The 56,934-nt window shown below is 60.1% G+C and carries 53 protein-coding genes and 1 pseudogene (2 of these 54 only partly in view); 34 read left to right on the top strand and 20 right to left on the bottom strand.

What is annotated here, in order from left to right; all coding sequences use genetic code 11:
- The 4 genes and pseudogenes from ACFFFR_RS11610 to ACFFFR_RS11625 form a co-directional block, all read left to right on the top strand.
- A pseudogene (locus ACFFFR_RS11610) lies at positions 1-594 on the top strand (NAD-dependent protein deacetylase) (it extends 222 nt beyond the left edge of the window).
- A gap of 346 nt (positions 595-940) precedes the next feature.
- Complete coding sequence (locus tag ACFFFR_RS11615; protein ID WP_377460634.1) at positions 941-2,707, top strand: HNH endonuclease signature motif containing protein; 1,767 nt, start codon at positions 941-943, stop codon at positions 2,705-2,707.
- A 195-nt stretch (positions 2,708-2,902) separates the two neighbouring features.
- Positions 2,903-3,652, top strand: a complete 750-nt coding sequence (locus ACFFFR_RS11620) for an ABC transporter ATP-binding protein (protein ID WP_377460636.1) — start codon at positions 2,903-2,905, stop codon at positions 3,650-3,652.
- Positions 3,649-4,968, top strand: coding sequence for an ABC transporter permease family protein (locus ACFFFR_RS11625; protein WP_377460638.1), 1,320 nt, complete (start codon positions 3,649-3,651; stop codon positions 4,966-4,968). The genes ACFFFR_RS11620 and ACFFFR_RS11625 overlap by 4 nt, the downstream gene beginning before the upstream one ends.
- A gap of 23 nt (positions 4,969-4,991) precedes the next feature.
- Here ACFFFR_RS11625 and ACFFFR_RS11630 read toward each other — a convergent pair whose 3' ends face one another.
- The 6 genes from ACFFFR_RS11630 to ACFFFR_RS11655 form a co-directional block, all read right to left on the bottom strand.
- A complete protein-coding gene (locus ACFFFR_RS11630; protein ID WP_377460640.1) occupies positions 4,992-5,627 on the bottom strand; it encodes a pyroglutamyl-peptidase I in 636 nt (211 codons plus the stop codon).
- A gap of 28 nt (positions 5,628-5,655) precedes the next feature.
- Positions 5,656-6,795 (bottom strand): phosphoribosylformylglycinamidine cyclo-ligase, encoded by a 1,140-nt coding sequence (gene purM / locus ACFFFR_RS11635; protein ID WP_377460642.1) that lies wholly within the window; start codon positions 6,793-6,795, stop codon positions 5,656-5,658.
- 61 nt (positions 6,796-6,856) lie between these two features.
- On the bottom strand, positions 6,857-8,377 hold the full coding sequence (gene purF / locus ACFFFR_RS11640; RefSeq protein WP_377460643.1) for an amidophosphoribosyltransferase: 1,521 nt from the start codon (positions 8,375-8,377) through the stop codon (positions 6,857-6,859).
- A 5-nt stretch (positions 8,378-8,382) separates the two neighbouring features.
- Positions 8,383-8,712: a hypothetical protein gene (locus tag ACFFFR_RS11645; RefSeq protein ID WP_377460645.1), complete on the bottom strand. Its 330-nt coding sequence runs from the start codon at positions 8,710-8,712 to the stop codon at positions 8,383-8,385.
- Positions 8,713-8,732: 20 nt separating this feature from the next.
- Complete coding sequence (locus ACFFFR_RS11650; protein ID WP_377460647.1) at positions 8,733-9,182, bottom strand: sterol carrier family protein; 450 nt, start codon at positions 9,180-9,182, stop codon at positions 8,733-8,735.
- 3 nt (positions 9,183-9,185) lie between these two features.
- Positions 9,186-10,181, bottom strand: a complete 996-nt coding sequence (locus ACFFFR_RS11655; RefSeq protein WP_377460648.1) for an asparaginase — start codon at positions 10,179-10,181, stop codon at positions 9,186-9,188.
- Positions 10,182-10,274: 93 nt separating this feature from the next.
- Here ACFFFR_RS11655 and purD point away from each other — a divergent pair, with 93 nt between their 5' ends.
- Both purD and ACFFFR_RS11665 read left to right on the top strand, forming a co-directional pair.
- Entirely contained in the window at positions 10,275-11,564 is a 1,290-nt protein-coding gene (gene purD / locus ACFFFR_RS11660; RefSeq protein WP_377460650.1) for a phosphoribosylamine--glycine ligase, read from the top strand.
- A 17-nt stretch (positions 11,565-11,581) separates the two neighbouring features.
- Positions 11,582-12,508 carry a phosphoribosylaminoimidazolesuccinocarboxamide synthase gene (locus ACFFFR_RS11665; protein ID WP_377460652.1) on the top strand — a complete coding sequence of 309 codons (927 nt, stop codon included), beginning with the start codon at positions 11,582-11,584 and terminating at the stop codon, positions 12,506-12,508.
- Between the two features lie 10 nt (positions 12,509-12,518).
- Here the strand turns inward: ACFFFR_RS11665 and ACFFFR_RS11670 are convergent, their stop codons facing one another.
- From ACFFFR_RS11670 to ACFFFR_RS11685, 4 genes are read right to left on the bottom strand one after another with little or no spacing between them, the layout of a single operon-like run.
- A complete protein-coding gene (locus ACFFFR_RS11670) occupies positions 12,519-14,357 on the bottom strand; it encodes an ABC transporter ATP-binding protein (protein WP_377460654.1) in 1,839 nt (612 codons plus the stop codon).
- The gene (locus ACFFFR_RS11675; protein ID WP_377460656.1) at positions 14,354-16,177 is read right to left on the bottom strand and encodes an ABC transporter ATP-binding protein; all 1,824 of its coding nucleotides are present in this window, start codon (positions 16,175-16,177) and stop codon (positions 14,354-14,356) included. Before ACFFFR_RS11675 ends, ACFFFR_RS11670 begins: the two co-directional genes overlap by 4 nt.
- Positions 16,174-17,175, bottom strand: coding sequence for a metallophosphoesterase (locus tag ACFFFR_RS11680; protein WP_377460658.1), 1,002 nt, complete (start codon positions 17,173-17,175; stop codon positions 16,174-16,176). The genes ACFFFR_RS11675 and ACFFFR_RS11680 overlap by 4 nt, the downstream gene beginning before the upstream one ends.
- Before the next feature lie 54 nt (positions 17,176-17,229).
- The gene (locus ACFFFR_RS11685; RefSeq protein ID WP_377460660.1) at positions 17,230-19,593 is read right to left on the bottom strand and encodes a transglycosylase domain-containing protein; all 2,364 of its coding nucleotides are present in this window, start codon (positions 19,591-19,593) and stop codon (positions 17,230-17,232) included.
- A 37-nt stretch (positions 19,594-19,630) separates the two neighbouring features.
- On the opposite strand from ACFFFR_RS11685, the gene sp36 reads away from it, so the two are divergent.
- The 4 genes from sp36 to ACFFFR_RS11705 are packed head-to-tail and all read left to right on the top strand — an operon-like array spanning position 19,631 to position 23,341.
- Positions 19,631-19,786: a Sp36 family protein gene (gene sp36 / locus ACFFFR_RS11690; RefSeq protein WP_377460662.1), complete on the top strand. Its 156-nt coding sequence runs from the start codon at positions 19,631-19,633 to the stop codon at positions 19,784-19,786.
- A gap of 24 nt (positions 19,787-19,810) precedes the next feature.
- The gene (locus ACFFFR_RS11695; protein WP_377460664.1) at positions 19,811-20,275 is read left to right on the top strand and encodes a RidA family protein; all 465 of its coding nucleotides are present in this window, start codon (positions 19,811-19,813) and stop codon (positions 20,273-20,275) included.
- Positions 20,276-20,290: 15 nt separating this feature from the next.
- Positions 20,291-21,232, top strand: a complete 942-nt coding sequence (locus ACFFFR_RS11700) for an NUDIX hydrolase (protein WP_377460666.1) — start codon at positions 20,291-20,293, stop codon at positions 21,230-21,232.
- 33 nt (positions 21,233-21,265) lie between these two features.
- Positions 21,266-23,341 (top strand): 4-alpha-glucanotransferase, encoded by a 2,076-nt coding sequence (locus ACFFFR_RS11705; protein WP_377460667.1) that lies wholly within the window; start codon positions 21,266-21,268, stop codon positions 23,339-23,341.
- A 115-nt stretch (positions 23,342-23,456) separates the two neighbouring features.
- On the opposite strand, the gene ACFFFR_RS11710 is transcribed toward ACFFFR_RS11705, so the two are convergent.
- On the bottom strand, positions 23,457-24,134 hold the full coding sequence (locus tag ACFFFR_RS11710; protein WP_377460669.1) for a Crp/Fnr family transcriptional regulator: 678 nt from the start codon (positions 24,132-24,134) through the stop codon (positions 23,457-23,459).
- Between the two features lie 248 nt (positions 24,135-24,382).
- Here ACFFFR_RS11710 and ACFFFR_RS11715 point away from each other — a divergent pair, with 248 nt between their 5' ends.
- Complete coding sequence (locus ACFFFR_RS11715) at positions 24,383-25,576, top strand: MarP family serine protease (protein WP_377460671.1); 1,194 nt, start codon at positions 24,383-24,385, stop codon at positions 25,574-25,576.
- Positions 25,577-25,590: 14 nt separating this feature from the next.
- Here ACFFFR_RS11715 and aroQ read toward each other — a convergent pair whose 3' ends face one another.
- Both aroQ and acs read right to left on the bottom strand, forming a co-directional pair.
- Entirely contained in the window at positions 25,591-26,067 is a 477-nt protein-coding gene (aroQ, locus tag ACFFFR_RS11720; protein WP_377460673.1) for a type II 3-dehydroquinate dehydratase, read from the bottom strand.
- Positions 26,068-26,161: 94 nt separating this feature from the next.
- Positions 26,162-28,081: an acetate--CoA ligase gene (acs, locus tag ACFFFR_RS11725; RefSeq protein WP_377460675.1), complete on the bottom strand. Its 1,920-nt coding sequence runs from the start codon at positions 28,079-28,081 to the stop codon at positions 26,162-26,164.
- Positions 28,082-28,275: 194 nt separating this feature from the next.
- Between acs and ACFFFR_RS11730 the strand changes: the two genes are divergently transcribed.
- The 10 genes from ACFFFR_RS11730 to ACFFFR_RS11775 all read left to right on the top strand — a co-directional run bounded on the left by ACFFFR_RS11730 (position 28,276) and on the right by ACFFFR_RS11775 (position 35,944).
- Positions 28,276-29,460 carry a hypothetical protein gene (locus ACFFFR_RS11730; RefSeq protein ID WP_377460677.1) on the top strand — a complete coding sequence of 395 codons (1,185 nt, stop codon included), beginning with the start codon at positions 28,276-28,278 and terminating at the stop codon, positions 29,458-29,460.
- A 118-nt stretch (positions 29,461-29,578) separates the two neighbouring features.
- A complete protein-coding gene (gene nth, locus ACFFFR_RS11735) occupies positions 29,579-30,316 on the top strand; it encodes an endonuclease III (protein ID WP_377460744.1) in 738 nt (245 codons plus the stop codon).
- Entirely contained in the window at positions 30,316-31,095 is a 780-nt protein-coding gene (locus tag ACFFFR_RS11740; protein ID WP_377460679.1) for an NUDIX hydrolase, read from the top strand. Before nth ends, ACFFFR_RS11740 begins: the two co-directional genes overlap by 1 nt.
- 109 nt (positions 31,096-31,204) lie before the next feature.
- On the top strand, positions 31,205-32,431 hold the full coding sequence (locus ACFFFR_RS11745; RefSeq protein ID WP_377460681.1) for a CpaE-like family protein: 1,227 nt from the start codon (positions 31,205-31,207) through the stop codon (positions 32,429-32,431).
- Positions 32,428-33,606: a TadA family conjugal transfer-associated ATPase gene (locus ACFFFR_RS11750; RefSeq protein ID WP_377460683.1), complete on the top strand. Its 1,179-nt coding sequence runs from the start codon at positions 32,428-32,430 to the stop codon at positions 33,604-33,606. Before ACFFFR_RS11745 ends, ACFFFR_RS11750 begins: the two co-directional genes overlap by 4 nt.
- A 131-nt stretch (positions 33,607-33,737) precedes the next feature.
- Positions 33,738-34,328, top strand: a complete 591-nt coding sequence (locus ACFFFR_RS11755; protein ID WP_377460685.1) for a type II secretion system F family protein — start codon at positions 33,738-33,740, stop codon at positions 34,326-34,328.
- The gene (locus ACFFFR_RS11760; RefSeq protein WP_377460687.1) at positions 34,325-34,888 is read left to right on the top strand and encodes a type II secretion system F family protein; all 564 of its coding nucleotides are present in this window, start codon (positions 34,325-34,327) and stop codon (positions 34,886-34,888) included. Before ACFFFR_RS11755 ends, ACFFFR_RS11760 begins: the two co-directional genes overlap by 4 nt.
- A gap of 75 nt (positions 34,889-34,963) precedes the next feature.
- On the top strand, positions 34,964-35,137 hold the full coding sequence (locus tag ACFFFR_RS11765; RefSeq protein ID WP_377460689.1) for a DUF4244 domain-containing protein: 174 nt from the start codon (positions 34,964-34,966) through the stop codon (positions 35,135-35,137).
- 26 nt (positions 35,138-35,163) lie between these two features.
- Positions 35,164-35,571, top strand: coding sequence for a TadE family type IV pilus minor pilin (locus ACFFFR_RS11770; protein ID WP_377460691.1), 408 nt, complete (start codon positions 35,164-35,166; stop codon positions 35,569-35,571).
- Positions 35,572-35,584: 13 nt separating this feature from the next.
- The gene (locus ACFFFR_RS11775) at positions 35,585-35,944 is read left to right on the top strand and encodes an Rv3654c family TadE-like protein (protein WP_377460693.1); all 360 of its coding nucleotides are present in this window, start codon (positions 35,585-35,587) and stop codon (positions 35,942-35,944) included.
- Here the strand turns inward: ACFFFR_RS11775 and ACFFFR_RS11780 are convergent.
- Together ACFFFR_RS11780 and ACFFFR_RS11785 are read right to left on the bottom strand one after the other, a co-directional pair.
- Positions 35,849-38,257: a DNA 3'-5' helicase SftH gene (locus ACFFFR_RS11780; RefSeq protein ID WP_377460695.1), complete on the bottom strand. Its 2,409-nt coding sequence runs from the start codon at positions 38,255-38,257 to the stop codon at positions 35,849-35,851. The genes ACFFFR_RS11775 and ACFFFR_RS11780 overlap by 96 nt on opposite strands.
- A complete protein-coding gene (locus tag ACFFFR_RS11785; protein ID WP_377460697.1) occupies positions 38,244-38,945 on the bottom strand; it encodes a GNAT family N-acetyltransferase in 702 nt (233 codons plus the stop codon). The genes ACFFFR_RS11780 and ACFFFR_RS11785 overlap by 14 nt, the downstream gene beginning before the upstream one ends.
- A 167-nt stretch (positions 38,946-39,112) precedes the next feature.
- On the opposite strand from ACFFFR_RS11785, the gene trhO reads away from it, so the two are divergent.
- Positions 39,113-40,015 (top strand): oxygen-dependent tRNA uridine(34) hydroxylase TrhO, encoded by a 903-nt coding sequence (gene trhO / locus ACFFFR_RS11790; RefSeq protein WP_377460699.1) that lies wholly within the window; start codon positions 39,113-39,115, stop codon positions 40,013-40,015.
- 74 nt (positions 40,016-40,089) lie between these two features.
- Here trhO and ACFFFR_RS11795 read toward each other — a convergent pair whose 3' ends face one another.
- Complete coding sequence (locus ACFFFR_RS11795) at positions 40,090-41,361, bottom strand: MFS transporter (RefSeq protein WP_377460700.1); 1,272 nt, start codon at positions 41,359-41,361, stop codon at positions 40,090-40,092.
- Between the two features lie 171 nt (positions 41,362-41,532).
- Between ACFFFR_RS11795 and ACFFFR_RS11800 the strand changes: the two genes are divergently transcribed.
- From ACFFFR_RS11800 to ACFFFR_RS11830, 7 genes are all read left to right on the top strand, one after another.
- A complete protein-coding gene (locus ACFFFR_RS11800) occupies positions 41,533-43,143 on the top strand; it encodes a DUF7059 domain-containing protein (RefSeq protein ID WP_377460704.1) in 1,611 nt (536 codons plus the stop codon).
- Between the two features lie 39 nt (positions 43,144-43,182).
- A complete protein-coding gene (locus tag ACFFFR_RS11805; protein WP_377460706.1) occupies positions 43,183-43,797 on the top strand; it encodes an ArsR/SmtB family transcription factor in 615 nt (204 codons plus the stop codon).
- Between the two features lie 41 nt (positions 43,798-43,838).
- Complete coding sequence (topA, locus tag ACFFFR_RS11810) at positions 43,839-46,619, top strand: type I DNA topoisomerase (protein ID WP_377460708.1); 2,781 nt, start codon at positions 43,839-43,841, stop codon at positions 46,617-46,619.
- 3 nt (positions 46,620-46,622) lie between these two features.
- Positions 46,623-47,693 (top strand): Ppx/GppA family phosphatase, encoded by a 1,071-nt coding sequence (locus tag ACFFFR_RS11815; RefSeq protein ID WP_377460709.1) that lies wholly within the window; start codon positions 46,623-46,625, stop codon positions 47,691-47,693.
- 5 nt (positions 47,694-47,698) lie between these two features.
- Positions 47,699-48,490 carry a sugar phosphate isomerase/epimerase family protein gene (locus tag ACFFFR_RS11820; RefSeq protein ID WP_377460711.1) on the top strand — a complete coding sequence of 264 codons (792 nt, stop codon included), beginning with the start codon at positions 47,699-47,701 and terminating at the stop codon, positions 48,488-48,490.
- A gap of 27 nt (positions 48,491-48,517) precedes the next feature.
- On the top strand, positions 48,518-49,336 hold the full coding sequence (gene proC / locus ACFFFR_RS11825; RefSeq protein WP_377460713.1) for a pyrroline-5-carboxylate reductase: 819 nt from the start codon (positions 48,518-48,520) through the stop codon (positions 49,334-49,336).
- Between the two features lie 201 nt (positions 49,337-49,537).
- A complete protein-coding gene (locus ACFFFR_RS11830) occupies positions 49,538-50,725 on the top strand; it encodes a glycosyltransferase 87 family protein (protein ID WP_377460714.1) in 1,188 nt (395 codons plus the stop codon).
- A 10-nt stretch (positions 50,726-50,735) separates the two neighbouring features.
- Here ACFFFR_RS11830 and ACFFFR_RS11835 read toward each other — a convergent pair whose 3' ends face one another.
- The 3 genes from ACFFFR_RS11835 to ACFFFR_RS11845 are packed head-to-tail and all read right to left on the bottom strand — an operon-like array spanning position 50,736 to position 53,555.
- On the bottom strand, positions 50,736-51,491 hold the full coding sequence (locus tag ACFFFR_RS11835; protein ID WP_377460715.1) for a DUF4232 domain-containing protein: 756 nt from the start codon (positions 51,489-51,491) through the stop codon (positions 50,736-50,738).
- Positions 51,488-52,153 carry a potassium channel family protein gene (locus ACFFFR_RS11840; RefSeq protein ID WP_377460716.1) on the bottom strand — a complete coding sequence of 222 codons (666 nt, stop codon included), beginning with the start codon at positions 52,151-52,153 and terminating at the stop codon, positions 51,488-51,490. The genes ACFFFR_RS11835 and ACFFFR_RS11840 overlap by 4 nt, the downstream gene beginning before the upstream one ends.
- Positions 52,146-53,555 (bottom strand): TrkH family potassium uptake protein, encoded by a 1,410-nt coding sequence (locus tag ACFFFR_RS11845; protein WP_377460718.1) that lies wholly within the window; start codon positions 53,553-53,555, stop codon positions 52,146-52,148. Before ACFFFR_RS11845 ends, ACFFFR_RS11840 begins: the two co-directional genes overlap by 8 nt.
- A gap of 71 nt (positions 53,556-53,626) precedes the next feature.
- Between ACFFFR_RS11845 and ACFFFR_RS11850 the strand changes: the two genes are divergently transcribed.
- The 5 genes from ACFFFR_RS11850 (at position 53,627) to ACFFFR_RS11870 (ending at position 56,335) form a co-directional block, all read left to right on the top strand.
- Complete coding sequence (locus tag ACFFFR_RS11850; protein WP_377460719.1) at positions 53,627-54,829, top strand: acetoin utilization protein AcuC; 1,203 nt, start codon at positions 53,627-53,629, stop codon at positions 54,827-54,829.
- A 129-nt stretch (positions 54,830-54,958) separates the two neighbouring features.
- On the top strand, positions 54,959-55,168 hold the full coding sequence (locus ACFFFR_RS11855) for a helix-turn-helix domain-containing protein (protein WP_377460721.1): 210 nt from the start codon (positions 54,959-54,961) through the stop codon (positions 55,166-55,168).
- A 78-nt stretch (positions 55,169-55,246) separates the two neighbouring features.
- On the top strand, positions 55,247-55,345 hold the full coding sequence (locus tag ACFFFR_RS11860; RefSeq protein ID WP_019174583.1) for a 30S ribosomal protein bS22: 99 nt from the start codon (positions 55,247-55,249) through the stop codon (positions 55,343-55,345).
- A 74-nt stretch (positions 55,346-55,419) separates the two neighbouring features.
- Positions 55,420-55,686 (top strand): glutaredoxin family protein, encoded by a 267-nt coding sequence (locus tag ACFFFR_RS11865; protein ID WP_377460723.1) that lies wholly within the window; start codon positions 55,420-55,422, stop codon positions 55,684-55,686.
- Between the two features lie 19 nt (positions 55,687-55,705).
- Complete coding sequence (locus tag ACFFFR_RS11870; protein WP_377460725.1) at positions 55,706-56,335, top strand: redox-sensing transcriptional repressor Rex; 630 nt, start codon at positions 55,706-55,708, stop codon at positions 56,333-56,335.
- Here ACFFFR_RS11870 and ACFFFR_RS11875 read toward each other — a convergent pair.
- Positions 56,307-56,934, bottom strand: the 3' portion of a protein-coding gene (locus tag ACFFFR_RS11875; RefSeq protein WP_377460726.1) for a hypothetical protein. It continues 50 nt past the right edge of the window; only the last 628 of its 678 coding nucleotides appear in the window; the start codon falls outside the window, past its right edge; it ends in the stop codon at positions 56,307-56,309. The two genes, ACFFFR_RS11870 and ACFFFR_RS11875, sit on opposite strands and share 29 nt — an antisense overlap.

Below are 56,934 nucleotides of genomic sequence, written 5' to 3' on the forward strand. Positions count from 1 at the left end.
CACGTCTCCTGCATCATCACCCAAAACGTGGACGGCCTCCACGTCGCAGCCGGTTCCAAGAACGTCATCCCACTGCACGGCGACCTTGCCACCGTCATGTGCCTGAACTGCGGGCACCGAATGCCCCGACGTGAATACTCCTCCGCCCTAGCCCAGGCCAATCCCGGCTTCGCGGAAGCCGCAAGAATCACGCGCGAGCAAGTGAACCCCGACGGGGACGTGAGCCTGCCGCAAGAACTCGTCGACACCTTCAACTAGGTGCCCTGCCCCGTCTGCGGTTCGTTCTCCCTCAAACCGGACGTCGTGTACTTCGGCGAGAACGTCCCAGAAGATCGCAAACAACAATCCGTGACGGCCCTAGAAGAGGCGTCCTCGCTGCTCGTCATCGGGTCCTCGCTGGCTGTCATGAGCGGGTTCAAGTTCGTCCTCGACGCCCAGAAACAAGGCAAACCGGTCGCCCTCATCAACGGTGGCCCCACTCGCGCCGATGATCGGGTGCCCTTCCGCTGGCGCAGCAAAGTCATTCCCGCCCTCGAAAAGTTGCAAGGAGCCCTCGCCCACGCCACCGGCGATCGTGGGAGTACTGGGAAATAGAAGATCCCTGCGACTTCTTCCTTGAAGCATGTGCGGGGTCTGGTGGGTCTAGTCTCTCGGAAGACTAGATGAATAGATACTGAAATCTTGTGGGCATACCGCAGCGTCTTTGCGCAGCCTCCTCAACCATAGTCTGTCGTGATGTGCTCGGAAGCCCCGGATACAGTGTGTTCTCGCCTTCAGCAATGACCTGCAACATGACAGCTGTGGGTATTCCCAAAAGATGGGCGCCATGTGGAGGAAAACCTATTTGTCTAGCATTTAAATACCGCTCAGTATTACCGTTTTAGATTCCTATTATTCGATAAAATAGAAGCATCTTCGAATTCTTGGGGAGGTGTCAAGAGTGGTCGGTCCGCAGTCAGAAACTCATGTAGCTGACAAGGATGAGCTCGAGAAGAACCTCCGTCGCTGCGTTGATGAAGTAACCCTTCAACTCAGCGAACCAAACCCCGCACCCGATTGGGACACCTCCGCTGTGGAACAGGTCCAGCGCATTTCTATAGCCGCCAAATATCGAATTCTTTTTCAGAAGATTCTGTCGTTTGCCCGCCAAGACCACGCACACCTCGGCGCTGATGATCTGACTTCAAGCTTCCTAATGCATGAAAATAAGGGCAAGCTCATCAGAAGTGCGGCTGCTGCCTATTCTGCCGTATCCGGAATGAAGACCGCCCAAGCTAAACACGAAATCATGAGCGCGGTTATCCTGCATGAACACGGCGCTGAACTCCTTGCTCACCTGATCTCAGGAACGCTGAGCCTACGTCAACTCGATAGTGCTGTTGCAAAGCTGAAATCTCTACCCCCGCCCTCACCGGAAGGAAAGCCTGACGGGCAACCCTGGCAGCCCGGTGAGTTTCAACAGGCCGCCACTGCCACGGAGAAAGCCCGCAAAAACTTAGCGACGGACTTGGCGGCTATTGCAGGGAATACGCACAGTGAAAATGACTTTAATAGGCAAGCCGCGCGTGCGCGCGACGCTCGACACCCCGAGTCTTTTGCGCAGCGGGCAGCTCGGGCGGCGACCAAGCGCTACATAAAGTTCATTCCTGCCGACGACGGGATGACGCGGGTCGAAGGTTACATCCCTTCACACGCGGGTCTCTTCTTGCACCACATTCTTTCGGCACTTGCCGCCAGCTACCGCACGTTGGGTCAAGCACACGGCCGTAGTCGGAACAATTTGATGGCCGATCTCCTGATCGATTTGGTGCAGAACAATCCTTATCTCAAGCACGCGATGCAGATAGCGCAACAACGCCAGACCGAGAGCGGAGACGGGATCGAACAACCTGGTGGTGTCATAGTCGATGAGGACACCGGCGCGACCATCGCCCAAGGTCTACTGAACAGGGAAGGTGGCGCCACTGCTCACGCAGAAGATGCGGTGGGTGTCGGCTTTCACAACCTGCCACCCGGGGTGCTTACCCATGTCATCGTGACGATGGATTTTGAACAATTCGTCAAACATGGCGGCTGCCTCGATGAAGAAACCATGGGGTTCACCCGACAGCATTACCCCGAACTCTACGAGCTCGCTCGCCAGAACCAGGAATTCTACAAAGAAAACCCACTGAAACGTCGCCGTAGGTATCCGGTTGGGGTGGACGACGCTGAGAGTGGCGCCTGTTCAGTAGGAACCGACACCGTGCTCAGTCCCCAAGCCACAGCCGACATCATCGCCAGCGCTTCCATGATGAGCATGATCCTGACTGATCCAGTAGAAGGATACCCACTTGGAGTCGGTCGAAAGACCTCTCGACCAAGTGCCCGGATGCGAATGCTAACAGCCTTCCGAGATCGACATTGTCGCTATCCTGGCTGCCGGGAGCCGCTGAGTAATTGCGAACTGGATCATGTGGTCGAGTGGCGTGATGGCGGTGGCTCCGACTACTCATCACTGAGTTACCTCTGCAAGTCTCATCACATGCATAAAAGTGCCCGCTGGATGACAGCCACGCTCCACCCAGAACTCGGGGATGGTGTGATGAGTTTTGCCAACGAACAAAGCGGTGAAGAACACCTCAGTACACCGGAGTTTCCACTGGCAGCTGCTGCATGGGAACCACATCAGAAGTATCAAGCACAGCTGGCCGAACCTCCCTTCTAGCCGAAATCGTGGTGCAGCTAGGTGACGCAAAAGTTTCGTGTTTAGACACGGAAACTGTTGTTTGAAAACTCCATAGTGGACCGGCCTCTCATCCCCGGGTCTTAGGGGAGCTTCCGCCCCTCGGTGTAAAGACCCGGCGAAAGATCAGGTCTGGGACCGACGCGGTGCTGGGGCCGAGATTTCTACAGTGAAATCATGTTCACCAACGCACAACCAACACAGCCAGTCCTATCCGCAGCAGGGGTTTCTAAACACTACGGAAGCACGTGTGCCCTCAACAACATCCACTTGCGCATCACACCGGGAGAATCGGTTGCCATCATGGGCCCGTCCGGCTCCGGTAAGACCACGCTGATGCATGTGCTCTCCGGGATCTTGCTGCCCGACAGCGGGCATGTGAACTTTAGCGGGCCCACCGAAGCAGTCGAGATCACCATGCTGAGTGAAGAGCTCCGAGCAAAACTACGCCGGGAAAGTTTTGGCTTCGTCTTCCAAGAGGGCCTCCTGCTGCCGGAACTCTCAGCTCAAGAAAACGTCGCCCTGCCGCTGATGCTGACGTGTATGCCCCGGGCGGCCGCAGAAGAGTACGCGCGGGGCCAGCTCAATCAACTGGGTCTTGCCGGTATGCATGATCGGCGACTCGGGGAACTGTCGGGTGGACAAGCCCAACGTGTTGCCATTGCTCGAGCCCAGGTGTCGCAACCGTCAGTTGTCTTCGCTGACGAACCGACCGGAGCCCTAGATTCGGTCACTTCCGCGGCTGTCCTGGATGCTCTCCTCGGCTCCACTGTTCAACGCGGTGGCACCCTAGTGATGGTCACCCACGACTCAGCGACAGCGGCTCGTTGTGACCGGATCATCCGCGTCCAAGACGGTGCGATCGTGTCAGACTCCACCCAGCATGTGCCGAACGCCCGGATGTCAGAAGCCGGTGGTACTCGGTGAAACAACTACCTGTCATCCGACTCTTCCTGAGTAAACTCTTTTCCGATCGCGCCGTATGGCTGCTGCCCGTAACAGCGTTCGCCATCGTCAGCGCCTTGGCGCTGATCGTCATAGCGGGAGCCCGTTTCATTGCCCACATACCGGGCGACTTTGCGGTCATGTACATTTCGATGGCCGTCCTTGCGGTGTTGTTCTTGGCGGTGCCGATGAGCGCACTGACCGGTGCAGCAGCCAAGCTGCTAGCTCGACGTCGTGACGAACGCCTGTCCTCCCTCCGGCTCCTCGGGGCCAGCAGCTTCACCGTCTACCTGGTGGCACTCAGCGAAGCCGTCGTGTTGGCCACCACGGGTATTCTCTTGGGTGTGCTCGGCTATTTAGCACTCATGCCGCTGGTAGGGCTGCTCAGTTTCGGTGGCCAACCCATGGGTGTGGCTGGTTTGTGGCTGGGGTTCCCCTGGCTGGCTAGCACCGTGGGCGCTCTGATCCTCTTCGCCGCAGCCGCTTCCATGACTGGACTGCGCAAAATCCACGTCACCCCGTTGGGTGTGCGCACTCGTCAGCAAGCCAGCAAAGTGCATTGGGTGCGAATCCTGCTAGCGCTCGGCATCTTCCTAGCAGCCCAAATTCTTGCGAAGACGGCTGGTGCGTTCGACATTGCCGTAGCTGTCACGTTGACGCTGGCAGCGCTCGCGGTCCCGCTGGTCGCGCTCTACTTCCTTGGACCGTGGTTGCTGAAGATTGTGGCGGCCCGTATCCAGCGCAAAACCAAGGACGTTCGGATGCTGGTCGCAGCCCGCACCGTCTTAGAATCACCCCAGCAGGCTTGGCGACAAGTAGGTGGGCTTGCTGCCACGGTCTACATCGGTCTGGTTGGTGGGGCCGGGATGGCGATGATTCGAGCTGCCACCGCGGACGGTTTCGGCAACGGACAGGACGCGGTGTTCTTCACCGACGTGCAAAACGGTGTCCTGCTGACCTTGCTGATCTCCTTCTTACTTGTTGCGTGCTCGGTCGGGATCACCCAGACAGCACAAGTGTTGGACCGGGCCGGTCTGTACCAGGGCCTAGACAAGATCGGCATGGCCGTTCCCACGATGAACAGCATCCGTCGCCGGGCCGTCTTTACCCCGGTGTGGGTAGTGCTGGTTGTTGCCGTCATCGGAGCCGCAGTGACCGCGCTGCCCGTGGTGGGTGCTGCGATGGTCTTGGATCCGCTCACCATGTTGGTGGTGTTCGGTTGCATCGGCCTAGGCCTAGCGCTGCTGGCCGGTGGCGTGCAAGCCGCTGCGCCGACGTTGCGTCGCGTCATTGCCTAAACCATGGGCCGGACCCGGGCGGCTTAGTAGATCGAGCCGCCGGGTTCAGCCACGTCAGAGAGCGTGGTCAGTGCAGCTTCCAGCGCGCTCACCACGGCTGCGCTAACCGTCTTCACCGGAATGACGTCGGCTGTGGGTACGTGCAGGAATCCGGCACGAACCGCACTAACACTGGTGGCGTGGAGCGCGTGGAACATGAGCGCATTACACACGTAGCTGCCGGCACTATATGAGAGCGTCGTGGCGGCTACGGGCCGGGCCGCGGCGGCCATTGCTTTCACTGGCAAGGTGGTGAAGTAGGCGTTAGGCGCACCGGGCAGCACCGGTACATCTACCGGTTGGGCGCCGGCGTTGTCCGGGATGCGGGCATCAATCAGGTTGATCGCGACCCGTTCAAAACGCAGCGCTTGTGTGCCGGCCGCTAAGCCCAAAGACAGCACGAGCTCAGGCTGATGGGTCTGCAGCAGGTGCTCCAAGGCGAGGCCCACCGCAGCGAACTCGACCGGAAGCACGGCCGAGACGATGGTGGCAGACTGCGCGGGCGTCCCGGCAGCAGAAGACCCACCGATGGTGCATCCGACTAGTTCTTCGGCGATCTGCGCGGTGGGATTCTGCGCTTGATCGCCGAACGGTTCAAAACCGGTCAGCAGGATCCTCATCGGCGGGTCACCAAGAATTGGGCTGAGACTAGTTGGCGTAGTTACCCTGCATGAGTACGGCACCACCGTCGACGCCCTTGGCGCCTTGGACGAAGTCGGTACCGGCGGCTGCAGCAGCGTCGGTCACCGGGCCAACCTGACCCAGTACCCAAGACTTCATGCCGCGGTTGTTCAGGTGTGCGACCGCGTCATTGGCGATCGCGCCGTCCACCACGGCGATCATGCCCACGCCCAAGTTCAGGGTGCGTTCCAAATCTGCCAGCGGCACATTGCCGGCCTGGCCGACGAGGGAGAAGATGGCAGGCAGCGACCAAGTGTCACGCTCGACAACGCCCATCAGCCCGGTCGGCAGGACACGGGCTAGGTTGGCGGCCAGACCGCCACCGGTGACGTGGCTGAAGGCGTGCACATCGCCCGGGAAGGTGCGGATCAGGTCTAGGCAGTCTGCGGTGTAGACGGTGGTTGGTTCGAGGAGCTCTTCGCCAAGCGTGCGGCCGAGTTCGGAGACCTCCCGGTCCAGCGACCAGCCGACGTGGTTGATGACCCGGCGCACCAGTGAGTAGCCGTTGGAGTGGATCCCGGAGGAGGCCATGGCAATGAGCACGTCTCCGTCTTTGACCCGGTCTGGGCCGAGCAGCTCATCGGCTTCCACGATGCCGGTAGCAGCGCCGGCCACATCGTATTCGTGTTCGCCCAGTAGGCCAGGGTGTTCGGCGGTTTCCCCACCCACGAGCGCTGTGCCGGCGACCTGGCATGCGGCGGCGATGCCGGAGACAATGGCGGCGATACGTTCCGGGACGACCTTGCCGCAGGCGATGTAATCGGTCATGAAGACCGGTTCGGCACCGACCACGACGATGTCGTCGACGACCATACCGACCAAGTCGAAACCGATGGTGTCATGGATGTCCATGGCTTGGGCGATGGCGACCTTTGTGCCGACCCCGTCGGTGGAGGTGGCCAGATACGGTTTGCGGTACTTCAGCAGCGCGGAGGCGTCGTAGAGCCCGGCGAACCCGCCGACCCCGCCCACCACGTTAGCGGTGTGGGTGGCCTTGATGGCGCCCTTCATGAGTTCGACGGCCCGGTCGCCGGCCTCGACATCAACGCCGGCTTCGGCATAGGTGATTACGTGTTCTGCCTGCTCTGGCGTTTGCGGCTGAGACATCAACAGTCCTTTTCTTGAAGCTTCTCTAGCTGGTGCGGGACCCCGGAACAGGGGTGTGCTGTCAGGGGGTGGTTGCCGCCGGGTCGTCGGCGACGAGGTCTTCGTATTCGGCATCCGGGCCGGGTTCGCAGCCGCGGCTGGCGGTGATGCCTTGGTCCGGAAGGTCAATCGGGTATTCGCCGGTGAAGCATGCGGTGCAGAGCTTGGCGCGCGGCTGCTCGGTGGCTTCGATCATGCCGTCTTCGGAGATGAACGCCAGCGAATCAGCGCCGACGGACTTGGTGATCTCCTCGATGGTGGCGCCGTTGGCGATCAGCTCTGCGCGGGAGGCGAAGTCGATGCCGTAGAAGCAGGGCCATTTCACCGGTGGGGAAGAGATCTTCACGTGAACTTCGGCTGCGCCGGCTTCGCGGAGCATCCGGATGATGGCGCGCTGGGTGTTGCCGCGGACGATGGAGTCATCCACCACGGCGACCTTTTTGCCGCGCACCACGGACTCTTGGACGTTCAGCTTCAATCGGATACCCAGCTGGCGCAGCGTCTGCGACGGCTTAATGAAGGTGCGGCCCACATAGGAGTTCTTGACGAATCCGTGGGCGAAGGGGATCCCGGACTCTTCGGCGAACCCGACCGCCGCAGGGGTGCCGGACTCGGGGACGGGGATGACCACGTCCGCGTCGGCCTTGTTTTCTCGGGCCAGTTGGCGGCCCATTTCCACGCGGGATTCGTACACGTTCCGGCCGTTGATGGAGGCGTCCGGGCGGGCCAGGTACACGTATTCGAAGATGCAGCCGGCCGGGTTGGGTTCGGCGAACATCTCGGAGCGGATACCGTCTTCGTCGATGCTGATCAACTCACCCGGTTTGACCTCGCGGATGAATGAGGCGCCCACGGTCGCCAAGGCGGGCTGTTCGGAGGCAACGACCCAGCCGCGCTCAAGCCGGCCGAGCACGAGCGGGCGGACACCGTAGGGGTCACGTGCCGCGTAGAGGGTGTGTTCGTCCATGAAGACGAAGGAGAAGGCGCCCTTCAGTTGCGGCAACAGGTTCATGGCCGCGTCGAAGAGGGAAACATCTTCCTGCGCGCCCATCAGGGCGGTGGCCAGCGCGGTGTCGGTGTCATTACCTTGGGCGATCTCACCGGCAGGTTTGTCACCGAGCAAGTCCCGGACTTTGGCCGCCAAGTCTTTCTTATTGGTCAAGGCGCCGTTGTGGGCCATGGCGACAGCGCCGCCTTCTGGTGTGGCCCCGAGGGTCGGCTGGGCGTTTGACCACTTCTTGGAGCCCATGGAGGAATACCGGCAGTGGCCGACCGCGATGTGCCCGGTCAGGGTGTTCAGGGTGGTTTCGTCAAAGACTTGGGAGACCAAGCCCATATCTTTATAGACGTTGATGCGGGTGCCGTCGGAGGCGGCGATACCGGCGGATTCTTGGCCGCGGTGTTGCAGGGCAAACAGGCCGTAGTAGGCGAGTTTGGCTACTTCTTCACCTGGGGCCCAGACACCGAAGACACCACATTCGTCTTTCGGGCCTTTGTCTTCATCGAGGAGGTCATGATTGAGCATTCCATCGCCACGAGCCATGTGCGTTATTCTTCCACTTTCGCAGGTTCAGCTTCGACCGCTTGGGCGGTCGCGGTGGTGGCCTTCTTCAGGCTGCGGCGGTCCGCGATGATGAACGCGACCCCGGCCAGACCCACACCGATAATTCCAAAGATCACCGAGAAGTAGCCGATGCTACCGCCGGTGGTGTAGTTCTCTGCGGTGCCACCGATGGTGACAACCAGCACTGCGACGAGCACGCCGAGCAATGCTCCGGTGATCAGGAAGGGCCAGATCCGCGGTGCCCGTCGAACCGTCATTTCGGTTTCGATCGGTTCAGAAAGTGGATCTAAGGGGACCTGGTGCTGCTCACTCATGCAAACTAGTTTATCCGGTATTAATCTTCCCGCCGAACCGGGTCTGGGTGGGCGGGATTCACCAGGGGGAACAGTTGACGCAGATCGGCGCGGATACCGGAAGCGGTGATGGAATCCCAGATGTCCTCGGCAGGAACCAGACCCAGGGCGACGGCCAGAAACACCGCCGGGGTCATCTCCACCACATTCGGTGGGGTTCCCCGGGTATGCCGGGGCCCGGCCACCGCTTGGGTGACCCCAAACGGTGGGACACGAATCTCCACCGCGTTCCCCGGGGCGCGTGCGGCGAGCTCTTCCAACAGGTAGCGCACTGCGGTGGCTGTGACCTGGCGGGGCAGGCCCGTGAACATGTCAGCCGGGTCCGTGGCGGCAGTGTTGAGCTGGGCGCGCAGAGTTTGAACCGCTGCGATGCCATCGGCGATGGGGACTCGGCGGCGCGGGGTGGCGGAGGCTTTAGGTGCAGGGGACATGGTTTAGGAAAGAGCGGTCAGGACGTCACGGCCCAGTTCGACCTGGCCCACGATGATGGCTTCAACTCCGCCGGTGATCTTCGGCAAGATGTCCGCCAAGACGGCGTCTACGCTGGTGCGTTCCAACGCCCCGGCAGCGGCTAGCAGGCGCAGCCCGACCAAGGTGGTGGGCCGGTGGGCGCCATCGAGGGACTTGATGGCGGCGGCATGGCCATCCTTGGTGACGAGGATGAGGACGCCTTCGGCCCCGAGCTTGGCGAGGATGCCGAGGCGTTGGCTGACCACGGTGTTCTCCGCATCGGGGCCTTGAACCAGCTCCGGGTGGGCGAGCATGGCGGAGAAGACCTGCTGGGCGGCGGGCTCACTGCCGGTGGCCAGTTGGCTGACCGCTTTGGCCAGGGGCAGCAACGGTAGGGTCGGGGCCGGTGCACCGCAGCCGTCAGTGGAGACGTGTTCCGGCGCCACCCCGGCGTACTCGGTCAACACCTCAAGGACGGATTGTTGCAGCGGGTGCTCGTGCTCCAGGTAGGTGTTGGTGTCTAGGCCGGCATGGACGCAGGCGGCAAGGAAACCGGCGTGCTTTCCGGAACAGTTGAAGGCCAGCTGGTTGGGTTGGCGTTGGCTGAGGGTCCATTCGCGGCGGGTGGTCTTGTCCGCAGGCCACGCGGTGGGGCATTGAAGGTCAGCCTCGGATAGCCCGGCGGCCGAGAGCATGCTCAGGGCCACCTGCTGGTGGATGGTGGCCCCGGTGTGGGATGCGCAGGCGAGGGCGGTTTGCTGACTGTTAAGCAGCACCCCGGTGCGTAGGGAGGCGATGGCTTGGAACGGCTTCAGGCTGGAGCGCGGGTAGACCGGTGTGGTGGTGTCCCCGAGTTCGAAGATCGGGTTGCCGGCGGGGTCCACAACGACGGCGGCCCCGTAGTGACGGGACTCGACGAGTCCGCCGCGGGTGATCACGGCCAGCTCTGCTGCGGCGTCAGCGGTAAATACATCCTGCACTGGTTGTTAGCTCCCTCACGTGTGGTTCTCCACAGCTAGTTTAGACGGTTCTTAAGCTGCCGCCAGCTTCGGCCCTAGGCTAAGCTTGAGGGCGTGAAAGTACTTGTGCTTGGCCCCGGCGGCCGTGAACACGCCATTATTCGTGCCCTGAAACAAGACCCTGAGGTGACCGAGGTGTTTGCCGCCCCGGGTAACGCGGGGATCGCTACCGATGTGAAGGTTTTCCCGGTCGATGCGCAAAGCCCCAACGCTGTGGTGGAGCTGGCCGGGGAACTCAACGTCGATCTGGTCGTCGTCGGTCCGGAGGCCCCGCTGGCATCCGGTGTCTGCGATGGGCTGCGCGATGCCGGTTTTGACGTGTTTGGTCCGTCCAAGGCGGCCGCGCAACTGGAATCCTCCAAGGCCTTCGCCAAAGATGTGATGGCGGCAGCAGGAGTGCCAACCGGTGGCTCCGTGGTCGCCACCACCGAAGAAGAGGCCGCCGCCGCACTGGATAAGTTCGGTGCCCCCTACGTCGTCAAGGACGATGGGCTTGCTGCCGGCAAAGGTGTCGTGGTGACCAGCGACCGGGCCGAGGCGCTCGCCCACGCGAACGCCTGTTTCACCGCTTCGTCGCAGGTTGTGATCGAAGAATTCCTCGACGGCCCTGAAGTTTCCCTGTTCGTCCTCTCTGACGGGGATAACTGTCTGCCTTTGACGCCGGCGCAAGACTTCAAACGTATCTTCAATAACGATGAGGGCCCCAACACCGGCGGCATGGGTGCCTACACCCCGCTGGATTGGCTGCCGGAGAACTTTGTCGACGAGGTTGTGGCCAAGGTCGCCGAACCGACGATCGAGCAGATGCGCCAGCGCGGCATGCCTTTCATCGGGGTGCTGTACTGCGGGCTGGCTGTCACCGCCAAAGGCATTCAAGTGATCGAATTCAACGCCCGCTTCGGTGACCCCGAAACGCAGCCGGTCTTGGCCCGGCTGAAACCCCAGTCCGGTTTTGCCTCCGTGCTGGCAGCCTGCGCCCAAGGCAACCTGGCCGCCGGCACCAAGCTCCAGTGGGAAGAAAACTACGCGGTCGGCGTTGTCCTAGCGGCCGAAGGCTACCCCGAGTCCCCGCGCAAGGGCGGGGTGCTGACCGGATTGGACGAAGTTGAGTCCATGGCTGATGTTTCCGTGCTGCATGCCGGGACGGCGGCGAACGAGGATGGTGAGCTGATCGCCAACGGCGGCCGCATCCTCTCCGTGGTCGGTGAAGGCGCCAGCTTGGCTGAAGCACAGCAGAAAGCCTACGCGGGGATCGAGAAGATCGGCCTTGACGGCGGCCAGTACCGTACCGATATCGCGGCCAAGGCCATCGCCGGGCAGATCGTCATCCCCACTGCCAACTAACCGTGAAGGACATCTCAGTGAGCACCAACCCGATCGACAACCTCGGTGAGCAGGCTGTAGAGCTGCCGGGCTATCAGCACATCTACTCGGGTAAGGTCCGCGACCTGTATGCGCCCACCGACCCGAAGCTGGATGACCGCCTGTTAGTGGTTGCTAGTGACCGGATCAGCGCGTTCGACTTTGTGCTACAAACCCCCATCACCGACAAGGGCAAGGTCCTGACCCAGTTGAGCCTGTGGTGGTTCGAGGTGCTGGCGGAGCAGGATCCGACTTTGCGCCACCACGTGATCTCCACCGACGTGCCCGCCGAGGTCTCCGGCCGGGCGATGGTCGTGAAGAAGCTGGAGATGTACCCGATCGAGTGCATCGCCCGCGGCTACCTCACCGGTTCCGGGCTGCTGGAATACAACGACCGCGGCACCGTCTGCGACCTGCCGTTGCCGGCCGGACTGGTTGACGGATCAAAGCTGGAACCGGCGATCTTCACCCCGTCGGCGAAGGCCGAGGTGGGCGAGCACGACGAGAACATTTCCTACGAGCAGATGATTCAGCGGGTCGGCGAAGAGGTCTCGGCCGCACTGCAGGAAAAGACGTTGAAGCTATACACGGCAGCCGAGGAGATCGCGCGCGCTCGCGGTCTGATCCTAGCCGACACCAAGGTCGAGTACGGGGCGGACCCGGCCACCGGCGAGATCACGCTTGGTGATGAGGTGCTGACCCCGGACTCGTCACGGTTCTGGGACGCGGACGATTACGCACCGGGCAAGTCACAGAAGTCGTTCGACAAGCAGTTTGTCCGTGACTGGCTGACCAGTGACGCTTCCGGCTGGGACAAGAACTCCGGTGAACAACCACCGGCGTTGCCCGGAGAAGTTGTGGCGAAGACCCGCGATCGTTACGTTCAAGCCTACGAACAGCTGACCGGACGGAAGTTCACCGCCTAACCACAAGGGGTTAGTTCTCCTGCTGCTGGGACTCCTCCCACGCCTGATACAGCTGTGCGAAGCGGCCCCCGGCGGCGATCAGTTCAGCCGGGGAACCATCCTCGACGATGCGGCCCGCATCCACCACCAGCACCCGGTCCGCATTCGCGACCGTGGAAAGCCGGTGAGCGATGATCACGGCGGTCCGGTTGCCCAACAGCTGGTCGAGGGCCGCCTGCACCAAACGCTCGCTGGGCAAGTCCATGGAACTGGTGGCTTCATCCAGGATCAGCACCGTCGGATCGGCGAGGAAAGCCCGGGCGAAGGAAACCAGCTGGCGCTGGCCGGCTGAGAGCCGCCCGCCGCGCTTATTCACATCCGTGTCGTAACCATCCGGCAGGGCACAAATGAACTCGTGGGCGCCCACGGCGCGTGCGGCCAACACGATCTCTTCGTCACTGGCCTCCGGTTTTCCTAAGGCAATGTTGTCCCGGATACTGCCGGAGAACAGGAACGACTCCTGAGTCACCATGACCACTGCCCGGCGCAGATCTTCATCTGAGAGCCGGTTGATCGGGACGCCGTCTAAGGTCAGCGAACCGCTGGTCAGGTCATAGAACCGAGCGATGAGTTTCACCAGCGTTGATTTGCCGGCACCGGTGGAGCCGACGATCGCGACGGTCTGGCCGGCCGGAATGTGCAGATCGAATTTCGGCAAAATTTCCGGGCCGGTTCCGTACCCGAAGCTGGCCTGCGTGAAGTCGATGGCCCCGGCCGGGGCAGCCAGCGGTTGCGGGTCTTTCGGCGGTGTGACGGAGGGGGCTTCTTCCAACAGACCGGAGACCTTTTCCAGTGCCGCGGTGGCGGATTGGAACGCCGAGTAGAACTGGGTGAGCTGTTCAAAGGGCTGAAAGACACGCTTGGTGGCCATTGCCAAAGCGATGAGAACACCAAGTTCGAGGTTACCGTCTAGCACGCGCAGCCCGGAGACCAACAGGACGGCGGCGACCATGATGTTGCCGATGCCCAGCAGGGTGGGCTGGTAGATGCTGTTGAGCATCAGCGCGGCAATGTTGTTCTTGCGGTAGGCGTTGGTGAGCTCGTCGTAGCGAACATTGTTCGCCTGCTGACGGCGGAACGCTTTGACCGCCCGGATCCCGGTCATGGTCTCCACGAAGTGGACGATCATGCGGGCACTGGTGACCCGGGAGGAACGGTACTGGATGCTCGAGCGGTGCTGGTACCAGCGGGTGATGAAGTAGATCGGGACAATGGCAGTGAGGACCACGAACCCGGACGGGACATCGAGGATGAAGACGCTGGCCACGGTGAAGGCCATGGTCATGAAACCTGCTACCAGCCCGGCAACGCCTTGATCGAGGAGTTCACGCAAGGCCTCTAGGTCTGAGGTTTGCCGGGAGATCACCCGGCCGGAGGTGTAGGTTTCGTGGAACTCCAAGCTTAAGCGCTGGGTGTGCCGGAAGACCATCAAACGCAAATCCAGCAGCATGGCTTGGGACAGCTTCGCGGTCAGCACGGTGTACCAGGCGGTGAGAACGCCGGCGAGGATGCCGGCGAGCAAGTACGCGCCCGCCGCTAGGAAGGCGGGTCCGTTGTTGCCGGCGACCATCAGGGGCAACGCCCAGTCGATGCCGAGCGCAACGATGAGGGGGAACGAGGCACGCATGGCCGAGGAGGCCATGACGGTGACCATGGTCAGGATCAGTTGTTTGCGTACCGGTTTGGCGAGCCGGCCCAAGAGCCGCCAGGAGCGGCGGCGCACGTAGCGTTGCTCGTCCTTGCTCAGATCTAGACGGTCTTCTCCGGCGACCCCGTGCAGGGAGGAGGGGGTTGGATGTTGCTGGGTCATTCTCGCGGCCCCCTCTGGTTGGTGGCGGGGTCATCAAGATCGGCATCGTCGAACTCATCGTCGCTGTGTTGCGGCAGTGAGGAGATGACATCGCGGTAGCGCCGGTTGCGCGCCAAGAGCTGTTGGTGGGTGCCGAAGTCCTCGATGACCCCTTCGTGGAGGAACGCGACGTGGTCGGCCAAGGCCACGGTGGAGAGGCGGTGGGCGACGATGAGGGTTGTGGTGTTCGCTAGGACCTCACGCAGCTTGGCGCTGACCTTTTCCTCGGTGCGAACATCGAGGGCGGAGAGCGGATCATCAAGCACCAGGACGCCGGGGTTGGCTGCGATGGCCCGGGCCAAGGCTAGGCGCTGACGTTGCCCGCCGGAGAGGGAGAGACCTTCTTCCCCGATGCGGGTGTCCAGACCGTCGGGCAGCTCGTAGGCGAAACCCGCCTCGGCGGTATCGAGGGCTTGGACGAGTGCGGCGTGAGCTGCCGGGCTATGCAGGTCGTCGAACCCGGCGCCCAACAGGACGTTTTCTCGGATGGAGGAGGAGAACAGGGTGGGATCTTCGAAGGTGATGGACACCAGTGTGCGTAACTGGGTTAGCGAGAGGTCTTTGACGTTCACCCCGTCGATTAGCACGGCCCCGGAGACCGGGTCGATGAGGCGCGGCACCAGCTGCAGCAGCGTGGATTTGCCGGTGCCGGTCGCACCGACCAAGGCCACCGTGGAGCCGGGGGCCACGGTGAAGTCGATGTCTTTCAGCAGAGCCTCTGCTGGGTCCGTGCCGGGGAAGCTGAACGTCACGTGCTCGAATTGGAGCCGGGGTGCGCCACTGCGTTCGGGCAGCGCAACTGGTTTGTCCGGGTCGGTGATGGTGGTCTCGGAATCCATGACTTCAAAGTGCCGGTCGATGGCCGTCTTGGCGGTCATGGTCATACCTAGCATCATGCCGAGCATTTCCACCGGTCCGTCCAAGATGGCAGCGGTGAGGAAGTAGGCGGCCAGCGCGCCGACACTGAGCTGTTCGTGGGCGACCTGCCAGATGCCCACGAACAGGGCGATCGCTAGTAGCGCCCGGGGGACGATCATGACGATGAGCAGATAGTTCGCCATGACGGAGGCCTTGTGCACTTCGGTGTCTTTGAGCTGGTCCGCTTGGGCGCCGAAGTGTTTGAGGGCGTGCTTGCCGCGACCGAATGCTTTCAGCACCCGGATGCCGTGGACGGCTTCTTCCACGGTGGTGGCCAGATCCCCGGCTTGGTCTTGGGAGAGGCGGGACACGGTGCGGTATTCGTCGCGGAACTTCAGGGATTTGAACACCATAGGGATGGCGTACAGCAGGTAGAGGGATCCGAGCAGCCAGGATGCGGAGAACATGAGCACCAAGCCGATGACAATGGTGACAAACACGACCACGATCTGCAGGGATCCGAAGGCGATCCACCGGCGGAGGAAACCGAGGTCTGCGACGGCCCGGGACTGCAGCTGACCGGATTCCCACTTGTCGTGGAAACTGATGGGCAGGATTTGCAGGCGCTCGTAGAGGGACTGCCGGGCTCGTTGTTCGATCCGGCCGGAGACCGGGATGACGGCAAAGCGTCGAGCCGCGACCAGCAGCGCTTCAAGGATGCCCAAGCCCAGAACCAGCAGGACGATCTTGATGAGACCGGAGACGTCGGCCCCGGTCTGGAGGGTCTCATCCAGGGTGCGTTGGATGATCTGCGGGATGAGCAGGGCGACAATGCTGCCGCCGAGGGCTGCGATGAGACCGGCGATCCAGTACTTAGCGAAGCCCTCCATGTACCGGCCAAGCCGGCGAATCGATTCGATCATGGAGCACTCGGTTCAGCCCCGGCTGTGAGGGTGACAAGCACGGCTTCGGGTGGGCAGAAGAACCGCAGGGGCACGGTGGGTGCCGACCCGATGCCGGCGGTGATGTTCAACCAGGCGGAGCGCTGCTGCCCGGTCGCATCGGTTGCGTTCCAGTGGGTAGCGCCGGAGGCGAGGGAGGGCGGTAGATCGCAATTGCTGACCAGGGCCCGGGAACCGGGTAGGCAGATCTGACCGCCGTGGGTGTGTCCGGCAAAGAGAACATCAGCCCGCTGGGCCGTCATCTGGTTCAGGACCCGCTGGTAGGGGGCATGAAGCACGCCGATACGCACCGGGGCCCGGCCGGTTTTGGCTGACTCCCGCCCGGTGATCGGAAAGCCTGGGAACGCTTCCCGGCGTAGGTGCGGGTCATCGACACCGGAGAAGAGTAATTCTGTGCCGTTGATCTGCAGGCGGCCGGTCCGGTTGGTCAGATCCAACCAGTTTCGGCTGAACCCGGCGAAGAGTTCCTGCCACGGAAGCACCGGGTGATCATCTTTGGCACCGACCTTGGCGGCGGGGGTGAGGAAGTACCGCAGCGGGTTCTTTTTGATGGGTGCGTAGTAGTCGTTGGAGCCGGGCACGAAGACTCCCGGAACGGCGAGTAGTGGCTCCAATACGTCTAACAGTTCGGCGTTGACTTCCGGGTGGCCGAGGTTGTCGCCGGTGTTGATCACCACGTCTGGTTCCAGCGCGGCCAGTGCTTTCAGCCAAGCGAGTTTGTGGTGCTGGCCGGGGGTGAGGTGAATGTCGCCCAAATGCAGGACCTTGATGGGCTCCGCGCCGGGGGAGAGCACGGGGAAGGTTTCGTGTCGAACGGTGAAACCGCGTTCGGCGAGGGCGCGCCCGTGCTCGTAGGTGGCCCGGACCAGCAGGGACGCACCCGCGGCAGCAACACCAGCCAAGAGGCCTGCCCCAGCCGTTTTGACGGTGGTCGTCAGTGAGCTGGGTGCGGACTTCATAGGGGTGTGCTGCTTTCGTCGGGGGACGCTAGGGTCTGAGTGACCTAGCGCTGGTTAGTCGTTGTTGCGGGAGCGGCCGGGGTTGTTGTCCCGATTGTTGTTGGAACGGTTATCGCTCTGGGACTGGTTCCCATTGTTTGAGGAGTTCTGCTGCGAGCTGCCCCGATTCTCATTCGCTGGACGGCTCGACTCGCTGCTGGCCTCGGAGGCTTGCTCACTGCGCGTGGAGTTATCGGCGTCAGCGTTGCTGCTCTGCGAGTTCGTCGAATCTGAGTCGTCGTTGCTGTCGCTGCTGGAATCAGAATCCTGACGGGTGGACGGCTCACTGATCCGGACCTTCTTCTGCGGGGCAGTGAAGGCACCGGTGTCATAGAGTGGGCCGGCTTCGGTCATGTAGCGGGTCCACATTGGACCGGCGATGATCGAACCCCACACGTCGCGGAAGACCACACCGTTGATGTTCAGCCCGACCATGGACTTGATGTCGGTGGTACGGCCAACCCAGGCGGCGGTGGACAGGCCCTTGGAGTAGCCGACGAACCAGGTGGAGGACTCGTTGTCGTTGGTACCGGTCTTACCGGCGATCGGGAAGTTGATGGCGCCCTGGGCAATACGGTCTGAGGCGATGCGCTTCATGGTGGTGTTCAGCTGTGCCACAACGTCAGAATCGATGACGTTCTCGCACTTCTTGGCAGGCACCTTGTAGCTGTTTCCGGCGGCGTCGGTCACCTTGGTGATCGCGCGTGGATTACAACGCTTACCGTCGTTAGCGAAGGTCGCGAACCCGGTGGCCTGGCTCAAAGGGGCGATTGGCTGCGCGCCGAGCAGGAAGGACGGGGTGGTCGGGTCGATGCCTTCTTGGTTATCGGCCCGGTGGAGCCCAACACGGTCCATCACGCCGGTGATCTTGCACAGATCCAGTTCCTTGGCAGCATTGACGGTGGCGGTGTTAATCGACCAGTACAGGCCGTAGTCCATGGTCATCGGCTTCTTCATGTTGCCGATCGCGTTGTTGACCTTCCAACCGTTGTTATCCAGAATCTGGATGGAACCGCCGTCAGCACAGGAGGCTTTCCAGGTGTCGTACTGCGGGAAGTGGTCACGCTGGGCGTTCACGCGGGTGCCCATGGTGCGGCCTGACTCAAGCCAGGCGACGGCAACATATGGCTTCAGGGTAGAACCACCCTGGAAACCACCGGAGTCGCCCCACTTCTTGTCCACGTTGAAGTTCACGGCAGTTGAACCGCGCTTCTTATCAATGGCGAACTTGGTGTTCTGAGCCATGGCCTTGATGTCACCGGATTTCGGATCAACCGAGATTAGGGTGGCGCCCACACCGGACTTATCGCCGATCGGGACGGACTTCTCCACCTGCTTCTGGGCCATCTTCTGCAAACGGGAATCCAGTGTGGTGGTGATCTTCAAACCGCCGCGGTACAGCAGACGTTCACGGGCAGCTTCGTCCTTTCCGAAGGTCTTATCGGCCAGGATCTGGCGGCGAACATAGTCACAGAAATACGGGCCAAAGTTCGCGCTGAAGCAACCCTGCTTCGGCTCGGAGTACTTCAGCTTCAGGGGAGCGGCGACGTACTCGTCGTACTCTTCCTTGGTGATCTTGTCATTGCGGTACATGGCTCGCAGTACCTGGTTCTGACGGTTCTTGGCGCTTTCCGGGTTGGAAATCGGATCGTGTGCGCCCGGGGACTGCACGATACCGGCCAGCAGGGCGGCCTCTGGGACAGTCAGGTCCTTAGCGGACTTGCTGAAGAACAGTTTGGACGCAGCCTCAACGCCGTAGGTGGTCCGGGAGAACAGCACCAGGTTCAGGTAGCCCTCCAAGATTTGCTCTTTGGACATCTGCTTCTCAGCGGCCACCGCAAGTTTCATTTCGCGCAGCTTGTCTCCCACGGTCTTGGTACCGGAGTAGGTCAGCCGCTTTTCCCCACGCAAGAAACCGGCGTTAATCAGCTGGTTGTTCACGTACTGCTGCGTGAGCGTGGAGGCACCCTGGGTGGTGTCCGAGGTCAGGTTGTGCACGACGATGCGGGCAAGGCCCTGGCCATCAACGCCGTGGTGCTCGTAGAAACGCTCATCCTCGATCGAGACGATCGCGTCGATCATGTTCTCCGAAATGTCATCGATTTTCACCGGGATGCGGTTCTCTTCGAAGAACTTTGCCATAAGTTTGCCATCGGCTGAATAAACTTCCGATGGCAGGGACATGGGTTCCTCTTCAAGCTCCGCAGGCAGCTCATCGAAAACACTGCTCGCGGTGGTCGCACCGGCACCGACGACGGCCGCCAATGGGGTGAACAACCCGGCGACCAACACGCCTGCCAGCGCGCTGATTCCGAAGAATGCGACGACTTTTCCAAGGGTCGTCGCGGTGTCAAAAAAGGGGGACTTGCGTTGAGCCATGGCTACTAGTTTACCCGTCTCTACTATGCTGATTCACATGAGCAAATGGGAATACACCATCACACCGTTGATGCTGCACCAAGAAGGTCCGATTCTAAACAACTGGGGCGACGAGGGCTGGGAACTGGTCACCGTCATTTCCGGTGGCGAGGGCAAACTGCCCATGGCGTACTTCAAACGCCCCAAGAACTAGCGCGAACACGCTGAAGGAGCCCCTGTGAGCAAGATTGAACAACGCCTGAACGAACTCGGCGTCACGCTGCCGCCGGTGGTCCCACCGGTAGCGGCCTACACGCCGGCCCTGCGTGACGGGGATCTCGTATACACCTCCGGACAATTGCCGATGATTAATGGCGAACTCACAGTCACCGGTAAGGTTGGCGGAACCATTTCCGCCGACCAGGCTCAAGAGCTGGCCAAAGTCTGCGCGATCAACGCGCTGGCTGCGATCAAGGAAGCCATCGGGGACTTGGACAAGATCGAACGGATCGTCAAAGTCGTCGGTTTCGTTTCCTCAGCGCCAGACTTCACCGGCCAGCCGGCCGTGGTGAACGGGGCTAGCGAATTCCTCGGGGAAGTCTTCGGTGAGCAGGGGGTCCACGCCCGCTCCGCCGTGGGCGTCGCCGTTCTTCCGCTGGATGCTCCCGTGGAAGTAGAAGTCACCGTGCGGGTGGCGGACTAACCTTTCCCCACCACCGTGACGTGGAATCTCACTCGCCGCTTTCCGCTGCCACCGGCTGCTGCCCCGGCAGCGGAAAGCTGGCGCAACTACGGCACCCGCAGACCATTACATCCCCGGGACGCGGCCACGATTGTGCTGGTCCGCGACGGTGCCACCGGCCCGGAAGTCCTCCTCACCTGCCGGAGCCCGGACTCACCCTTGGGTGCGGTCTCGTTCCCCGGCGGGGTCTGCATTCCCGCCGATGAGGACCCGGTGGGCTGGTTCGGTCGGCCACTGTCGCAATGGTCCCAGCAATTGGGCGAAACCGACTACGGCCGCGTGCGCCGGTTCGTCGTAGCTGGCGTGCGTGAGCTTTTTGAAGAGACCGGATACCTCTTAGCCGGTGCCGACCAGTTCACACTGGCCGAAGACCTACGGGGCGAAGAAGCCATCGCTGCCCGTCAAGCGCTGGCGAACGAAGACTTGTCCCTGGCCCAGATCTTGGATCGGCGGGGCTGGGGCATCCGCAGCGACTTGATCAGGCCCATTGGCCGGTGGGCCTCCCCGGACTTCGCCCACCGGCGTTTCAACACCCACTACTTTGTGGCCGCCGCGCCACCGGCACAGTCATGTTCAGTTGCAGAAGGACTCCAAAGTTGGTTGCAGTGGGTGAATGTGGCTGAATTGATACAACACCAGCACACATCCTGGTTAGGAGACATGGTCAACGCCGAACACACCCGCGGACTGAACATGGCTCAGATCACCACACCGGCAGTCCAACTGTTCTGTGAGGCGCTGAACCGCTACTCCGGTTCGGTGGCCTTCCTGCTCAGTGTCTTCCCACGTACCGCTGTGCCTTTCCTGCAGGCCCAACTCAGTGAGGGTTCTGAACCCGAACTGGTGGTGGAATTTCCGGAAAGCGCACGCGACAGTATGTGGGCGACTCCCGTGCTGTCCGGATTCAACGAACCTTAGCCTTACCCGTCAACACAACCCGGTTGGACTTACATGACTTTGCTTCGTCAACTTGCTCAAGCCCACGCGATCGGCACCGACTACGTTGCTTTCGACGGGCAGCCCAGAGACATCAGCGACGAGTCTTTGATGGCCATACTGGCGGCCATGGGCGTGGATGCCTCAGATGAGCAGGCTCAACAGCACGCGCTGCAGCAGGCCGAAGCGGCGCCCTGGCGTCGGACAGTGCCTGGCTGCACGGTTGCCCACCAAGGCGAAGAGAAACAGGTCTTGGTGCACGTGCCTCATGGCAGCCACGTCAGCGTGGACGTCGTTCACCGGCAAACCGGTCAACGAACACCACTGGAGCAGTTGGATCACTGGGTGGATCCCAAGCAGCTCGATGATGAGCTGATTGGACGAGCCACCTTCGCGATCCCAGCAGGGCTGGCACTGGGCTGGTATGACTTGCGCGCCCACACGGTCAACGGCACCGTCACCGGGACGGTGGCCATCACCCCGCAGTACGCCCGTCGCCGCGAAAACGCTGAGGGCGGGGCGCAACAGTTCTGGGGCGGTCAGGTCCAGTTGTATGCCACCACCTCGGAATCCTCCTGGGGGACCGGGGATTTCGCGGACCTTACGCTGCTGGCCCAAGAATTAGCCAAAGACGGCGCTGACTTCGTTCTCATTAACCCGGTCCACGCTGCTAATCATTATCCTCAAGTCACCGCCTCCCCGTACTCGCCCACGAGCCGCCGCTTCGTGGACCCCATGTATTTGCGTCCGCAGGCCTGCCCCGAATACACGCAGCTGACACCAGCCGCGCGTGCTCGCGTGGACGCACTCGCCGCCCAAGCGCAGCAACTCAACGAGCTGGAACTGCTCGACCGGGACCGGGCCTGGGCACTGAAATCTGCGGCCCTGCAATTGCTGTACACCGAGGGCATGACCCGCAGCCGCAAACATGAGCTAGAAACTTTCCAAACCGTAGGCGGCACAGAGCTGGCCGACTTCACCGCGTGGTTCGCCGAGCAGGCAGCCAACCATGGTGCCGGCACCGATGAGCCAACACTCTTGGAGACGGATTATCACGCTTGGCTGCAGCTAAACTGCCGTGAACAACTAGCCCAAGCCCAGCAGCAAGCGCAGGCCGCCGGAATGGATCTCGGCGTTGTGCATGACTTGGCGGTGGGTGTGGATTCTCGCAGCGCCGACGCGGACCTGCTGGCGGCGGCGCTGGTCAAAGGCATCCACGTGGGAGCCCCGCCGGACATGTTCAACCAGCTCGGCCAAGACTGGGGTCAACCACCTTGGCACCCGGAAGAGCTAGCCGCACAGGGCTACAAACCGTTCTGGGACGTGATCCGCAGCTCGATCCGGGATGCCGGCGGATTGCGGATCGACCACATCTTAGGGCTGTTTCGACTGTGGTGGATCCCGGAGGGACAGCTACCCGGAGCCGGGGCGTATGTCTACTACGACCACGAGGCGCTGATTGGTTTGGCCTTGCTGGCCGCCCACGAATCAGATGCCATGCTCATTGGCGAAGATCTGGGAACCTTCGAGCCTTGGGTTGCGGACTACCTTGCTTCCCGGGGCTTGCTGGGGACCACCATCTACTTCTTTGAGCAAGACCAGGGCTGGCCGCGAGACGCGGCCGGCTACCGTACCGGTGCGCTCGCCTCGGTCACCACACATGATTTGCCGCCGGCCGCAGGTTACCTCAGCGGCGAACACATCCGGTTGCGGGAACGGTTGGAACTGTTGACCACGGACGCGAGCGTGGAATACGACGGTTTGGCTGCCCAACGAGACGGGCTGATCAAGAACGCCCAAGAGCGTGGTTTCCTGCTGGAAGACTATGTGTTTGATGCTGATGATGAGCAATCGGTGCAGGAACTGATGGTGGCATGTCACCGGGACATGTTGCGGGCACCGAGCCAATTGCTGGGCGTTTCCGTGGTAGATATGGTCGGTCAGCGGATCGTGCAGAACCAGCCAGGCACGAGCTGGCAGTACCCGAACTGGTGCGTGCCCGTAGCCGATGCAGCAGGGCGGCGGGTTCCGGTGGAACGCTTGCGAAGCCAACCCCAGTATCAAGAACTCATGAAGGTCTTCGCCCGCTGACCGGGGTGTTCCACGGACGCCACAATCAGCAACTTAAAGCGAAAGCGGCCCCGGTTCCCTCCGCTGTCTGGTGACGCGGAATGGGCCGGAGCCGCTTGCAGAGAAGCTTGCTGTCTTAGCGGGAGCGCTGGCGCATCCGCTGCAGATCCAAAATGACCACCGCGCGGTTTTCTAGGCGAAGCCAGCCGCGCTGGACGAATTCGGCCAGCGCCTTGTTCACGGTTTCCCGGGAGGCGCCAACCAGCTGAGCCAATTCTTCCTGAGTCAGCTCGTGGGCGACCAAGATGCCATCCGGGGCCGGGCGACCGAAGCGGTCAGCCAGATCCAATAGGGCCTTGGCCACGCGGCCCGGCACGTCGGAGAAGACCAGATCGGCCAGCGATTCGTTGGTGCGGGACAGGCGCTGTGCCAGCGCTTGCAGCAGCTGAACCGAAACCTCAGGGGTGGTATGAATAATTTCTTTCAGCCGGGCGTGCTTCAGCCCGGTCAAACGCGTTTCGGAAACGGCGGTGGCCGACGCGTTACGCGGACCCGGGTTGAACAGGGCCATTTCGCCGAAGATTTCACCTGGGCCCAGAATGGCGAGCAGGTTTTCACGACCGTCGGTGGCGGTGCGACCGAGCTTGATCTTGCCCGAAACAATAAAGTACAGCTCATCTCCTGGGTCCCCTTCCCGGAAGAGAGAAGCACCGCGAGGCAGATCGATCTCAGTAAGTTCGGCGGTCAGACGAGCAAAAACGTCGTCGTCAAGATTGGCGAATAGGGGCGCGTTGCGCAGCACCTCAGTATCCATCGACAGTTCTTCCTTGGGGTTGAGCCTTATTTCATGCCGAAACTGCATACGAACATGAATGTTCTAACTATGTGACACTTTACACATCGGCGCGCGGAACCGGAAACGTAACTACTGCGTGGTAGAGGAAAATATGCTGGTAATTCCCTGAACATTAGCGTCATCTATCGCTTTTAGGCCAGTCGTGTCGGTGCCGGCGGCTAGGCTTAAGTGGTTGTTTGCGCCACCCCAACGGAATGCCGAGGTCTGTGAACTTTCTTGTCCTAGTCGTCGATCTGCTGTTGATCGTCGTGATGATCAGCTTCTTCGTCTCCGGTGCCCGTCGTGGCTTCTGGGTGACGTTGGGGACCCTTGTCGGCTTTGTTGCTGGCGCGACGCTATCTTTCTTGTCCATCCCTTTGGTGTCGCAATGGGTGGGTAATCCGTATTGGCGCCTAGCCGTAGTGCTGATCGTTGCGATCTTGCTGATCTTCATGGGGCAGGCCGTTGGTGCGGCGCTGGGTAAAGTCATTCGGCTCCGCCTCAATGTTCCCGGGCTGCGTAAGCTCGACCGCTTTATGGGCGGACTCATCAACTCCGTGGTCGCCGTGGTGGCCTACGCGGTCATTGCCTACTCGTTGTCCTCGCTGGGTGTGCCCTGGCTGACCACGGCCATCAGCCAATCTAAGGTGGTCAGCGCCATCACGGCGGTGGCGCCAACACCAACCAAGGAATGGCTGGCCAACCTTCGCTCCACCGTTCAGGGCAGTGACATCCCGGAACTGGTGGAACCGCTCTTCCCGACCACCGAACCTACTGCGGACCCAACAGATGTGCCGATCGAAGATGCGCTGGCTACCGCGCGCCGCTCGGTGGTGCGGATTACCGGTACCGCGTTCGAGTGCGGGCAGAACCAGTTCGGTTCCGGTGTGGCGATCAGCCCGACCCATGTGTTGACGAACGCCCATGTGGTTTCCGGGGTTAACGAACCGGTTATTGAGACCAACACCGGCGTGGTGGAGACGGCAACCGTGGTCTTCTTTGATGCTTCCAAGGACATGGCCGTGTTGTATGTTCCGGGCGCCGAGTTTGCCCCGATCGAACCCGGTGGTGCGCTGCCACGCGACGCTGAGGCTGTGTTGATGGGATATCCGGCCGGTGGACCGTTCCGGGCTAACTCCGCCACCATTCAGGGTTCGGGTAAGACGAATGTTCCGAACATCTATGGCGGTGAAGCCAAGAGCCTTGAGATCTACCAGTTCACCGGTCAGATCAAACACGGCAACTCCGGTGGTCCGCTGATTAGCCAGCAGGGCAAGATGGCCGCACTGGTCTTCGCCAAGGCGCAAGGCACCGATCGGACCGGGTACGCGTTGACAATGAAAGAGGTCACCCCGGTCATTGACGAGGCCAAGGAACTGACCGAGCCGGTCTCGGCAGGTCAGTGCATGGTGGGCAACTAGCCGGCGGCGAGAGCTTAGTTAGCTAGGACGGCGGCAGCCTGTTCCACGGCGTAGCGGTATCCGTTGATGCCGGCCCCAGCAATGACCGCGGTGGCAATGGCGGAGACGAATGAGTGGTGGCGGAACTCTTCCCGGGCGTGGATGTTGGAGATATGAACCTCGAAAACCGGCAACTCGACCGCTTCGAGGGCATCCCGGATGGCTACCGAGGTGTGCGAGTACGCCCCGGGGTTGATCACGATGGCTGCTGCCGGTGCGTCACCGGTGTGGTGGGCCGCGTGGATCCGATCGATAATCGCGCCTTCTGAGTTAGCTTGGAAACAGTCCACCGAGTAGCCAACCTCGCTGCCGGTTTCGCGGCACAGTTGTTCAACATCAGTCAGCGTTTGGCGTCCGTAGACCTCGGGATTACGGGTGCCGAGCATATTCAGGTTCGGGCCGTTGATCACCAACAATGGCAGTTGTGCCTTGTCTGAGGTGTGCTCCGTCATTGTTGCTCCATCCAAAACGGCGGGTGGGGGTAGATGCTTTTGAGCTTACCCTCACCCGCCGTTGCAGTTGTGGTCTGTGACCGATTGGCCTTGGTTACTGCTGTTGCATGGCGGCGGCAATCTCATCCATGACGGAGGCGTCGGCCAGTGTGGTCGTTTCGCCCACGTCCCGGCCTTCGGCCACGTCCTTGAGCAACCGGCGCATGATCTTGCCGGAGCGAGTCTTGGGCAGCTCCGGGACGATCAGCACGTTACGGGGACGGGCGATCGCCCCGATTTCTTTGGCCACGTGCTGGCGTAGCTCCTCTGATGCCGCAGCCGTGTCAAGGCCGCCGGTGTCTTCACCGACGATGACAAACGCCACGACGGCCTCACCTGTGGTCGCGTCGGCCGCGCCGACCACGGCGGCTTCAGCTACCAGCGGGTGGGCTACCAGCGCGGACTCGATTTCGGTGGTGGACAGACGGTGCCCTGACACGTTCATGACGTCATCGACGCGGCCGAGCAGCCAGATGTCACCGTCTTCATCACGCTTGGCGCCGTCACCGGCGAAGTACATGCCGTCAAAGCGAGACCAGTAGGTCTGTTTGAAGCGTTCGTGATCACCCCAAATGGTGCGGGCCATGGCGGGCCACGGTTCACGAACGACCAACAGGCCAGGGTTCTCCGGCTCTAACGGTTCACCGAACTCGTCCACCACGTCCACATTGATGCCTGGAACAGCGCGCTGCGCAGAACCGGGTTTGGTGGCGACGATGCCCGGCAGCGGCACGATCATGTGTGCGCCGGTCTCGGTCTGCCACCAAGTGTCGACGATCGGGCAGGTGCCGGCGCCGATGACATCTCGGTACCAGCGCCAGGCCTCCGGGTTGATAGCTTCACCGACGGTACCCAAAACCCGCAGGGTGGACAGGTCATATTCGGCGGGGATCTGTTCGCCCCACTTCATGAAGGTGCGGATAGCGGTGGGCGCGGTATACAGCACCGTGACACCGTATTTTTGGACGATCTCCCACCAGCGTCCGCGGTGCGGGGTGTCGGGGGTGCCTTCGTAAATGACTTGGGTGGCACCTGCCACCAGTGGGGCGTAGGCCACGTAGGAGTGGCCGGTGATCCAACCGACATCAGCGGTGCACCAGTAGACGTCTTTCTCCGGGTGGATGTCGAAGGAGTGCACAAATGTGGTCACACCTTGGGTGAGGTATCCGCCGGTGGTGTGCAGGATGCCCTTGGGTTTGCCGGTGGTTCCGGAGGTGTAGAGCACGAACAGCGGGTTCTCGGCATTGAACGGCTGGTAGGTGTGCTGGTCACTGGCTGGGTCCACTACGTCGTGCCACCAGCGGTCCCGGCCTTCGACCCAGTTGATATCTTCCCCGTTGCGGCGGACCACTAGGACGGTCTCCACGGTGTGGCCTTCGGCGCTGAGGGCCTCATCCACGGCCGGTTTGAGCATGCTTGGTTTGCCCCGGCGCCAGGAACCGTCGGCGGTGATCAGCAGTTTGGCTTCACCATCATCAACACGGGAGCGTAGGGCGTCTGCGGAGAAGCCACCGAAGACAACGGAGTGGATGGCACCTAACCGTGCGCAGGCCAGCATGGTGATGATGGCTTCGGGAATCAACGGTAGGTAGACCGCCACCCGGTCGCCCTGGACAACGCCAAGCTCGGTGAAGGCGTTGGCGGCTTTGCTGACTTCTGCGAGCAGGTCCTTGTACGTGTAGGCCCTAGAGTCGCCTGGCTCGCCTTCAAAGTAGATCGCAACCCGGTCACCATGGCCGGCTTCTACGTGACGGTCCAGCGCGTTGTAGGCGGCGTTGAGTTCACCGTCACCGAACCAGCGGGCCGTGGGCGCATCGGAGAAGTCGAGGACTTCGGTGAATTCCTTGTCCCAGTGCAGACGGGTACGAGCCTGTTCGGCCCAGTACGCCTGCGGGTCCTGATTGGCTTGCTCGTAGATGCCCGGTTGGGCGATGGCGTCAGCAGCAAACTCTGGTGTTGGGGGATACGTAGTCATCAGCGGGCACCTTCCTTGAATTTGGTTCGTGATGGCGGTCACACGTTTCAGTAGTACTTTACGGGCAAGAGAGCTGAGGTGCACAACCGGGGCGCATTCGCGTCATATTGGTCTATCTAGGAGCTGTTCAGAAGCAGGTGGTAGCGTGTTGGGGCAGAGCAAGACCGAGCATCACGTACAAGGAAGGCGCTCCGGTGGATAAGAAGTCGACGCAAACAAACAGCGGTTCGCGTGCGAAACTGCAGTTCAGCGCTGCTGAGTGGGCCATCATGGGCTGCACCGCAACCATCTTGTTGGGTTCCATTTTGCCGTGGACGCTGGTGCCTTACCCCATGAATCTGTGGAACTCTACGAGCCTGTTCATGTTGGGCGTGGGTGTGCTGTTGCCGATCGTGTACACCGTCATGATGGTCACACCGACCCTGAGCGCGTGGGCCGGGTCTAAGAAGCACTCCGGTGGGGCCACGGCTCGGTCCTGGCGAGAAGCCGTTCAGGCGCGGGCGAAGAAGATGAAGATTGGTTCACTCTCCGCCCGCCAGTTTGGTCAGGTTGCTGCTTGGCTGTCTGCCTCATACTTCGCCATCCACCTATTGACCACTTTGAGCCCGATTCTGTTGATCGGCCTGGTCGGCGCTGTGGGGCTGGTCTTGATCACGGTGTTGGACCGGCAGATTTTTGGTCGGGAAATTCATCCGGCCAACGTGGGTCAGATCCGCGAATCGGATGTGACCTTGCTGCCGCAGCCGGATAAGTCCAAGACGGAGTCTGTGCCGGAGCCTGACATGCAGACCCAAGCCGAGACGATTGACGACATCCAGCAGCGCGAAGCCCAAGAGCCTCCACGACCGACGAAACCGACAACCAGCGGGGGCGTGCCGATTATCGCAGCGGAGGACGCGTTGGCCGCAGCAGCCAAGAAAGCCAACGGCGCAACAGAAACCCGCCGAGCAGATGAGCCTGCCGATCAGAAGACCCAAGCGGTAGAGACTGAAGAGAATTCGACAGAAAACCCGCAGCCTGCCGCAGATCGGACCCAGGCGATCTCTGTGCCAGAAGCAAACCAAGCAGAGCCTGGCCGGGTGGATGCAACCCAAGCCATCGAACCGGTGCGCGAGCGGCGGCGAGAGGAAACACCGGTCATTTCCGCGCAACGGTCGGCATCATTCGACGAGCCACGCTACCGTCCTGAGGAAGCGTTTTGGTTTGCGGTTCAATACGCCCGCCCGGTGGTCACCGAGAGTACCGGAGCGCATGTTTTCACGGTGCAACCGGGCAATTGGGTGCTCGCGTTGGCGGAGCGTGAGGATGGATTCATTGTGCGCTCAGATTCAGGTGCAGTTGGACTGATGCGGGATGTTCAAAACATTGAACGTGCCTAACGAAGAGCCTCTCCCAACCGGGGAGAAACCCCAAGCGGTCAAACCGGTCGCACCGGTGGGCTTCCGTAAGTTCAAAGGGGACAAGACTGAGATCGGGAAGGTGCGGCGAGCCCGCAAAATGTACCGGATGCTCGGGGAGCTCTACCCGTACGCGGTTGCCGAACTAGATTTCGAGAACCCTTTCGAGCTGTTGGTGGCCACCGTCTTGTCTGCACAGACCACAGACGTGCGCGTCAACTCGATAACCCCGGCCCTGTTCGCGCGGTTCCCCGATGCGCACGCCATGGCTTTGGCAGATGAACGCGAACTCCAAGAGCTGGTGCGCTCTACCGGGTTCTACAAGAACAAGGCCGCGGCATTGCTGGGATTGAGCCAAGCACTCGTGGAACGCTTTAACGGTGAAGTCCCCGGTAGGCTCAAGGACCTGGTCACGTTGCCCGGGGTGGGGCGGAAGACCGCATTCGTGGTGCTGGGCAACGCGTTTGATAAGCCCGGGATTACGGTTGATACGCACTTTATGCGGTTGGCCCAGCGGTTTGGCTGGACCGAAGAAAAAGACCCGGTGAAGATTGAACGCGACGTCAACGAGCTGTTCCCGGTAAAAGACCGGGCGATCCTCTCCAACCGCGTGATTTTCCACGGGCGCAGGATTTGTCACGCCCAGAAACCGGCGTGCGGGATTTGCCCGCTGGCACGGTACTGTCCAAGCTACGGTGCCGGTGAAACTGATCCAGAAAAAGCAGCCCTGCTAGCTCGCTATGAACTGGCGCCTGGTCGTGAGGAACTGCACCAGCTGATGTACGACGGTTTGACCCGGCGCCAATTGCGGGCCATGGGCTACGGTTTGGAGGCCTGATGTCCCCGTTGGAAGCGAACGCCTTTGATCAGCTGACAGCTTTAGCGGAACGGTACAAAAGTGGGGAAGACCGCCACCGGCTCGCGGAAATGATTGCCGGGGCCGACCGTGTTGATGGCAAGTCTGTGTACGTGCGGCAGCAATGGCAACTCGATCAACTGGATCTGGACACCGCACGACAGGCCGCGGTGCTGATCTTGTTTCGGGCGCTAGATGATGTCCCGGCCGATTACCGTGATAGCGCAGTGCCCTCTGACCTAGACCTCTTGTTCGTCCAGCGGGCCCCGACCCTCTCAAAGCACCCGGGGCAGGTAGCTTTCCCCGGTGGCAAGGTTGACCCCACTGATGCTTCACCGGTGGCAGCAGCCTTGCGTGAAGCGGAAGAAGAGACCGGCCTGGATCCTGACGGGGTCGAAGTGCTCTGTTCGTTACCCTTGACGCCGCTACCGGTCACTAACTTCTTGGTGACCCCGGTGCTGGGATGGTGGACCAAACCCTCTGACATCTTTGTCGTCAGCGAGACCGAGTCGCAGCGGGTGTTCCGGGCGCCCGTTGCTGATCTTGTTGACCCCGCCAAACGGTACACGGCAACATTGCAACGCGGGGAAATGACCCACAAATCCCCGGGGTTCGACGTCTGCGGAACCTTGATCTGGGGGTTCACCGGTTTCCTCGTTGACCGCTTGCTGACGGATCTAGGGTGGGCGCAACCGTGGGATCGGGACCGGACCATCACCCCACCGCTGTCACAGTCCAGCCCAACGCTGCCACCGCGGTAGGAAACGGGGAGGACCTGTCCACTCCACAGTCTGGCGGCCGCTGAGCCGTTGTCCCCAGTGCGGGAAGTGAGGCCCGCGGAACGTCCGCCAGCCCACAGATGCTGGCGGCATGGAGAAAGAACACCTCACCACCGGCAAAGGGTTTTGCTTGCACGCACTCCAGCCGGAACTATTGGCAGAGATTGCCCCGGTGTGCGCGACGGCCCAGCTAGATGTGCTGCCCCTTGCCGAACGGAACAAGCGAGCAGGTCAACCCAAGGCGATCTTCTACTCCTTGATCACTGCTCCCAGCGAGCCTAGCCGGGAACCGGTTTTCTTAGTTGGGTACCACACCGAAATCGCTGAGCTGTATCGCCAAGCAGCCCTAGTGGAGGCACAGGTAGTGGTCATCCCGGACGCCACCGAGTGGTTGTTGTCAGCGTTGAGTGAGGAACAGACCACCTCAGCTGCGCTGGTTACGGTTGTCGCCGGAAGCACTGGCGGTTCAGGTGCCAGCACTGTGGCAACCCTGTGCGCGGTGCGCGCCGCAGCGCAAGGTAATCGCATGCTCTTAGTAGATGGCACTGCTCACCCGACACCTCAGGTAGGGGTCGCATCTTTGCTCAATGCGCATGCTACGCACGACGCCGGTTGGGATGAGATCTTACAGCTTCACGAATTACCCACCGCGGAGAACCTGCGGCAGCACGTCGCACATCAAGAGGTCAGGGCCGGAAAACTCTGGTGGATCAGTGCCCATCAGGACAGACTGACACTGCCTGTCTGCCAACTGGCGGCGTTGGTACGTAGGTATCGGCACCATTTTGATCAAATCATCATTGATGCAGGCGCAGCTGACCGAGCAAAAACTCTAGAAGCCGACCGGTATCTGCTTGTCACGGGCATGACCGACCAAGCTGATGCAGCCTGCTTTTTCCTGGAGAAAACAACGACCAGGTGGAATCTGGTTCTTAACGGAACTCCGGCTCGGAACTGGACGCCAAGTCGCTTCGCCGAAGCGTCGGGACATCCTGTGCTGGGACGAATCAAACCGTTGACGTTGGACGGTCGGACCTTACTCAAAGTGGCGCTGCGAAGATCGCTAGCGTTTCTCGACCCAACACACAGGCCACCCACAACACAGTCGACGACCGAAAAGTCGGACAGTGTCCGCGAGCCGGTGGTGAAACGGCAGCCTGTGACACCACAGTCTGCCCGACGCACCACTGAGGAAGAGCCCATACGCGCCACGAACACTGGGGTCACAGTAAGTCATCGTGAACGTCCGTGGATACCGCAAAATCCTTCACCATCACTGTGGAAGATGTTGCAAGCTCGGCTGCAGGTGCTGCCATGAGTGCCCGACACGAACAGCCAGACGCTGTCCTGCATGAAGAGCTCAAGATTTCTCTTGGACAAGACGGACATCCTGATCCAGAGACGATCGCCAACAAGATCGGTCAGCTCGATCAATTGATGTCACTGACCGGAACCCGCCAGCTGTACCGAGAACTTGATGCGGACTTCAATGGGCTGGGACCGCTGGAAAAGTTTCTCACAGACCCCTGCGTCACGGATGTGTTGGTCGACCCGGACGGGAAAGTGTGGGTTGATTCAGATCGAGGTCTCAGCTTGGCCCAGGAGAGTCCGCTTTCTGAAGTCGTGCGTCGAAGACTGGCGGTGAAGATCATCGCGAACGCCGGAAAGCGTTTGGATGAATCCGTCCCGTTCGCCGATGTGAATTGCGGTAGGTACCGGTTCCACGCCGTCATCCCACCGATCAGCCCAACCGGCACCACGATCTCCGTGCGGGTCCACCGCAAGGACAGCCCCACGCTGGCCGAGTTGCAGGCCAGCTGGCCCGATCGTGAGGTGTGGCTCGCCGTGCTGCAGACCCTCGTGCTTGGCCGTCACAACTTCCTGATTTCTGGAGCCACGGGAAGTGGGAAAACAACGCTCTTGGCGGCCGCACTGTCGCTGGTTGCTCCGGCGGAGCGGATCCTTATTGTTGAGGACGCCTTAGAGCTGCGACCGGCTCACCCCCAGACTTTGTCGCTGCAGACTCGCCCGCCCAACATTGAAGGCAGCGGCACGATCGAACTGTCAGAACTGATTCGTCAGGCATTACGGATGCGCCCTGACCGACTCATTGTTGGCGAGTGCCGTGGAGCTGAAATTAAAGACTTCCTCACCGCCATGAACACCGGCCACGCCGGCGCCGGAGGCACCCTGCATGCCAATAGCGTCGCAGCGGTGCCGGCACGGCTCATCGCCATGGGCTCATTAGCGGGAATGAGCCCAGAAACGACGGCCCTGCAGGCGGGATCAGCGCTCGAATTTGTGCTCCATGTGGACAGGACAGCCCAAGGTCGACGTCCGGTCGAGTTCGCCAAGTTAGCGGTCGATCAGCACCGCCTCGTGGTACATCCACTCCTGCGTTACCAACCAGCAGAGCCAGGCGAAAAACAGAGACTCAGTAGCGGCAAGGACTGGCAAGATTTTGCCCGCAGCATGGACAGGTATGCGACATGATGAGCATCTACGCAGCCGCTTTGGCAACAATGGCCACCTTCATGCTGATTGGTCAGCACCGACATCAGCACTCAGTCTTTTGCCGGGACAGGCACGCACTAAGGCGAGAGGGAAGGGTTTCAACACTTCCGGTGCAAAATCGTTTGGAAGCGATCAAGAACAAACTCAACCGCAAGCACATCCACCGGTTGGTGCACCGACAGCAATTTTTGCGCCAGTTGGCTGCGTTACTGAAAGCCGGCAGGCATAGCCAGCAGTTGTGGGAAGAACTGTCCGAACTCTACAACCGTGCTGACAAGGACGGTGTCACAGAGATTCATCAGTTTGTGGAACAAGCTGGATCACTCAGCAATCGTGGCGAAAATCCGGCTGAGGCTTTCCAAGAGCAGTGGCCTTGGTTGGCAAGTTGCTTCCGGATGGCAGCCGGACAAGGAATGCAGCTGGCGGACTTGTTGGAGCGTTACAGCAACCACGTGCAAGAAGACCAGAGCCTTGACGAGCTGATCGTGGTCGAAGCAGCTGGGGCCAAGATGACGCAACGGTTACTACTCCTTTTACCGTTCGGCGGCATTGGCATGAGTTTGTTGCTGGGCGTCGACGTGGTGGGCATCTATTTCGGTCACCCGCTGGGGCTCCTGTGTCTGGTTCTAGGGGCGGTACTGAGTTTGTTGGCGGCACGGACGAGCAAACGCATCATCGCAGAAGCGGGGCGGCGACAATGATCATCCCGGCCGCAGTGCTCTGCGCGAGCATCAGCGTGTACCTACTCGTGTTGCGCAAGGAACCGAACAAGAGTCGACGCAAGCGCCCGCACGAGAACTCAACACGAGACGCGCACATTCCACAGCTGACACTTTCTGATGCCGCTCTGACACTGGAGATGATGTCGGCTCTTATCGGATCCGGCGCGAGTCTGACGCAGGCTCTGCGGATTATCGGCGATCAGCAGCGGCAGCTGAGGCCGCTGCAACACGTTGGCAGAAGTCTTGACCACGGTTTGAACTGGCACCAAGCGTGGGAACGCTACACGCCGCACCGCGGTTGGGCTGTGCTGAGTAGGGAACTGAGATTCGTGTACGTATCCTCCGCACCCACCGCGACCATGCTGGTTGCAGCCGCCGCCCAATTGCGTCAGTACGAAAGTCACCACCTCAAAGAACGCGCCCAAGAGCTTTCTAGCAAATTGGTCTTGCCTACCGGCTTGCTGAGCCTGCCAGCGTTCATTTGTTGGGGCATCATGCCGGCGGTGCTGGCACTGTTTGGACGCATCGGAACGGGGTAGGAGGTGAGAGCAGCACTCACGCTTGTGATTACGCAGAACAACAACTTAAATCCGTGCAACTAAGGGAGAACACTCATGCACACATTGTTGAAAGAACTACACGAAGAAGAACTCGGCGCATCTACCGCAGAATATGGGGTCGTGGTGCTCGCCGCGGTCGGTTTTGCCGGGGTCCTGACCCTCGTGCTCTCATCAGACGGGGTCCGCGGCATGCTCACCGAACTCATCCAGCGCGCACTCAACGTCTGAGGGCTACAGAGTTTGAGGATGAAACGATGAACACGACAATGGCCGGAAGTCTCCACCAACCTGCGCGGTCAAACCAGACCCTGGCAGCAGATCATGCAGAGCGGGGCTCTGTCACGGCCGAGTACGCGGTGCTGCTTCCGGTCATTGTCCTCTGTCTTGCCTTGATTCTGGGTGCCAGCAGTGTCGGAATCGAGCGAATAAGAGCCGAAGAAGCCGCCCGGGTAGCAGCCAGAATGATTGCCCGCGGAGATGATCAGAACCAAGCCGCTGCGGCGGCACAAAAGGTCTTCGGCGGCAGCATCTCAATCAGTACGGACACAGCAGCCGAGTTCGTACAGGTGAGTGTGCTCGCCGACTCCACGGTCCCGCTTCTAGGCTGGGTTCTCCCGGCGCACCAAGTCCAAGCCTACACGGTTGCGGAACACCATGACTAGCTTCGAAAGCGCAATGATACTTCCAAGGAGCAGCACCAGAGGTGAACGGGGTTCAGCTACGGTATCGATTGCGCTCGCGGTCACCCTTGCCTTGTTCTTGGTGGCCATAGTCGGTTTATGGATTCAGGCCATTGTGTTGCAAGTTCAAGCTCAAAGGGCGGCGGATCTAGGTGCCCTAGCGGCCGCAGACGCTCATCGTGGGTTGACCGGGCATGCCCCGTGCGCGATTGCCGGGCAGCTTGTCAGCCACAATGGCGCGGAGCTGACCAGCTGCCAGCTAGGGGATCGGAGTGCTACGGTGACCGTTCAACTCTGGTGGTTGCGAGCCGTCTCTCGAGCCGGTGACGTCGCGCTGCTCCGCCAAAGCCAGTAGCCAAGCCACGATCAGCAGGGCACCGTTTTTGTCCAGAGGATGATTTCGGTTCCCACACTTTGGTGATTGCACGCAGGAGGGACAACCGGACTCGCACACGCAACTGTTGATCCGGTCGCGGGTTGCCCGTAACCAACGTTCCAGCCGATGGAAGCCACGTTCGACAAATCCGGCGCCTCCGGTGTGACCGTCATAGACGAACACGGTGGGCTGGTTGGTGTCGGGGTGCAGCGCGATGGAGACGCCTCCAATGTCCCATCGATCACACGAAGCGATGAGGGGCAGCAGACCAATCATGGCGTGTTCGGCGGCGTGCAAAGACCCCGGCACTGATGCCGGATCGATTCGTAACGCGGCCAGGTCCTTGTCCGGGATCGTAAACCAGAAACCGACTGTCTCCAGATGGTGCGGGGGCAGAAGGAGGTCTTCTTCGCCGAGGTTCTCACCGGTGAGTAATGCTTTGCGCTGGAAGGACACCACCTGCTGGGTTACGCGGACCGGCCCTAAGAACACCTCAGCTGAACCGAGCCGGAGCTTCTCGCTGGTCCCGAGAATGCTGATGGAGGTCGTGGAACGAGCTTGGGTGTAATAGTCGGTTGCCTTGCGCTGGACGAACACCATCCGGGATTCCAAATCCAGATCGTGCACCAAGAAGTTCTGTCCTTGGTGCACGTACACGGCACCTGGGTGTGCCTGCGCGTGGGTTTGCCCAGATTCCATGGTTCCGAGCACGGTCCCGTCATCAACGTCGATGATCTGATATTGCCCATCACCGGCCGAACGGAGGGAGATGAAGCTGGCAGGTGGGCGCGGATCCACCCAGAACCATCCGGCTGGCCGTCGCCGCAACAGGCCCTGCTGTTCCAGTTGTTCGACAAGCCCGAGAACTTCTGGCATCCGGTTAGGTGCCAAGGACACGAATTCGCTCAGATTCTCGGTGGTCAAGGGTACCTCGGCGGCAGCTGCGCACAGGTGCGGAGCTAGGAGATGCTTGTTGAACGGATCGAACACCGAGTCTTCCACGGGGGCATCAAAGATCGCTTCTGGGGTGTTCACGAGATAGGCGTCCAGTGGGTCGTCTCCGGCAATGAAGAGCGCGACAGCGCCTTGGCCGGCGCGACCGGCGCGGCCGAGTTGCTGCATGAAGGATGCCCGGGTCCCGGGCCAACCGCTGATCAGTACAGCGTCCATACTGGAAATATCCACTCCCAGCTCTAAGGCGGAGGTACTGGCTACAGCTAGGAGGTCACCCGATTTGAGTTGCTGCTCGAGGTCACGTCGCTCGTCTTTCAGGTAACCGCCGCGGTACGCACGGACTCGCTGCGCCAGATCGGGTCTGAATTCTTCCAGATTGCGTTGGGTGTTCGCTGCGATGGCCTCCACGCCCCGGCGGGAGCGCGCAAAATCTAGTGAACGTATCTGGTTGGCTACAAGATTCGTGAGTAGGTCTGCGGATTCAACGAGGATGGACCGGCGTAGGGGCACCCCACCGTCACCGCGACGATCCGTGACCGGAGGCTCCCACAGCCCGACGGTAACTGGGCCCTTGGCTGAGTGGTCCTTTACGACGGCAGAAGCATCCACGCCGGTCAGCTCGGAGAACATGCTGGCCGGATCCGCGCTGGTGGCTGAGGCGCCAATGAAGGTTGGTTGGGCGTTGTAGTGGGCACAGATCCGTCGCAACCGCCGCAAGACGAGTGCGGTATGGGTGCCAAAAACACCGCGGTAGGAGTGGGCTTCATCGATGACGACGTAGCGCAGACGCTTGAAGAACCGACTCCAACCGGGATGATTCGGTAACATCCCGTGATGCAGCATGTCCGGGTTGGTCAGCACCACATTGGCGTGCTGGCGGATATGGGCGCGCACTTGTTGGTCGGTGTCTCCGTCGTAGCTGGCCGGACGCAGCTCAGGAAATTCTGCTGCTAGCTGGTTGAAGACCGTCAGCTGGTCTGCGGCCAGCGCCTTGGTCGGTGCAAGGTACAGGGCGGTTCCCGCCTCGTGGGCCGCAGCCAAAATTGGTCCCTGATAGCACAGTGACTTACCGGAGGCGGTGCCGGTCGCTACGATCGTGTCGGTTCCGGCCAGGATCAGCTCTAGGGCGTTGCTCTGGTGCAACCACGGCTGCTCGATACGCAGAACCTTTTGCAGTGCACGACGCACGGGTTGCGGCAGGGCTTGTGGCCAAGGCCCGTGTTCACCGGTGCGGGCAGCAAAATGCCGCACCCCTTTGAGCTCGGCAGGGATCCGTTCAAGATTGAACGCTGCTAGCAGGGGCGCGGCATCGGTAAAGCTGGGGCTAGCGTTGGTCATCCGAGTGGGTCAGGTGCTGATCCACAGTCTTGTCCGTACCGAGCACGGACACGTTGCCTAGGGTGGTCCAACCCAAGTAGTGGTACAACAAGAGCCCTTCGGGGGTGGAGATCAACAGGCCCGTGTCAGTGTCATAGTTCAGGGCAGTGGCCGCTAAGGAGCGCATGACGAAAGACCCAAGCCCTTTGCGGCGGTAATTGTCCGAGGTGAAGATCCGGTCGAAGACCGCAACCCCGTCTTCAATGACGACGCGGCCACGGGCGGCCAGTTCACCGGTTTCGGCATCCGTGACTGTGACGATGGCTTGCTGTTCTTCCATCACCTTGGTGTCGACTTCGAAGCCTTCCGGTACCAGCGGATCTTCGACATCATGCTGCGCCATGTCCGTGACCATCAGCTTTTCCCCGGATGCTTGGATACGCAGTGGCTCAGGCAAGGAGAAGCCGTCGAGCTCTTGACCGGACGGGGAGATCACCATGACGGTGCGGGAGGGGTTCTCCGCAACCGTGGCGGCAACGGAGGACAGCTGTTCTTGATCCGGGGAGAGCAGGATGTACTCCCAGTCCCCGGTGGTGTCGGAGCGCAAAGCGGCATGAATGTTGCCTTCGCGGTGGACATCGTAGCCGTGGGAGCGTGCCCATCCGCGGACCCAAGTGCGGACAAGTTCTTCTGTGAGAGTGGTGACCATAACCTTGACCCTATCCAGTTCTGCGCTACGCGGGGTAGTCCGCGCGCTCAATTGTCATCGAATTGTCACTTATGCGGTTCCCCTCCTTTGATATGTGCACAAGCTGGGAACCTGCTGGAAGTTTGGGTCGGATCAGCCGAAGAGCAGAACCAGATAAACTTGATGCCGTGGCTTTGAACCGAATTCTTTTGTACTACCAATTCACCCCGCTTGCCGACCCGGAGGCGGTGCGGCTGTGGCAGCACACTTTGTGCGAGTCGCTGGGGCTGCGTGGCCGGATCATCATCTCCAAGGATGGGATCAACGGCACCGTGGGTGGGGAGCTTAACGCGATCAAACAGTACCGCAAGAAGACGCGGGAGTATGCGCCGTTCAAGTCCATGGAGTTCAAATGGTCTGAGGGCGGTGCCGAGGATTTTCCGCGGTTGTCTGTGAAGGTGCGCGATGAGATCGTTTCCTTCGGTGCACCCGGGGAATTAAAAGTCGACGAGAACGGTGTCATCGGCGGAGGAGTTCACCTCAAACCGGAGCAAGTCCACGAGGTTGTGGACGCGGCGAAGGCTGAAGGTAAAGAGGTCGCGTTCTTCGATGGTCGCAACGCATTTGAAGCCCAGATCGGCAAGTTCAAGAATGCGATCGTGCCGGATGTGGACACCACCCGAGATTTCATCAAGGAGATTGACTCCGGCAAATACGATCACCTGAAAGACCAACCGGTGATCACCTACTGTACCGGTGGGATCAGGTGCGAGGTGCTCTCCGCGTTGATGAAAAACCGCGGTTTTGAAGAGGTCTACCAAATTGACGGCGGCATTGTCCGCTACGGCGAGAAGTACGGTGACTCCGGGCTCTGGGAGGGGTCCCTGTACGTCTTCGACCAGCGCATGCACATGGAGTTCACCGAGGACGCGGTGACCATTGGCAAATGTGTGAACTGTTCGGCGCCGACCAACAAGTTTGAAAACTGTTCCAACCCCTCATGCCGTAACCTACGCCTGTTCTGTGCGGAGTGCGCCCAAGACGAAGAAGCGCTGCGCTGCCCGGACTGCGTTGAGTCGGCACACATCTAAGAGAAGAGTGCCGGGGTAACCGAGCTGTCTTCCTGTGGAAGCACTTCACCGTGTCCAAGAACTACAGGCACGACTCACGCTGTTTCGGGTCTCTGTGTCAGGCCAAGGTAGATCATAAGCCCCACTAGGATCGTTACCGGCCAGATCACGATTGCCGGGATGAGACCCCAAACGGTCCCAATGAGACCACCGACAAGCCCACCGAGTGGCACCACGCCAAAGGTGAAGAGCCTACGTGCACTCGTCGTGCGGCCCAGCAGTTCTGGAGGCGTTAGGTTGGTGGCCCACGAGGTGGTTGCGACGTAGAACGCAACGACGAATACTCCCCAGAGAAGGGACTGTGTTGCGAGTAGGAAGATGGCCCAAAACTGGGATGTAAAGGCCGCAAGCACAACCAAGCAAGCCAGACTCAGCATGATGACTGTTGTCAGCACTGTGATGAAGCGGTGAGAGAATCTTCTACTCATAGCGGGGGCCATCACTGCACCTATGACACCGCCAACCCCACCAAGTGCAGTCAAGTAGCCATACCAGGCCGGACCGAGCTCAAGAAAGCGAATAATCAATATGGGCTCAACGGCAGAGAAGACTGCCAGACCGAAATTCGTGCATGTCGCTAGAACTGTCAGAGCCAGCAACTTGCGATTCGCTCTGATGAAGCCGATTCCTGCCAACGCCCCAGAAAACTTCACGGTGGTCGGGGCTGCCGAGTTCGAGGCGGTAGCCAGGGTTTTGATTGCCCCTGCTGTAACCAGGGCTAGGCCGCCCAGCGTCACTGCAGCTGCTAGTAAGGGTGGAGCGCCCATCACCGCGAAGAGAACCCCAGCTGCGGCAGGAGCGATGATGCCGATTGTTTGGTCGGCAGCCGTCAGCTGAGAAATGAGATTAGTCAGTTTTGCCTGTCCAACTTCTCTATGGGAAATGTCAGCGGCAACACTGACTTGTGAGTTCTCTGTAAACACGTTGCAGATCCCCATGGCCGTGGCCAATGCGATGCCGACCGGGACGCTGAACGAATCTGAGACGACCAAGATGAACAGGGAAACGACGATGGCCACTTTCCCTGCTAAGCCGAACCGGAGCACTCGCAAACCAGTGAAACGATCGACTAAATATCCGGCTGGCACGGAAACGAGGACGAACCCAAGAGTGCCTAAAGCATTCATCAATCCCAGCTCGAAAGCATTAGCGCCAAGCGTGCTGACAAAAATAACGTTGATCAGAAAGTCTGAAAGCGATCGACTCGCAGCATCGGTGCCATTTGACGTAAGCAACAGTCGTTGCTGACGTGAAAGAGGCAGCCCAGAGGGACTGCCGTTCGTGATTTTGTCGATGTCGGGCTCCAATGGTGAACGGGTCTATCGCTACTGTGCCGCAGTAGGACCGGGCGCTGCAAATGCGCAGTCTCTTGGGCATCGACAATGAGGTTCGAAAATTACCCAACCCCCACCTTAGACGGTCGGTACTTCTGCCCCGTTAAACCCCAAACCCTCATACCCCTAAGTAAGATGGAGCCCATGGACGCGCAGTTGTTTTCCCTAGATGCACCTCACAGCGATGACTTAGTGGCGGTTGACGCGCTCGCGGACGCACTGCGCGGCATCGATTATTCCAACGCCGCAATCGAGCAGGTCTTAGGGGCCAGCGCGGCGGACGCACTGGCTGATGACGACCCAGAACCTGCCAGAGTCGCGCTGCTAAACCGCGGGGATGGGCCTATCGAAGTGCTGATCCGGCTGTGGCTGTTGGGCGAAGAAGTCGCCAACGAGGACATTGAACGTGCGCTCCCCGGTTGCGGAGTGACGGGGCTGAAAGCCCTGAACCTGGTTGCGGAATCGTCGCCCGCAACGGTCCGTGCCCTCTGGGATCTGCGGCCCTATGATGTCGATGGTGAACTGCTGTGGATCAGCTCTGACCAGGGCGCAATGCAGCAGCAGGGTCGGCTGCGCGCGGACCACGTGCTGGGGGTCGGACAAGCTTCACTGACGCTCGCGCACGCAACGGTTCGGACACCCGTTGAATCTGCGCTCGATATTGGGACCGGCTGCGGGATTCAGGCGATCCACTTACTGTCGCACGCCGCCACGGTCACCGTCACCGATATATCTGCGCGTGCCTTGAGTTTTGCGCGGTTCAATCTCGCGTTGAACCGGAAAAGCCTGGATTTGGACGAACAGCTCAGCCGGGTCACCTTCCGTCGCGGCAGCCTGCTCGAACCCATCGCCAACGAACGGTTTGATCTGATTGTTTCCAACCCACCCTTTGTCATCACCCCACGCACGGAACGGACCGAAGCTTCCGGCCGGTACGAATACCGGGATGGTGGAGCCGAAGGGGACACGATCGTTGCTGAGCTGATCCGCAATCTGCCGAACCATTTGAACCCCGGTGGGATCGCGCAGATGCTCTCCAACTGGGAAATCAAACAGGGACAACAACTGTGGTACGGGCGCCTGCAGGCATGGGTGCCAGAAGGCGTTTCCAGTTGGGTGGTGCAACGTGATGAGCAGAGTGGCCCGGACTATGCCCGCTTGTGGTTGCGTGATGCCGCCGAAAGCCGGGAAGCCGGCTACTACCGGCAGGGACTGAAGGAATACTTAGAAGACTTTGCTGCCAGAGATGTTCAATCCATCGGATTCGGGCTGGTCCTACTGCAACGGCCAACGACCACTGATCCGGTTTGGCAGCGCTGGGAAGAATACTCCGCTGCACTTAACCCGCCCCTAGGCCCAGCCATTGCCAGCACTGTGGCCCGGATGAATGAATTGGGCGTTAGCGGCGATACGGTGAGCTTCGCACCGGAAACCCTCAACAAGGTTGCCCAGCTGCGCCTGCAACCGGCAACTGATGTCACCTATGAGCAGTACCGGCGGCTGGGCGCCACGGACCCGGAGATCATCATGGTGCGCCAAGGTAGCGGATTCGCACGCGCCCAAGCTGTTTCCTCTGCCGCGGCCGGGTTGGTCGCCGCCTTCGACGGGAGCTACACCGTGGCAGAGCTCATCGCCGGGTATCAGTCTCTGCTTCCGGAAGAGGCCAGAGATAGCTTTGATGCCCAAGCCCTGCTGAGTGAGCTAACTCACCTTTACGTGGACGGTTTTGTGAAGGCCACTGACCTCTCGGTCTAGAATGAGGGCTTAGACACATTTATGGAAGCAGGTGAAGTGGTGACCCAACCTGAAGTGCCACCGCGTGAGCTCGTCCGGATTTCAGACCCGCAAGCAATTCGTGCATTGGCGCACGAAGCTCGCTTGGCCGTCTTGGAAGAGCTATTTTCCGCCCAAACCACACGGACAGCAACGGAGCTGGCCACCCGGTGCGGGCTAACCCCTTCCGCCATGAGCTACCACCTACGAGCCCTAGAGAAATACGGATTCGTGGAACGCGCGGCCTCTGAAGGCGACGGCCGGGAACGGCGGTGGAAGGCAGCCGGTGAGGACATTGTGGTCAAGTCGTTCGGCGAATCCCCAGCGGCCCGGTATACGTTCCTTGATGTCCAAATAAACGCTTTCCGTGAACGAATCCGCAAGGAAATGTTGCGCCGGGATGCCGAAGACGCCAGCGGTCACGGCCCGGACGAAGACCGGGCCCCCGTGTTGACGACAGGGCTGCTGTTCTTAGATGAAGACGCCCGTCAAGAATTTACTGACCGGATGTTCGCTCTGATAGAAGAGTTTGAGAAACGAGCCCCGCAAGAGCAGCGATCGGTCGACGGGGAACGCATGTACTATATGGTATCCATGGTGCCTGATCTGGCCGATCAGCCTGAGAAAGCCGACTAACAACACTGGCGAATGTGCCACGCCAGCCCAAAAGGAGTCACGTGCCACCTAAGGCCAAGATTACCCCTGGGGACGGAACCAAACTGGTCATCGTTGAGTCCCCTGCCAAGAGCAAATCCCTTGCCAAATTCCTCGGCAAAGGATGGGTCGTGGATGCGTCCGTAGGGCACATTCGGGATCTGGCTCAGCCCTCTGAGCTGCCCGAAGACATGAAGAAAGGGCCCTACGGCAAGTTCGCGGTCGACACCGAACACGGTTTTGATCCGTACTACGTGGTCGCCCCCGAAAAAAAGAGCAAGGTCCGAGAACTGAAAGCGGCGTTGAAAGACGCCGACGAACTGTATCTGGCCACTGACTCCGACCGCGAAGGTGAAGCCATTGCGTGGCACCTGAACGAGGTGCTCAAACCTAAGGTCCCGGTGCACCGGATGGCTTTCACGGAAATCACCAAAGAAGGTGTCACCCGTGCCCTCGAGGCCATTCGCGACATCGACCAAGACTTGGTCGACGCCCAAGAAACCCGTCGTGTGCTCGACAGGATCTACGGCTACGAAATCTCACCGGTACTGTGGCGCAAAGTCTCCCGGGGTCTGTCTGCAGGACGCGTGCAATCCGTCGCAACCCGACTCGTGGTCGAGCGAGAACGTGAACGGATGGCCTTCGTAGCCGCCGAATACTGGGACTTGGCCGCCGAGTTCGTCACCAACGACGGTGAAAAGTTCAAAGCAAAACTCAGCTCCGTTGACGGCGCCAGAGTTGCTCAAGGCCGTGACTTCCACGACGACGGCACACTGAAAACCAAATCGGCGCTACATCTGGATGCGGCAGCCGCAGCCGCACTGGCCGCAGCGCTGGAAAATGCCGACTACGCTGTCACCAGCGTTGAAGACAAACCGTACCGTCGCCGGCCGGCCGCCCCTTTCACCACCTCAACCCTGCAACAGGAAGCCAGCCGCAAACTGCGCTTCTCGTCCCGGGTCACGATGCAGGTGGCGCAACGACTGTACGAAAACGGTTACATCACTTATATGCGTACCGACTCGGTCACGCTCTCCCAAGAGGCGTTGAACGCCGCCCGGAAGCAGGCCACCGATCTTTACGGCGGCGACTACGTCCCGGAGAAGCCACGGTTCTACAAGGCCAAGTCCGATGCCGCGCAGGAAGCGCACGAAGCGATCCGTCCCGCCGGTGACCAATTCCGTACACCGAAACAAGTTCAGGGGCAGCTCTCGGCAGACGAGTTCCGCCTTTACGAACTGATCTGGAAACGCACGGTTGCCTCCCAGATGGCGGACGCCGTTGGGTTCACCGCGACGGTCAAGGTCACCGGTGAAGCCAGTGATAACCGGGCAGCAGAGTTCTCCGCATCCGGTACCGTCATCACCTTCCCGGGCTTCCTAGCCGCCTATGAAGAGGGCAAGGACGTTTCCGAGAACGCGGATGAAGAAGCCAAGGAAGCTCGCCTGCCGCAGCTGGCTGAGGGGGAGACCCTTGCCGCCGCCGAGTTGGGTGCCGCCGAACACGTCACCACCCCGCCTGCCAGATACACAGAAGCATCCATTGTTGCGGAACTGGAGAAGCGGGAAATTGGCCGCCCGTCCACCTATGCGCCGACAATTTCCACCATCATGGATCGCGGCTACGTGCGTAAACGCGGCAACGCGCTGGTCCCCAGCTGGACGGCATTCGCGGTCATCCGCCTGCTCGAGGAGCACTTTGGCCGGTACGTGGACTACGACTTCACCGCCCGGATGGAAGATGACCTAGACGCGATCGCCGCCGGTGATCGGGAGCGGACCGCCTGGCTGAAGAACTTCTACTTTGGCGGAGAAGACGCCGAAGGCCTGCACCAAGTGGTGACTGACCTTGGCGATATTGACGCCCGGGCCATCAACTCGGTGCCCATCACAGAGAACATCACCTTGCGGGTGGGCAAGTTCGGCCCCTATCTGGAAAAGGCGCTGCCAGCCGACGCCAAGGAAGGCACCGATCCGGAGCGGGCACCCGTCCCCGAGGATCTGGCCCCAGACGAACTGACCGAAGAGAAAGCGAACGAATTGTTCGCGACCGCGGCGACCCCGGAAAAAGAACTGGGTGAAGACCCACAAACCGGTCGGAAGATCGTGGCGAAAGACGGTCGGTTCGGTCCGTACGTCACCGAAGTCGTCCCGGAGATGACCGAAGAAGAGATCCAAGCATATATGGATGCTCAACCGGTGGAGTACTACAAGAACGGCCGGAAGAAACCGGCTAAGAAACCGCCGAAGGTCAAACCGCGTACTGCCTCCCTGTTCAAGACCATGTCCTTGGACACCATCACCTTGGAAGAAGCGTTGCAGCTACTGTCCCTGCCACGAGTGGTCGGACAGGATGCCGAAGGTGTGGACATCACGGCGCAGAACGGACGCTACGGTCCGTACCTGAAAAAGGGAACCGACTCTCGCTCTCTCACGGATGAAGAGCAGCTATTCACCATCACCTTGGAAGAGGCGCTGGCAATTTACGCGCAGCCGAAGACCCGTGGCCGCAGCGCCGCCAAGCCCCCGTTGGCCGAGTTCGGCACGGACCCGACCAACGAGAAACCGGTGGTGGTCAAGGACGGCCGGTTCGGTCCGTACATCACCGACGGTGAGACCAACGTGACGGTACCGCGAGGGACCAGCGTGGAAGAGCTGACACGTGAGCGTGCCCTGGAGCTTCTAGCGGAGAAGCGGGCTAAGGGCCCGGCCAAGAAGCCTGCCGCGAAGAAAACCACGGCACGCAAACCGGCTGCTAAGAAAACCACGGCACGCAAACCGGCTGCTAAGAAGACAGGAAACTAGAGAATGCGCCTGGGTGTACTAGATATCGGTTCTAACACCGTCCACCTCCTGCTGGTGGACGCACACCCGGGCGCACGCCCAACACCGTACGCCTCACATAAGCGCTCACTGTCGCTGGTGCGGTATTTGGACGCCGAAGGCAACATCAACGAAGAGGGCCAGCGGGAGCTGATCAACTTCATCCAAGAAGCCAAAAGTTTCGCCGCCGAACGCAAAGTCGAAGACCTGTTGGCCTTCTGTACCTCGGCGATCCGCGAATCTCGCAATGGCGACCACGTGATCTCGCTGGTGGAAAATACCACCGGGATCCAGATTTTTGAGCTCTCCGGTGTCGAAGAATCCGGTGTCACCTTCTTCGCGGTGCGTCGTTGGTTCGGTTGGTCTGCCGGACAGATCCTGAACTTCGATATCGGTGGCGGTTCGTTCGAAATCGCTGTCGGCGTTGATGAGCTGCCCACAGTAGCCGCGTCCATCCCCTTGGGCGCTGGCCGGCTGACCAGAGACTGGCTACCGGGGGACCCGCCGAATCACAAGGACATCAAGGCGCTGCGCAAATACATTCGGAGCACCCTGAAAGAGGCCTACCAAGAGTTCGCGCCAGAGTTGGCTCCGACCCTGATCACCGGCAGCTCGAAGACCTTCCGCTCGCTAGCGCGGATCACCGGGGCCGCCCCGTACGAGGACGGCCCGTATGTGCCGCGCTACCTGCAGTTGGAAGACCTGAAACTGTGGTCGAACCGAATCGCCGCCATGACCTACGAAGACCGCGCGAGCCTGCCTGGGGTTTCCGTGGAACGTGCGGGTCAATTGTTGGCCGGGGCTATGGTTGCCGAACAAGCCATGGACATTTTCAAGATCGACCGCCTACAGATCAGCCCGTGGGCGATGCGTGAGGGCCTGATCATGCGGCGCCTAGATTTCTTGGTCTATGACGGCTTCTTCAACATGCAGCCGTGTCTGGTCGACTCACGTTCACCGCTAGAACACCAAGCTATGGAACAGTTACGGGAAAGCTCATCCTTGCATCCTAAGATGTTGGAAGATGCCAGCCACCAGAACGGTGCCCAGAACTAAAGACCATGAAACCAATTCCTGTAACTCTCGCAACCTCCTCCGTGTATCCGTTAAGCGTGCACGATGGCTTCGCTATCGCCGCTGACCTGGGCTACGACGGAGTCGAGGTCATGGTGACCAACGCGCCGACGTCGCAGGATCCCGACGCGTTAAATGAACTGGCCTCCCGGTACAACCAGCCGGTGTACTCCATTCACGCGCCCACCCTGCTGCTGACCCAGCAGGTCTGGGGTGGGGCATGGAATAAGATCCTGCGGTCGGTGAAATTGGCTGAACGCGTGGGGGCTGAAGTGGTGGTGGTTCACCCACCGTTCCGCTGGCAAAGCGAATATGCTTCCCAGTTCCGGGAAGGCATCAAGGAGCTCATGCACCGCTCCGGCATCAAGATTGCAGTAGAGAACATGTACCCGTGGAAAGCCGGGGGACAAGAAGCACGCATGTACCTACCGCACTGGAGTCCTATTGACCGGGACTACGAACACGTGACCTGGGACTTCTCACACGCCGCGATCGCCGGAGTGGATTCCTTGGAAGCTTTCCAGAAACTGCGCGAGCGGCTCGCCCACGTGCACTTGACCGATGGGTTCCCGAACGGCCGCGACGAACACTTGCTCCCCGGATATGGCTCACAACGGTGTGCCGCCGCCATGGAGTGGCTGGGCGATTACCACCGAACCCACGGTTACGACGGGGTCGTTTGCCTAGAGGTTTCCACCCGCAAGGCAAAGAACCCCGGCGAACGGGAAGAGTGGTTGCGCTACTCATTGGACTTCGCGCACACTCACCTTGGCCAGTAGCACCCCATCCGAAAGGAACACCGGATCGTGAAGATCGCGTTTTTGGGCCTAGGATCCATGAACGGGTCCATCCTGCATGGCCTGCAGCAAGCAAACCTTCCCAACACGACTTTCGTGGCGACCTGCCACTCGGAAGCCAGCGCAGCGCGGGCAGCTGAAACCTACCAGATCACGGTTGAGGCATCCGGTGTGAACCCGGACGCAAACCTGGCTGCCATTGAAAGCGCTGACGTTGTGTTGATCGGTGTCAAACCGGCTCAGGTGACCGGGCTGCTCTCTGAGATCGCCGAAGACCTAGAACCAAAAACGATTGTGGTCTCGGTGGCTGCGGCCGTGACGGTCGCTCAGATGGAAGCGGTTTTGAAGCCCGGCCAGCCTGTCGTGCGTACCATGCCCAACACACCGACTCAGGTTGGCGCAGGTGTCATTGGTCTTTGTGCCGGAACCAACACCAACGCAGAGCAGTTGAAGTCGGTGCAGGAGCTGCTGGATCAGGCAGCACAGACGGTGGTCGTTGATGAGGCCCAGATGGATGCGCTCACCGGAGTCTCAGGGTCAGGACCGGCCTACGTCTTCCACTTCGCGGAGACCCTCATCAAAGCCGGTGTGGAAGCCGGCCTAGATGAGCAGACCGCTCAAGAACTCGCCATTGGTACCATCGCCGGTGCGGCTAAAATGCTGCAACAAGACAATGCTGATCCGGAAAACTTGCGGGTTGCTGTCACCAGTCCGAACGGCACCACGGAGGCGGCATTGAGACAGCTCGCACCAATGGGGGAACTGGTTGAAAAGGCGGTACTGGCAGCCCGCGATCGTGCGGCGGAGATCAGCGCGGAGCTAGACTAAGCCCAATCCGATTCACGGTTGATGTTGTATGCTGAAACCAGCCTTCCCCCCCTGCGCAACTTGTTTCTTAGCTTCGGGTGTGGAATGACCACTCTGTAGAAATGCTGAGATAATTTGAAACTGCCTACCCCCCCGCGAAACGTTGATGCTAGGTTTGCCATCCGTTTCGGGCTCGCTGTTTGCCTATCTGCGCTCGTTGGGATGTTGTATTCTGCAGAGTTTGATCTGAGGGTCTATTATCACGGAGCGCAAGTCGCGCTGGGATTGGACCCAAACGATCTTTATGCGCCTTACCTCGGGCCGATCCATGATCCAGGTTTACCCTTCACGTACCCGCCTTTTGCAGCGTTGGCCTTTATTCCCCTAGCTCTTGTGCCATGGGAAGTGGCCAGCTGGTTCTCGGCGATTTTCACACTGTCAGCCGCTTTCGTGATCGCCAAAGATCTTCTACGACGGACTATGGGACTTGTTGGAGAGCGATTGTGGTGGATCGCGTTGGCGTGGGGCATAGGTGTTTGCGTGGTGTTAGCACCTTGGAGGGACTCCCTCTGGTTCGGGCAGATAAATCCACTCCTAATGCTTGTCTGCTATGTGGACCTCGCTGGTCTGATGCCCCGTGTTCCGCGGGGGTTGCTCATTGGTCTATTCTCAGGTATCAAGTTGGTACCGCTGGCATTAGGGTTATTCTTTCTTGCCCGGGGCATGTGGCGCGCAATCCTTTGGTTGGGGGCTGGATTCGGTGGCACAGTTTTGGTCGGCTGGCTACTTCTACCGAACGAATCTAGCTCCTATTGGTTCTCGGTCCTTACGGATCCTGCCCGGGTGGGTTCTCTTGGGTATCCCGACAATATTTCTATCCGTGGTTTGTTAGCGAGAACCCCAGCAGCCGACGACAGCTCTCTCATCTGGCTTACTATAGTCTTGCTTCTTTGCGGCGTTACGTACGTTGTACTTAGACGACGGAAAACTCTCGAATACGATTTGTCTTCTATTTATCTTGTGGCTTCATTGATGTTGTTGATTTCTCCAGTCACTTGGAGCCATCATGCCGTCTGGGTCTCCCTCCTGATTCCAATGAGTTTTCTCATGCTCAGGACGTACCCTTGGAGATTTTCGGAGAGTCTAACGTTTGGTGTGACAGCATTGCTGCTCGTGGTCATGGTACTCGGGCCAAAACGGATCGTGTGGATGCTCGGCTCGCACGCGAATCTGGGGACAACATGGCAATCGGTGGTGGCGGGTCAGACTGTCACGGGGTTGTTACTCATCGTGCATCTTGCTATCGCATTTACTTCGGTAGCGATGGTTTCACCGACGACCAACCAACCACTGAGCCTTTTGGGACGCAGTAATGGGCACTCGTCCAAGGGGAGCCAACAGCAGAGCTAGAAGAGCTCGACTAAGCCGCTTTCGCCTTAGCCGGGGGAGTGGCGAGATTCCACTGTCCGAGACGAAGCTTCGTCCCGGAGCCCAGATCATGGAGCGGGTCGGCGCCCCAGTCGTAGCGCGGGTAGTGCGGGAAATTTGGGTGTCGGCCGGCATCCTGCCCGGGCGGAGAGAATAGTGCGGCGTCCATACCCGGGCCAAACTGGACCGCAAGTGCGGTGGCGTGGTTTTCTTCTGATCCCGCCAGTGCCCCGGTCCACATTAGGTCGGTCCACGCCTGCTCGTTTGGTTCCAAAACGATAGTTCTTGGTGTGGTTGGCTTGCCGTTGATATCGATACTTGTGTGTTCGAGTTCAACCTTCAGCCGGAGTCCGTCCGATCCCACGACTCCTAGGCCAGGGTGAGGGGCGAGCGCAGATCCGCGCGTGCTGACGTTAGTGGCCACCAACTGGGTGAACCTGCTGCCGGTAGCTGCGTCGAAACTGCCTAAATTCAGCTGTATCTGGTCGGGACTGCAGTAGTTCGGAGCGGATTCGCCGGAAGCGCTGAGCTGCACAATGGAATTGATTTGTTTCTGGCTAAGTTCAGACAGCGGTATCGCGGCATCCGAACCGGGGTAGGTCAGACGTTCCTGACCAGTTTCATCCGTGGGTTCAGCACTGGGCTCCTGCTGTGGGAAGAAGAAGTTTTGAGTGAGCAGAAAAACCGTAGCCAGCAGGAGCAGACCGATGAGAACGCCCTTGGCCCGATTCTTGCGTTGCACGGTCATGGTCTAGCGGCGAATCGCTCTAGCAAGTCCACGTGTCCGGAGACAATCAACACGTCGCGGCTGGTCACTTTGGTGTCGGACTGCGCGTAGGTGAAATCTTCCCCGGGCGACTTCACCCCGACAACCGTGACACCATACTTGGACCGCACTTGGGATTCGGCCAAGGTGAAACCTTGGGTTTCTTTAGGCGGATGCATTTTCACGATGGCAAAGTCGTCATCAAATTCAATGAAGTCCAGCATCCGTCCGCCAACAAGGTGTGCAGCCCGGACGCCGGCATCATGTTCGGGGTAAATGATGTGGTTAGCACCAATACGCCGCAGGATTTTGCCGTGGGCCGGCGTGATGGCCTTAACCCAGATGTCTTTCACACCCAAGTCCACTAGGTTGACAGCGATCAACACGGAGGATTCGATTGAGGTTCCGACACCAACAATGGCGGTATCGAACTCCTGAGCGCCGAGCTGACGCAACGCTTCGATGTCGGTCGCGTTGGCTTCCACGACGTAGGTGAGCCGACCGGACCAGCGCTGAACAATCTCCGGATCCCGTTCGACTGCTAGCACCTCTTTGCCCTGCCGGGTCAGCTGTTCGGCAACAGCCAGACCAAACCGGCCAAGACCAATCACCAGAAACGGCTTGCGGTTTTCTTTCTCAGCCAATGATCGGCCTTTCTTCCGGGTAGCGGTACATGGTGCGGCGTTGGCGCATGGCCAGGGCGGACGCAAAGGTAATCGTACCCAAGCGACCAAAGAACATCAGGGCAGTCAGCACGTATTTGCCTGAAGGTGGCAATTCAGCTGAGAACCCGGTGGACAACCCACACGTGCCGAACGCGCTGATCGCTTCGAAAAGTGGCCGCTGCAGGGTTTCACCGCTGATGGTCGTCAGCGCCAAGGTCCCGACCAAGACCATGGTCGAACCCAGTGCCAGTACGGCGACGGCAACACGAATGGCGCCTTGCGGCAAACGTCGGTGATAGGCGGTGGCATCTTGGGAACCGCGGGCCTCGGCCACAATGGCCAGCACGATCACGGCAAAAGTGGTCACTTTGATACCACCGGCCGTGGAGGCCGCGCCACCACCGACAAACATCAAGGCATCCGTGAGTAGCAAGGTTTGCGGTAGCTGTTCATTGATGTCGACGATATTGAAACCAGACGACCTGGCGGCCGTGGAAGCAAATAGTGACAAACCGATTTTCTCAATCAGAGGTTTGTCTCCCATGGTGGCTGGGTTGGACCACTCAAAAAAACCGTACGCTAGGGCCCCGAGCACGAACAGGATCAGGGTAACTTCTACCGTCATGCGGGTATGTAGATTCCACCGGCGCAGGTCCCAGCGGTACTTGAGTAGAACCATGATGACGGGGAAACCCAGGCCCCCAATCATCACGGCAATCGCGATCACGGTGGAGATATATGCGTCATTGCCGAAATCGGCTAGACCGTTTGTGTGGGACAGGAACCCGGCGTTATTGAAAGCGGAGACGGCATAGAAGAGCCCATGCCAGAGACCTAGCCAGAAGTCTTTTTCCAAGGCTATGAAGCGAGGCGTCATGGCGAGCATGATGAGCGCTTCGATCACCAAAGTGGTCGTGATGACCACGCGAATCAGTGCGCCGGTTTCACCCAAGCGACCGGTGGTCATACCTTCTTGGGCGATGAGTTTCTGTTTTAGCCCCAGCTGCTTGCTGACGCTCATCGTCAGCATGGTGGCCACAGTCAGAATACCCAAGCCACCGACTTGCACACCGCAGAGCAGGATGATCTGACCTAAGAAAGACCAGTGATCGGCGGTATTCACCGTGCTGAGGCCCGTCACAGAGACTGCTGAGGTTGCCACAAACAGCGAGTCATGAAACGGGGTAATAGTTCCATCCGCCGATGAGAACGGCATCGTCAACAGGACAGCGAAGAACAGGGTGATCAGCAAGAAGATCAGCAGCGCGCCACGTGCCGGAGAATCACTGAATACAGCGGTGATCCGGGCACGCCAACTCATGGGCTGGACCGGAGATTTCTTGATCCGAAACCCGAGGGGAGTCAATACGCGCTGCGGCATAACACCAATTCAACCATCTTCGTGCTGTAACAGTGCCGTTCTGCAGGCCGAACCACGTAGTCTAATCAGTGATGAAGGTACAACCTGACCAGAAGATTCCGACCACAGTGCTGTGGGACGAAGCCTACTTGGCCTACAAATTCAGTGAAAGTCACCCGATGGCCCCTAAGCGGTTGGATATGACCGCCCGGCTAGCTGAAGACCTAGGCCTCTTTTCTCTGCCGCAAATCAGTATCGAAGCCCCCTACGTTGCTTCGGATGAGGAACTGGCTTGGGTGCACGAACCGGAGTACGTGCAAGCCGTGCGGGACGCGTCCGCAGGCAAGTTTGAGTCCATGCCCGAACGCGGATTAGGCACAGAAGACGACCCAATCTTCCCGGCCCTGCATGAGGCGTCGGCCCGTATCGGGGGCGGATCACTCGTGGCGGCCGAACAAATTCTGTCCGAAAAATCTGCCCGTGCCGTGAACTTTGCCGGCGGGATGCATCACGCAATGCCGGAAAAAGCCGCAGGATTTTGCGTGTACAACGATGCAGCCATGGCGATCCACCGGATGCTCGACGCCGGTGTCCAACGCGTGGTCTATATCGACATTGACGCCCACCATGGTGATGGGGTCGAGCGCATGTTCTGGAATGAACCGCGGGTGCTGACCATCTCCGTGCACGAAACTGGGCTTTCGCTCTTCCCAGGCACCGGATTCGCCAATGAGATTGGTGGCCCCGATGCGCTGGGATCTGCCGTTAATCTGGCTTTGCCGCCGGGCACCGGAGATGGGGCATGGTTGCGGGCCTTTCACGCGATCGTGCCGCAATTAGTGCGAGCGTTTGAGCCAGAAATTATCGTCTCTCAGCACGGCTGTGATTCCCACTCCCAAGATCCGCTCACGAACTTGGAGCTGAGTGTGGACGCTCAACGGCAAGCCGCTATCGATATCGGACAACTCGCCAAAGAGGTCTGCGAGAACCGGTGGCTGAGTTGTGGTGGGGGCGGTTACAACCCGGTTGCGGTGGTCCCACGCAGCTGGGCGCACCTGATCGCAGTCACAGCGGATGAGCCACTGCCCGTCACGGTCGAAACACCCGAGCGGTGGCGCCGCTACGTCAAAGAGGCCTACGGGGTAGAAGCCCCGGAAAAAATGGGTGACGACGTAGATCTGTGGTGGCGCTCATGGGAAGTCGGGTACAACCCGAACGATGACGTGGACCGGACCATCATGGCCACCCGCAAAGAAGTCTTCCCCCTGTACGGTCTTGACCCATGGTTCGACTGATGCAGATTACGGTGAAAACTTTCACTTTCGCAAAAGTCTCGTTACAGTAACAATGGGGGAACCGCCGGTGGCGGTGTCCGCCCTATTTTGATGCCGGGTGATCTTCACTCATGGTGGTAAAGGAAATGCATGACTAAGGGGATTAACTACTCTGAAGCCCGTTTCATGACGGTCGCAGAAGTAGCCGAACTGATGCGGGTCTCAAAGATGACGGTCTACCGCTTGGTGCACTCCGGTGACCTCCCCGCGATCCAATTCGGTCGCTCCTACCGAGTCCCCGAAAATGCTGTCCACGAGTACATCCAACAGGGCATCAACCAGCAGCGCAAACAAGCCTGATTTCATCATTCCGGCGGTTATCGCGGTAGGATGTTCAAGAAGATTTTGTGTAGCCTTCACCAATCGTAAGGATGACCTATGGGTTCAGTAGTTAAAAAACGCCGCAAGCGCATGTCCAAGAAGAAGCACCGGAAGCTGCTTCGTAAGACTCGCCACCAGCGTCGTAACAAAAAATAATTGCGTGATCAGGTGGGGGCCACTGAAAGTGGCTACCCACCTTTTTGCCGTTTAAGAGCGTATTGTAAAGAGCTATGTCGATTACTTCTCCTGTTGTCCTGCTGAGCAAAGATGGTTGCCACCTGTGCGCGGATGCGGCCGCCGAGCTCGCTCCGGTCTGCGAAGAGTTCGATTTGCAGCTGTCGATCGAACAGCTGGATGACCACCCTGAACTTGTCGAACAGTACTGGCAAATGCTGCCGGTTCTTCTGGTGGACGGTGTCCAGCGAGACTTCCTAAAGATCTCCCCGGACCGGGTCCGCAAACTCCTTTCCGCACGGTCCAGCGCCAACCAGAACTAGCCGTAGGACCCGTGAAACCATGACCCGGGCGAGACTCTCCGCAGCAACCATCTCCCGCTTGCCGGTGTACTTGCGTGTGCTCAATGCGGTAGCTGATGAAGGTCAGCAGCACGTCTCTTCCTCCTGGCTAGCGCAGGCCACCGGGGTCAACTCGGATGTTCTGCGCAAAGACCTTTCAGCGCTCGGGTCCATGGGGCGGCGCGGGGTCGGCTATCAAGTCGACACCGTCAAAGCCGCATTAGAAAAAGCTCTCGGATTGGGCAGCGTTCACCCGGTCGTACTCATTGGCGCCGGGCACTTGGGCCAAGCCATTGCCGGTTATCGAGGGTTCAGCCCCCGCGGCTACCAAATCGCCGCGATCATTGATGCTGATGAAAACTTGTGGGGCACACACGTGGCCGGTTTGCGGGTGCAAAGTCCACAAGAATTACCGGACTTGGTAGCGGAGCACAAGATTGGTTTCGCGATCGTTGCGGTACCCGCACATGCTGCGCAAGCGGTCGCCGACCAGTTGTGTGCCGCAGGTGTTAGGGGCATCCTGAATTTCGCGCCCGTCGAGCTCACGGTGCCGGAGGGCGTGCAGGTGCGCGGGATCGATCTCGCGCACGAACTTCAGATTCTTACTTACCTGTCCACTGGCCAAATTTAGCCTGCGCACGTGCCCGGGCGGCAGCCTGGTTGTACTGGGTGGCTTCTTTGGACCAAGCAAAGATGGTGGCGACCAGCCCGGTCAGCCACCACAGGAAGTCTGGGAAGCTGATCGCGGCCAAGATGGTGAGCACCGCACAGATCGTCGCGATGATTCGTCCGGCGCCGAAGCCCCGCTTGATCAGGATGGCCACCAGCACGAAGAGACCACCCACAATGACTGCTAGGACGGCATTGCCGATCACCTGTTGCTGACGCAGCTGATCAATGCCCAGCGGCAACGCTCCGGCGAAGGAGCCGCCCATCACTTCTTCGATCGTCTGCACGGCCTCCCGCAACTGCTCATCCATCTGGCCGGTGGCAGTCAGAAAAATGGTGTAAGCATTCGCCAAGATAAAGACCACGGCGGCACCGATCATCAGCCGGAACGAAAGCATGACCTTAGGTGGGATCGGGACTCCTGCGCGAGGGTCCGGTGCCCCGGTTTGAGGAGTATCAGGTCGGGGGTGACCGTAGTTGGTCTCTGGAACCCCGTAGCGCGGCTGAGGTGTTGCTGAAGAGGAAGTTTCCCCGTATTCAGGCAGACGCTGACCATACCGG

The sequence above is a fragment of the Micrococcoides hystricis genome (genome assembly GCF_042434215.1).
Classification (GTDB): Bacteria; Actinomycetota; Actinomycetes; order Actinomycetales; family Micrococcaceae; genus Micrococcoides; species Micrococcoides hystricis.

What these genes read in the sequence shown, in the direction of transcription:
- ACFFFR_RS11620 (WP_377460636.1), top strand. Translation starts at nt 2,903, where the DNA reads ATGTTCACCAACGCACAACCAACACAGCCAGTCCTATCCGCAGCAGGG.
- ACFFFR_RS11630 (WP_377460640.1), bottom strand. Translation starts at nt 5,627, where the DNA reads ATGAGGATCCTGCTGACCGGTTTTGAACCGTTCGGCGATCAAGCGCAG.
- purM (WP_377460642.1), bottom strand. Translation starts at nt 6,795, where the DNA reads ATGTCTCAGCCGCAAACGCCAGAGCAGGCAGAACACGTAATCACCTAT.
- purF (WP_377460643.1), bottom strand. Translation starts at nt 8,377, where the DNA reads ATGGCTCGTGGCGATGGAATGCTCAATCATGACCTCCTCGATGAAGAC.
- ACFFFR_RS11645 (WP_377460645.1), bottom strand. Translation starts at nt 8,712, where the DNA reads ATGAGTGAGCAGCACCAGGTCCCCTTAGATCCACTTTCTGAACCGATC.
- ACFFFR_RS11650 (WP_377460647.1), bottom strand. Translation starts at nt 9,182, where the DNA reads ATGTCCCCTGCACCTAAAGCCTCCGCCACCCCGCGCCGCCGAGTCCCC.
- ACFFFR_RS11670 (WP_377460654.1), bottom strand. Translation starts at nt 14,357, where the DNA reads ATGACCCAGCAACATCCAACCCCCTCCTCCCTGCACGGGGTCGCCGGA.
- ACFFFR_RS11675 (WP_377460656.1), bottom strand. Translation starts at nt 16,177, where the DNA reads ATGATCGAATCGATTCGCCGGCTTGGCCGGTACATGGAGGGCTTCGCT.
- ACFFFR_RS11680 (WP_377460658.1), bottom strand. Translation starts at nt 17,175, where the DNA reads ATGAAGTCCGCACCCAGCTCACTGACGACCACCGTCAAAACGGCTGGG.
- ACFFFR_RS11685 (WP_377460660.1), bottom strand. Translation starts at nt 19,593, where the DNA reads ATGGCTCAACGCAAGTCCCCCTTTTTTGACACCGCGACGACCCTTGGA.
- sp36 (WP_377460662.1), top strand. Translation starts at nt 19,631, where the DNA reads ATGAGCAAATGGGAATACACCATCACACCGTTGATGCTGCACCAAGAA.
- ACFFFR_RS11705 (WP_377460667.1), top strand. Translation starts at nt 21,266, where the DNA reads ATGACTTTGCTTCGTCAACTTGCTCAAGCCCACGCGATCGGCACCGAC.
- ACFFFR_RS11710 (WP_377460669.1), bottom strand. Translation starts at nt 24,134, where the DNA reads ATGGATACTGAGGTGCTGCGCAACGCGCCCCTATTCGCCAATCTTGAC.
- aroQ (WP_377460673.1), bottom strand. Translation starts at nt 26,067, where the DNA reads ATGACGGAGCACACCTCAGACAAGGCACAACTGCCATTGTTGGTGATC.
- acs (WP_377460675.1), bottom strand. Translation starts at nt 28,081, where the DNA reads ATGACTACGTATCCCCCAACACCAGAGTTTGCTGCTGACGCCATCGCC.
- nth (WP_377460744.1), top strand. Translation starts at nt 29,579, where the DNA reads ATGTACCGGATGCTCGGGGAGCTCTACCCGTACGCGGTTGCCGAACTA.
- ACFFFR_RS11740 (WP_377460679.1), top strand. Translation starts at nt 30,316, where the DNA reads ATGTCCCCGTTGGAAGCGAACGCCTTTGATCAGCTGACAGCTTTAGCG.
- ACFFFR_RS11745 (WP_377460681.1), top strand. Translation starts at nt 31,205, where the DNA reads ATGGAGAAAGAACACCTCACCACCGGCAAAGGGTTTTGCTTGCACGCA.
- ACFFFR_RS11750 (WP_377460683.1), top strand. Translation starts at nt 32,428, where the DNA reads ATGAGTGCCCGACACGAACAGCCAGACGCTGTCCTGCATGAAGAGCTC.
- ACFFFR_RS11760 (WP_377460687.1), top strand. Translation starts at nt 34,325, where the DNA reads ATGATCATCCCGGCCGCAGTGCTCTGCGCGAGCATCAGCGTGTACCTA.
- ACFFFR_RS11765 (WP_377460689.1), top strand. Translation starts at nt 34,964, where the DNA reads ATGCACACATTGTTGAAAGAACTACACGAAGAAGAACTCGGCGCATCT.
- ACFFFR_RS11770 (WP_377460691.1), top strand. Translation starts at nt 35,164, where the DNA reads ATGAACACGACAATGGCCGGAAGTCTCCACCAACCTGCGCGGTCAAAC.
- ACFFFR_RS11775 (WP_377460693.1), top strand. Translation starts at nt 35,585, where the DNA reads ATGATACTTCCAAGGAGCAGCACCAGAGGTGAACGGGGTTCAGCTACG.
- ACFFFR_RS11780 (WP_377460695.1), bottom strand. Translation starts at nt 38,257, where the DNA reads ATGACCAACGCTAGCCCCAGCTTTACCGATGCCGCGCCCCTGCTAGCA.
- ACFFFR_RS11785 (WP_377460697.1), bottom strand. Translation starts at nt 38,945, where the DNA reads ATGGTCACCACTCTCACAGAAGAACTTGTCCGCACTTGGGTCCGCGGA.
- ACFFFR_RS11800 (WP_377460704.1), top strand. Translation starts at nt 41,533, where the DNA reads ATGGACGCGCAGTTGTTTTCCCTAGATGCACCTCACAGCGATGACTTA.
- ACFFFR_RS11815 (WP_377460709.1), top strand. Translation starts at nt 46,623, where the DNA reads ATGCGCCTGGGTGTACTAGATATCGGTTCTAACACCGTCCACCTCCTG.
- ACFFFR_RS11820 (WP_377460711.1), top strand. Translation starts at nt 47,699, where the DNA reads ATGAAACCAATTCCTGTAACTCTCGCAACCTCCTCCGTGTATCCGTTA.
- ACFFFR_RS11830 (WP_377460714.1), top strand. Translation starts at nt 49,538, where the DNA reads ATGTTGTATTCTGCAGAGTTTGATCTGAGGGTCTATTATCACGGAGCG.
- ACFFFR_RS11835 (WP_377460715.1), bottom strand. Translation starts at nt 51,491, where the DNA reads ATGACCGTGCAACGCAAGAATCGGGCCAAGGGCGTTCTCATCGGTCTG.
- ACFFFR_RS11845 (WP_377460718.1), bottom strand. Translation starts at nt 53,555, where the DNA reads ATGCCGCAGCGCGTATTGACTCCCCTCGGGTTTCGGATCAAGAAATCT.
- ACFFFR_RS11850 (WP_377460719.1), top strand. Translation starts at nt 53,627, where the DNA reads ATGAAGGTACAACCTGACCAGAAGATTCCGACCACAGTGCTGTGGGAC.
- ACFFFR_RS11855 (WP_377460721.1), top strand. Translation starts at nt 54,959, where the DNA reads ATGACTAAGGGGATTAACTACTCTGAAGCCCGTTTCATGACGGTCGCA.
- ACFFFR_RS11860 (WP_019174583.1), top strand. Translation starts at nt 55,247, where the DNA reads ATGGGTTCAGTAGTTAAAAAACGCCGCAAGCGCATGTCCAAGAAGAAG.
- ACFFFR_RS11865 (WP_377460723.1), top strand. Translation starts at nt 55,420, where the DNA reads ATGTCGATTACTTCTCCTGTTGTCCTGCTGAGCAAAGATGGTTGCCAC.
- ACFFFR_RS11870 (WP_377460725.1), top strand. Translation starts at nt 55,706, where the DNA reads ATGACCCGGGCGAGACTCTCCGCAGCAACCATCTCCCGCTTGCCGGTG.